The organism is Devosia sp. A369 (assembly GCF_054489345.1).
The window spans coordinates 112,624-167,983 of record NZ_JBTMWV010000002.1 but is presented as its reverse complement, the minus strand read 5'-3'; the positions used below and the strand labels follow the sequence as shown (position 1 = coordinate 167,983).

At 63.7% G+C, this 55,360-nt stretch carries 54 protein-coding genes (2 of these 54 running past the window's edge); 19 read left to right on the top strand and 35 right to left on the bottom strand.

Features of this window, described 5'->3' with window-relative positions:
- The 6 genes from ACX3OZ_RS04335 to ACX3OZ_RS04310 form a co-directional block, all read right to left on the bottom strand.
- Positions 1-869: the 5' portion of a GH1 family beta-glucosidase gene (locus tag ACX3OZ_RS04335; protein WP_459103907.1), read on the bottom strand. 445 nt of this gene lie to the left of the window's left edge; the window shows 869 of its 1,314 coding nt (coding positions 1-869); the start codon lies at positions 867-869; the stop codon falls past the left edge of the window.
- Between the two features lie 89 nt (positions 870-958).
- Complete coding sequence (locus ACX3OZ_RS04330; protein ID WP_459096555.1) at positions 959-2,038, bottom strand: Mrp/NBP35 family ATP-binding protein; 1,080 nt, start codon at positions 2,036-2,038, stop codon at positions 959-961.
- A gap of 151 nt (positions 2,039-2,189) precedes the next feature.
- Positions 2,190-2,843: a fructose-6-phosphate aldolase gene (gene fsa / locus ACX3OZ_RS04325; protein ID WP_459096554.1), complete on the bottom strand. Its 654-nt coding sequence runs from the start codon at positions 2,841-2,843 to the stop codon at positions 2,190-2,192.
- Positions 2,844-2,913: 70 nt separating this feature from the next.
- Complete coding sequence (locus ACX3OZ_RS04320; RefSeq protein ID WP_459096553.1) at positions 2,914-4,098, bottom strand: amino acid aminotransferase; 1,185 nt, start codon at positions 4,096-4,098, stop codon at positions 2,914-2,916.
- 96 nt (positions 4,099-4,194) lie between these two features.
- Complete coding sequence (locus ACX3OZ_RS04315) at positions 4,195-5,124, bottom strand: electron transfer flavoprotein subunit alpha/FixB family protein (protein WP_459103906.1); 930 nt, start codon at positions 5,122-5,124, stop codon at positions 4,195-4,197.
- A complete protein-coding gene (locus ACX3OZ_RS04310) occupies positions 5,124-5,882 on the bottom strand; it encodes an electron transfer flavoprotein subunit beta/FixA family protein (RefSeq protein ID WP_459103905.1) in 759 nt (252 codons plus the stop codon). Before ACX3OZ_RS04310 ends, ACX3OZ_RS04315 begins: the two co-directional genes overlap by 1 nt.
- A 291-nt stretch (positions 5,883-6,173) precedes the next feature.
- Here ACX3OZ_RS04310 and ACX3OZ_RS04305 point away from each other — a divergent pair, with 291 nt between their 5' ends.
- The 3 genes from ACX3OZ_RS04305 to ACX3OZ_RS04295 all read left to right on the top strand — a co-directional run bounded on the left by ACX3OZ_RS04305 (position 6,174) and on the right by ACX3OZ_RS04295 (position 8,816).
- Positions 6,174-7,343, top strand: a complete 1,170-nt coding sequence (locus tag ACX3OZ_RS04305; protein ID WP_459103904.1) for a M20 aminoacylase family protein — start codon at positions 6,174-6,176, stop codon at positions 7,341-7,343.
- A gap of 130 nt (positions 7,344-7,473) precedes the next feature.
- A complete protein-coding gene (locus ACX3OZ_RS04300) occupies positions 7,474-8,526 on the top strand; it encodes an AbrB family transcriptional regulator (protein WP_459103903.1) in 1,053 nt (350 codons plus the stop codon).
- Between the two features lie 14 nt (positions 8,527-8,540).
- A complete protein-coding gene (locus tag ACX3OZ_RS04295; protein ID WP_459103902.1) occupies positions 8,541-8,816 on the top strand; it encodes a hypothetical protein in 276 nt (91 codons plus the stop codon).
- 107 nt (positions 8,817-8,923) lie between these two features.
- On the opposite strand, the gene ACX3OZ_RS04290 is transcribed toward ACX3OZ_RS04295, so the two are convergent.
- A complete protein-coding gene (locus tag ACX3OZ_RS04290) occupies positions 8,924-10,525 on the bottom strand; it encodes an alpha-glucosidase family protein (RefSeq protein ID WP_459103901.1) in 1,602 nt (533 codons plus the stop codon).
- A 140-nt stretch (positions 10,526-10,665) separates the two neighbouring features.
- Between ACX3OZ_RS04290 and ACX3OZ_RS04285 the strand changes: the two genes are divergently transcribed.
- A complete protein-coding gene (locus tag ACX3OZ_RS04285) occupies positions 10,666-11,004 on the top strand; it encodes a cupin domain-containing protein (RefSeq protein ID WP_459096546.1) in 339 nt (112 codons plus the stop codon).
- 4 nt (positions 11,005-11,008) lie between these two features.
- Here ACX3OZ_RS04285 and ACX3OZ_RS04280 read toward each other — a convergent pair whose 3' ends face one another.
- Complete coding sequence (locus ACX3OZ_RS04280) at positions 11,009-11,938, bottom strand: 2-hydroxyacid dehydrogenase (protein WP_459096545.1); 930 nt, start codon at positions 11,936-11,938, stop codon at positions 11,009-11,011.
- Between the two features lie 116 nt (positions 11,939-12,054).
- Here ACX3OZ_RS04280 and ACX3OZ_RS04275 point away from each other — a divergent pair, with 116 nt between their 5' ends.
- Positions 12,055-12,393, top strand: a complete 339-nt coding sequence (locus tag ACX3OZ_RS04275; RefSeq protein ID WP_459096544.1) for an ArsR/SmtB family transcription factor — start codon at positions 12,055-12,057, stop codon at positions 12,391-12,393.
- A complete protein-coding gene (locus ACX3OZ_RS04270; protein ID WP_459096543.1) occupies positions 12,390-12,860 on the top strand; it encodes an SRPBCC family protein in 471 nt (156 codons plus the stop codon). Before ACX3OZ_RS04275 ends, ACX3OZ_RS04270 begins: the two co-directional genes overlap by 4 nt.
- Before the next feature lie 127 nt (positions 12,861-12,987).
- On the opposite strand, the gene ACX3OZ_RS04265 is transcribed toward ACX3OZ_RS04270, so the two are convergent.
- Positions 12,988-13,923: an AEC family transporter gene (locus ACX3OZ_RS04265; RefSeq protein WP_459096542.1), complete on the bottom strand. Its 936-nt coding sequence runs from the start codon at positions 13,921-13,923 to the stop codon at positions 12,988-12,990.
- A 173-nt stretch (positions 13,924-14,096) separates the two neighbouring features.
- Here ACX3OZ_RS04265 and glpD point away from each other — a divergent pair, with 173 nt between their 5' ends.
- Together glpD and glpK are read left to right on the top strand one after the other, a co-directional pair.
- Positions 14,097-15,608 (top strand): glycerol-3-phosphate dehydrogenase, encoded by a 1,512-nt coding sequence (glpD, locus tag ACX3OZ_RS04260; protein WP_459096541.1) that lies wholly within the window; start codon positions 14,097-14,099, stop codon positions 15,606-15,608.
- 161 nt (positions 15,609-15,769) lie between these two features.
- Positions 15,770-17,257, top strand: a complete 1,488-nt coding sequence (gene glpK / locus ACX3OZ_RS04255) for a glycerol kinase GlpK (protein ID WP_459096540.1) — start codon at positions 15,770-15,772, stop codon at positions 17,255-17,257.
- Between the two features lie 11 nt (positions 17,258-17,268).
- Here the strand turns inward: glpK and ACX3OZ_RS04250 are convergent, their stop codons facing one another.
- Entirely contained in the window at positions 17,269-17,769 is a 501-nt protein-coding gene (locus ACX3OZ_RS04250) for a CAP domain-containing protein (RefSeq protein WP_459096539.1), read from the bottom strand.
- Positions 17,770-17,782: 13 nt separating this feature from the next.
- Positions 17,783-18,592 carry an aminoglycoside phosphotransferase family protein gene (locus tag ACX3OZ_RS04245; protein WP_459096538.1) on the bottom strand — a complete coding sequence of 270 codons (810 nt, stop codon included), beginning with the start codon at positions 18,590-18,592 and terminating at the stop codon, positions 17,783-17,785.
- A gap of 256 nt (positions 18,593-18,848) precedes the next feature.
- Between ACX3OZ_RS04245 and ACX3OZ_RS04240 the strand changes: the two genes are divergently transcribed.
- Positions 18,849-19,025 (top strand): hypothetical protein, encoded by a 177-nt coding sequence (locus ACX3OZ_RS04240; RefSeq protein WP_459096537.1) that lies wholly within the window; start codon positions 18,849-18,851, stop codon positions 19,023-19,025.
- A gap of 197 nt (positions 19,026-19,222) precedes the next feature.
- Here ACX3OZ_RS04240 and uxaC read toward each other — a convergent pair whose 3' ends face one another.
- Positions 19,223-20,629, bottom strand: a complete 1,407-nt coding sequence (gene uxaC / locus ACX3OZ_RS04235) for a glucuronate isomerase (protein ID WP_459096536.1) — start codon at positions 20,627-20,629, stop codon at positions 19,223-19,225.
- 216 nt (positions 20,630-20,845) lie between these two features.
- Between uxaC and ACX3OZ_RS04230 the strand changes: the two genes are divergently transcribed.
- From ACX3OZ_RS04230 to ACX3OZ_RS04215, 4 genes are all read left to right on the top strand, one after another.
- A complete protein-coding gene (locus ACX3OZ_RS04230; protein ID WP_459096535.1) occupies positions 20,846-21,013 on the top strand; it encodes a hypothetical protein in 168 nt (55 codons plus the stop codon).
- 52 nt (positions 21,014-21,065) lie between these two features.
- Entirely contained in the window at positions 21,066-21,758 is a 693-nt protein-coding gene (locus tag ACX3OZ_RS04225; RefSeq protein WP_459103900.1) for a response regulator transcription factor, read from the top strand.
- The gene (locus tag ACX3OZ_RS04220) at positions 21,745-24,210 is read left to right on the top strand and encodes a sensor histidine kinase (protein WP_459096533.1); all 2,466 of its coding nucleotides are present in this window, start codon (positions 21,745-21,747) and stop codon (positions 24,208-24,210) included. Before ACX3OZ_RS04225 ends, ACX3OZ_RS04220 begins: the two co-directional genes overlap by 14 nt.
- A 225-nt stretch (positions 24,211-24,435) precedes the next feature.
- Positions 24,436-24,603, top strand: coding sequence for a hypothetical protein (locus ACX3OZ_RS04215; protein WP_459096532.1), 168 nt, complete (start codon positions 24,436-24,438; stop codon positions 24,601-24,603).
- Between the two features lie 194 nt (positions 24,604-24,797).
- On the opposite strand, the gene ACX3OZ_RS04210 is transcribed toward ACX3OZ_RS04215, so the two are convergent.
- The 9 genes from ACX3OZ_RS04210 to ACX3OZ_RS04170 form a co-directional block, all read right to left on the bottom strand.
- Complete coding sequence (locus tag ACX3OZ_RS04210) at positions 24,798-26,345, bottom strand: tripartite tricarboxylate transporter permease (RefSeq protein ID WP_459096531.1); 1,548 nt, start codon at positions 26,343-26,345, stop codon at positions 24,798-24,800.
- A 16-nt stretch (positions 26,346-26,361) separates the two neighbouring features.
- Entirely contained in the window at positions 26,362-26,847 is a 486-nt protein-coding gene (locus ACX3OZ_RS04205; RefSeq protein ID WP_459096530.1) for a tripartite tricarboxylate transporter TctB family protein, read from the bottom strand.
- Positions 26,844-27,788 (bottom strand): Bug family tripartite tricarboxylate transporter substrate binding protein, encoded by a 945-nt coding sequence (locus ACX3OZ_RS04200; RefSeq protein ID WP_459096529.1) that lies wholly within the window; start codon positions 27,786-27,788, stop codon positions 26,844-26,846. The genes ACX3OZ_RS04205 and ACX3OZ_RS04200 overlap by 4 nt, the downstream gene beginning before the upstream one ends.
- Before the next feature lie 300 nt (positions 27,789-28,088).
- Positions 28,089-28,835, bottom strand: a complete 747-nt coding sequence (locus tag ACX3OZ_RS04195) for an SDR family NAD(P)-dependent oxidoreductase (RefSeq protein ID WP_459096528.1) — start codon at positions 28,833-28,835, stop codon at positions 28,089-28,091.
- A 77-nt stretch (positions 28,836-28,912) separates the two neighbouring features.
- Positions 28,913-29,713 (bottom strand): NAD-dependent epimerase/dehydratase family protein, encoded by an 801-nt coding sequence (locus ACX3OZ_RS04190; protein WP_459096527.1) that lies wholly within the window; start codon positions 29,711-29,713, stop codon positions 28,913-28,915.
- Entirely contained in the window at positions 29,706-31,403 is a 1,698-nt protein-coding gene (locus tag ACX3OZ_RS04185) for an ABC transporter ATP-binding protein (protein ID WP_459103899.1), read from the bottom strand. The genes ACX3OZ_RS04190 and ACX3OZ_RS04185 overlap by 8 nt, the downstream gene beginning before the upstream one ends.
- A gap of 7 nt (positions 31,404-31,410) precedes the next feature.
- On the bottom strand, positions 31,411-32,553 hold the full coding sequence (locus ACX3OZ_RS04180; protein WP_459103898.1) for an ABC transporter permease: 1,143 nt from the start codon (positions 32,551-32,553) through the stop codon (positions 31,411-31,413).
- A complete protein-coding gene (locus tag ACX3OZ_RS04175; protein ID WP_459096524.1) occupies positions 32,550-33,533 on the bottom strand; it encodes an ABC transporter permease in 984 nt (327 codons plus the stop codon). Before ACX3OZ_RS04175 ends, ACX3OZ_RS04180 begins: the two co-directional genes overlap by 4 nt.
- Positions 33,534-33,594: 61 nt before the next feature.
- Positions 33,595-35,463, bottom strand: coding sequence for an ABC transporter substrate-binding protein (locus tag ACX3OZ_RS04170; RefSeq protein WP_459103897.1), 1,869 nt, complete (start codon positions 35,461-35,463; stop codon positions 33,595-33,597).
- A 225-nt stretch (positions 35,464-35,688) separates the two neighbouring features.
- Between ACX3OZ_RS04170 and kdgD the strand changes: the two genes are divergently transcribed.
- Entirely contained in the window at positions 35,689-36,594 is a 906-nt protein-coding gene (gene kdgD, locus ACX3OZ_RS04165) for a 5-dehydro-4-deoxyglucarate dehydratase (RefSeq protein WP_459103896.1), read from the top strand.
- 210 nt (positions 36,595-36,804) lie between these two features.
- Here the strand turns inward: kdgD and ACX3OZ_RS04160 are convergent, their stop codons facing one another.
- Complete coding sequence (locus ACX3OZ_RS04160; protein WP_459096521.1) at positions 36,805-37,815, bottom strand: mannonate dehydratase; 1,011 nt, start codon at positions 37,813-37,815, stop codon at positions 36,805-36,807.
- 168 nt (positions 37,816-37,983) lie between these two features.
- Here ACX3OZ_RS04160 and ACX3OZ_RS04155 point away from each other — a divergent pair, with 168 nt between their 5' ends.
- Positions 37,984-38,703: a FadR/GntR family transcriptional regulator gene (locus ACX3OZ_RS04155; protein WP_459096520.1), complete on the top strand. Its 720-nt coding sequence runs from the start codon at positions 37,984-37,986 to the stop codon at positions 38,701-38,703.
- Positions 38,704-38,747: 44 nt separating this feature from the next.
- On the top strand, positions 38,748-39,614 hold the full coding sequence (locus ACX3OZ_RS04150) for an SMP-30/gluconolactonase/LRE family protein (RefSeq protein ID WP_459096519.1): 867 nt from the start codon (positions 38,748-38,750) through the stop codon (positions 39,612-39,614).
- Here ACX3OZ_RS04150 and ACX3OZ_RS04145 read toward each other — a convergent pair.
- From ACX3OZ_RS04145 to ACX3OZ_RS04110, 8 genes are all read right to left on the bottom strand, one after another.
- Entirely contained in the window at positions 39,611-40,408 is a 798-nt protein-coding gene (locus ACX3OZ_RS04145; RefSeq protein ID WP_459096518.1) for an SDR family oxidoreductase, read from the bottom strand. The genes ACX3OZ_RS04150 and ACX3OZ_RS04145 overlap by 4 nt on opposite strands.
- A 19-nt stretch (positions 40,409-40,427) precedes the next feature.
- The gene (locus ACX3OZ_RS04140; protein WP_459096517.1) at positions 40,428-41,405 is read right to left on the bottom strand and encodes an ABC transporter permease; all 978 of its coding nucleotides are present in this window, start codon (positions 41,403-41,405) and stop codon (positions 40,428-40,430) included.
- Positions 41,405-42,376: an ABC transporter permease gene (locus ACX3OZ_RS04135; protein ID WP_459103895.1), complete on the bottom strand. Its 972-nt coding sequence runs from the start codon at positions 42,374-42,376 to the stop codon at positions 41,405-41,407. The genes ACX3OZ_RS04140 and ACX3OZ_RS04135 overlap by 1 nt, the downstream gene beginning before the upstream one ends.
- Positions 42,373-43,881, bottom strand: coding sequence for a sugar ABC transporter ATP-binding protein (locus ACX3OZ_RS04130; RefSeq protein WP_459103894.1), 1,509 nt, complete (start codon positions 43,879-43,881; stop codon positions 42,373-42,375). The genes ACX3OZ_RS04135 and ACX3OZ_RS04130 overlap by 4 nt, the downstream gene beginning before the upstream one ends.
- Positions 43,882-43,950: 69 nt before the next feature.
- The gene (locus ACX3OZ_RS04125; protein ID WP_459103893.1) at positions 43,951-44,976 is read right to left on the bottom strand and encodes an ABC transporter substrate-binding protein; all 1,026 of its coding nucleotides are present in this window, start codon (positions 44,974-44,976) and stop codon (positions 43,951-43,953) included.
- Positions 44,977-45,022: 46 nt separating this feature from the next.
- Positions 45,023-45,937, bottom strand: coding sequence for a sugar phosphate isomerase/epimerase family protein (locus ACX3OZ_RS04120; protein WP_459103892.1), 915 nt, complete (start codon positions 45,935-45,937; stop codon positions 45,023-45,025).
- A complete protein-coding gene (locus ACX3OZ_RS04115) occupies positions 45,934-47,094 on the bottom strand; it encodes a Gfo/Idh/MocA family protein (RefSeq protein WP_459096512.1) in 1,161 nt (386 codons plus the stop codon). The genes ACX3OZ_RS04120 and ACX3OZ_RS04115 overlap by 4 nt, the downstream gene beginning before the upstream one ends.
- Positions 47,095-47,108: 14 nt before the next feature.
- Positions 47,109-47,831, bottom strand: coding sequence for an SDR family NAD(P)-dependent oxidoreductase (locus tag ACX3OZ_RS04110; protein WP_459096511.1), 723 nt, complete (start codon positions 47,829-47,831; stop codon positions 47,109-47,111).
- A 131-nt stretch (positions 47,832-47,962) separates the two neighbouring features.
- Here ACX3OZ_RS04110 and ACX3OZ_RS04105 point away from each other — a divergent pair, with 131 nt between their 5' ends.
- The 3 genes from ACX3OZ_RS04105 to ACX3OZ_RS04095 all read left to right on the top strand — a co-directional run bounded on the left by ACX3OZ_RS04105 (position 47,963) and on the right by ACX3OZ_RS04095 (position 51,310).
- Entirely contained in the window at positions 47,963-49,045 is a 1,083-nt protein-coding gene (locus ACX3OZ_RS04105; RefSeq protein ID WP_459103891.1) for a Gfo/Idh/MocA family oxidoreductase, read from the top strand.
- Between the two features lie 84 nt (positions 49,046-49,129).
- A complete protein-coding gene (locus tag ACX3OZ_RS04100) occupies positions 49,130-50,140 on the top strand; it encodes a LacI family DNA-binding transcriptional regulator (RefSeq protein WP_459096509.1) in 1,011 nt (336 codons plus the stop codon).
- A gap of 138 nt (positions 50,141-50,278) precedes the next feature.
- A complete protein-coding gene (locus ACX3OZ_RS04095) occupies positions 50,279-51,310 on the top strand; it encodes an L-idonate 5-dehydrogenase (protein ID WP_459096508.1) in 1,032 nt (343 codons plus the stop codon).
- A gap of 79 nt (positions 51,311-51,389) precedes the next feature.
- Here the strand turns inward: ACX3OZ_RS04095 and ACX3OZ_RS04090 are convergent, their stop codons facing one another.
- The 5 genes in view from ACX3OZ_RS04090 to denD are tightly spaced (at most 31 nt apart) and all read right to left on the bottom strand, a layout consistent with a single transcriptional unit that may run on beyond the window.
- Positions 51,390-51,878, bottom strand: coding sequence for a gluconokinase (locus ACX3OZ_RS04090; RefSeq protein WP_459096507.1), 489 nt, complete (start codon positions 51,876-51,878; stop codon positions 51,390-51,392).
- A 2-nt stretch (positions 51,879-51,880) separates the two neighbouring features.
- Positions 51,881-52,648 carry an SDR family oxidoreductase gene (locus ACX3OZ_RS04085; protein ID WP_459096506.1) on the bottom strand — a complete coding sequence of 256 codons (768 nt, stop codon included), beginning with the start codon at positions 52,646-52,648 and terminating at the stop codon, positions 51,881-51,883.
- Positions 52,649-52,679: 31 nt separating this feature from the next.
- Complete coding sequence (locus ACX3OZ_RS04080; RefSeq protein ID WP_459096505.1) at positions 52,680-53,615, bottom strand: 2-hydroxyacid dehydrogenase; 936 nt, start codon at positions 53,613-53,615, stop codon at positions 52,680-52,682.
- A gap of 19 nt (positions 53,616-53,634) precedes the next feature.
- Positions 53,635-54,381 (bottom strand): SDR family oxidoreductase, encoded by a 747-nt coding sequence (locus ACX3OZ_RS04075; protein ID WP_459096504.1) that lies wholly within the window; start codon positions 54,379-54,381, stop codon positions 53,635-53,637.
- A protein-coding gene (denD, locus tag ACX3OZ_RS04070; protein WP_459096503.1) for a D-erythronate dehydrogenase crosses the window boundary here: on the bottom strand, positions 54,378-55,360 show its 3' portion. 4 nt of this gene lie beyond the right edge of the window; the window shows 983 of its 987 coding nt (coding positions 5-987); its start codon lies off the right edge, out of view; the stop codon is at positions 54,378-54,380. The genes ACX3OZ_RS04075 and denD overlap by 4 nt, the downstream gene beginning before the upstream one ends.

Below are 55,360 nucleotides of genomic sequence, written 5' to 3'. Positions count from 1 at the left end.
AGCCAATCGAGCGGGCGCGACACCACTTCCATGTCTGCCTGATAGTTTGCCGGCAGGTGCTCACCCAGCCAGTTGGTCACCACCTCGGGATATTGCCCCTTGAGTACGCCGCCGAGATACCAGCGGTTGAACAGCGCATCGCCCAGATCCAGCGCGGCGAGGTCTGCCGGACTGTCGGACGCCGCCTCGGATTTTTCGAGGTTGAGCACGATGCCCAGATTTTTCGCGCCATTGGCCCGCAGCGCATCGATGGCGGTGCCATGGGCATAGAGCACGTGGTGCATGGCGCGCGCCGTCGCGCGCAGATCGCGATAGCCGGGGGCATGAATGCCAAGGAAATGGCTGAGGAAAGCGACGCACCACGGCTCGTTGATGGTTGCCGTCGCGTGAAGCCGGTCGCCGAATTTCTCCGCCACCAGCGCCGCATAATCGCCGAACCAGCCGGCGATATCGCGGTTCATCCAGCCGCCCTTGTCCTGCAGCGCCGAGGGCAGGTCCCAATGATACAGCGTGGCGAAGGGCTTGATATCGCGGGCCAGCATGCCATCGATCAGCCGGTCATAATAGTCGAACCCGGCCTGGTTGATGGCGCCGGTGCCCTCGGGCATTAGCCGCGGCCAGGCGAAGGAAAAGCGGTAGCCATCAAAGCCGCCATCGCGGATCAGATCGAGATCAGCCGGCCACAGCTCATAATGATTGCAGGCGTCGCGGCCGGTGTCGCCATTGTGGACATTGCCCGGGGTGGCCGAGAAACTGTCCCAGATCGAAGGCCCGCGCCCGTCACGCTGCCCACCCTCGATCTGATAGGCGGCGGTGGCGACGCCAAAGGTAAATTGCGGGCCGAAATCCTTGCGCTCAATGGAAAACATGCACACTCCTCTGGCCGGCGTTCGCCGTAATGGAGCTAGCCAATTAGCGCAGGCAGAAGGCTTATGCAATCGATTGCATAAAAAAACCATCAGCTCCGCAGGCCGGGCCGCGCCACGAGGATGGCTTGCGCAATAGCCCGGAATGCGGCCGCTTCCGCGCCATCGGGCGCAGCAGCAACCGGCGGCTGGCCGGCATCGGAGCCTTCGCGGATCGACATCACCAGCGGCACCGCGCCGAGGAAATCCATCTTGAGATCAGCCGCCGCCTGTTCCGCCCCGCCGCTACCGAAAATATCGTAGCGGGCGCCGGTATCAGGGGCGATGAAATAGCTCATATTTTCGACCAGTCCGAGCAGCGGCACATTGAGCCGGTGCAGCATGTCGATGGCCTTCTTGGCGTCGATCAGCGCCAGGTCCTGCGGCGTCGAGACGATGACCACGCCATCGACCACCGCCTGCTGGAACAGCGAAATATGAATGTCGCCGGTTCCGGGCGGCAGGTCGATGACCAGAATATCGAGCCCGCCCCAATCGGTTTCGCGCAGCAGCTGGCGTAGCGCCGAGGTGGCCATCGGGCCGCGCCACACCACCGCCTGATCCTTGGTCAGCATCGAGCCGATCGACATGACCTTGAGCCCGAAGGCCTCATGCGGCGCAAAAATCCCGTCCTCCCGCACCGTGGGCTGGCCGTCGATCCCGAGCAGGCGCGGCAGCGAGGGGCCATAGAGATCGGCGTCGAGCATGCCGACCCGCAAGCCCTCGGCCTGCAGCGCCAGCGCGATGTTGACGGCAGTGGTGGACTTGCCGACCCCGCCCTTGCCCGAACCCACGGCGATGATGTGCTTGATGCCGGGCACAGCGGTTTTGCCGGCAGCCACCGGCTTGCCATGGGAGAAGGTCGGACCGGCCTTGGGCGGCGCCTTGCCGCCGGTCAGCGACACCATGATCTTGCGGGTGCCGGCAACCTGTTGCGCCACCAGTTGCGCCTGCTCGCGGGCCGGGCCGAAGGCGGCCTCCATGCCCGGCGCCACCGCGATGGCAAAAGCCACCGCCGAAGGCGTCACGATGATGTCGGAGAGGCCACCATAGCCAGCCAGATCACCACCGCCCGGAATTTCCACGGCAGCGAGGGCAGACTTGATGGCGGCGGCGAGTTCAGTATCGGCCATGGGACCTCATTGCGCTGGGCGCGCTTCCCAGGCCAAAACGAGTGAGCGGTGCCGACACATGCGGCAACCAAGAAGGGATCACGGACCCCTCATCCGCCCCTATGGGGCACCTTCTCCCCTGCGGGGGAGAAGGCAGAGAGTAGTTCAACCCTTAGAGGATCGACTGGCCGGTGGCCTTCCAATCCTTGAGGAAGCCTTCGATGCCGGCATTGGTCAGCGGGTGATCGGCAAGCTTGCGGATCACCGCCGGCGGAATGGTGGCAACATCGGCGCCGGCCAGCGCGACCTGGGTCACGTGGTTGGGCGAACGGATCGAGGCAGCCAGGATTTCGGTATCGAAAGCGTAGTTGTCGTAGATGATCCGGATATTCTCGATCAGTTCGACGCCATCGAGATTGATGTCATCCAGACGCCCCAGGAACGGCGAGATATAGGTCGCGCCGCATTTGGCGGCGAGCAGCGCCTGATTGGCCGAGAAGCACAGCGTGACGTTGGTCTTGATGCCGCGTTCCTTGAAGGTCTTGGTGGCCTTGAGGCCGGCCAGGGTCAGCGGCACCTTGACGACGACGTTCTCGGCCAGCGCGGCGAGCACGGTGCCTTCGGCGATCATGCCGTCATAGTCGAGCGCCGCAACCTCAGCCGAAACCGGGCCGGGAACAATGCCGCAGATCTCCTTGACGACTTCCTTGAAGTCGCGGCCGGACTTGGCGATCAGCGACGGGTTGGTGGTAACACCGTCAAGGAGGCCGGTCTCGTAGAGCTCCTTGATGTCCTTGATTTCCGCAGTATCGACGAAGAACTTCATGGTTCTCTCCTATATGGCTTTAAGTCAGATGTAGCACGGCAAAGCCCTGCTACAAGGGCGGACAACAGCGTTATTTGATGGCAGCCAGCATGGCGTCGGCCAGGTCACCAACCCGATCTTCGGGGATGCCGGCAACATTGATGCGACTGTCACCAATCATATAGACGCCGTTGGCGGCTTTAAGGTGTTCCACGACTGAATTTTCCAGCCCGAGCAGCGAAAACATGCCGCGATGATCGGCGATAAAATCGAAATCCTTGGAGTTGGAGCGCTGGCGAATGGCCTCGCTGAGCTTCTCGCGCAGGCGGATCATGCGGCCCCGCATGGCGTTCAGCTCAGTCTCCCACTCGGCCCGCAAGTCGGGGTCTTCGAGGATGGTGCGGATGATTTCGGCACCATGATCGGGCGGCTGGCTATAGGCGCCACGGATGATGTTGAGCAGCTGCGACTGAGCGATGTCCGCCTGCGCCGCATCGCGGGCGATCAGGATGGCCGCGCCGACGCGTTCGCGGTAGAGGCCGAAATTCTTCGACCCCGAAAAAGCGATCAGCGCCTCAGGAACCGAGGCAATCACCTTGCGGGTGCCATAGGCATCTTCAAGCAACCCATCGCCGAAGCCGAGATAGGCCAGGTCGATAAAGGGCAGCGCGCCGGTACGAGCGAGGCTGGCGGCAACCTGATCCCACTGCGCATTGGTGAGGTTGGCACCGGTCGGATTGTGGCAGCAGCCATGCAGCAGCACCACATCGTCCTTGCCCAGCTTATCCAGCGCCGCCAGCATTTCGGCAAATTTGACGCCGCGCGTCTCGGTGTCGAAATAGGGATAGGTCTTGACCTCAAGCCCCGAATTCTGGGCAATCGGATTGTGGTTCGGCCAGGTCGGATCGGACACCCAGACCGTGGTGCCGGGGCGAGCGCGGTTGACCAGCTGCATCAGCACCCAGAGCGAACCCGTGCCGCCCGGAGCCTGCGCAATACGCACACGCGAACGGTCGACGCTATCGGCCAAAGCCAGGTCGAGCACGGCGGCGCCATAGCCCTTGTTGCCGGCAATTCCGAGATAGGTCTTGGTCTTGCCTTCCGACAGGATTTTCTGCTCGGCTTTTTTCACCGAACTCATGATCGGGGTGGTGCCCGCTTCGTCCTTATAGACGCCGACCCCGAGGTCGATCTTGGTGGGACGCGGGTCTGCCGCGTATTCGCCCATGAGCGCCAAAATCTTGTCGCCGGGGGCCTTGGAGAGGGTCTCGAACATGTCAGGTTTGTTCCTGGAAAAAGGCAGGGTCTTTATAGGCGGCGGCGTAATTTTTGCAATGCGGGGAACGCCAGCGGCGCCCTCAAAATCACCGGTTCAGCGTGACACGCCCAACCGATCCAGCTCCGCCAGCAATTGCGGAATGATCTCGAACAGATCGCCGATCAGCGCCACATCGGCCAGCTTGACCAGCGGCGCTTCGGCATCGCTGTTGATGGCGATGATGGTCTTGGCGCCCTGAATGCCGGCAAGGTGCTGCAGCGCCCCGGAAATGCCGATGCCGATATAGAGATCGGGGGCGATGACCTTCCCGGTCTGGCCGATCTGCCAATCATTGGGGGCGTAGCCGGCATCGACCGCCGCGCGGGTGGCGCCAATCGCCGCCACGAGTTTTTTGGCCAGCGATTCAATGAGTTGGAAATTCTCCGCCGACCCCAGCGCCACGCCGCCGCCTATCACGATCTGCGCCGTCGCCAGATCGGGCGTATCGCTTTCGGTGCGATGCTCGGCGAGCAGCCGCACTGCGGAAGCCACTGGATTATCCATGGCTTCGATGGGGGCTGCGTTGCCCGTTGCCGCCGGGCGGAAGGCCGAGGCCCGCAAAGTCAGCAGATGCTTGGGCTGGTTGTCGGTGAGGGTCTGGATGGCGTTGCCGGCATAGATCGGTCGCTCGAACCGATTGGGCCCGAGAATCGCCACCACATCCGTCACCGGCATCAGATCAAGCTGCGCCGCCAGGCGCGGTATGACATCCTTGCCCACCGAACCGGCGCTGGCGACGATGTAATCATAGCCCGGCGCCAGTGCCGCCAGCACGCTGCTGACGCCGTCCGCCACCAGCTCGCCCTTGGCCGTCAACACCCTGACCACACCGGCAAGGCCAGCCGCAGCCTCAGCTGCACCGCCCACCTCATTCGCCATGACGAGCACCGTGACCGGGCCCAATGCACCAGCTGCCGCTACGATGCGGGCCGTGGACGGCGACAACACGCCGCGATCATGATCGGCAAGAACCAGCACGCTCATCACAGCGCCTCCAACTGCGACACCGTGGCGGCGATGCTCGTGGCCAGCTCGGACACCGAACGCACCGTCTTTCCGGCCACCCGCTCGGGCGGCGGGGATATTTTCTCCACCGTCAGCCGCGGCGCCAGATCGACGCCAAACTCGGCGGCAGGCCGAACAGCCAGCGGCTTGGAGCGCGCCTTCATCACCATCGGCAGCGCCGCATTGCGCGGCGTATTCAGCCGCAGGTCGGCAGTAACAATGGCGGGCAGCGGCAGCGCCAGCGTCTGCCGACCGGAATCGACCTCGCGGGTGACTTCCAGGCCCGCCCCGACAATTTTGATCTCGGAGGCAAAGGTCGCCTGTGGACGATTGGTCAACGCGGCCAGCATCTGGCCGACATGATTGCTGTCATCGTCGACGGCCTGCTTGCCTAGCAGCACCAGCTCGGGCGCTTCCTCTTCCACCACTTTGGCCAGCAGCTTGGCGATGGCGAGGGTTTCCAGCGCGGCGTCGGTCTCGATCAGGATGCCGCGATGGGCGCCCATGGCCAGCGCGCTCAGAATGACGTCGGTGGCGGCTTTGGGGCCGATGGAGACGACAATAATTTCATCGCCCTGCCCGGCCTCGGCCAGTTGCACAGCCGCTTCCACGGCATGCTTGCAGAACGGGTTCATCGACAAGCGCACGCCGGCGGTTTCAACGCCGCTGCCATCGGCGCGCACCCGAATGCGGACGGCGTGATCGACGACGCGCTTGATGGCGACCAGGATTTTCATGATGGGCTCCAATCTGCTGGGTTCATGTCAAACTTGGCCAGGACCGGCAAGCCGCGCCGGGGGAATTTTGACCCATGGACGAGGGCGTTGTTGGAAATTGCTGCCGATCCGTCGCGACGGCTCCAACAAGCACGATGTCATCCCGGCCTTGAGCCGGGACCCATCCTGAAATGGACCGACCGGCGCAATCTCGACAGACTGATGGGCCGGCGAAAGGAAAACCATGCTAACATTGACGCCTTCGATTGGGGCAGCGACACTGACCCAGAATTAGACCGCTTCGGACCCCTCATGCCTGTACTCAACCGCATCGCCGAATTTCATGACGAAATCACCGCCTGGCGCCAGGATTTCCATGCCCATCCGGAAATTCTCTATGACGTGGTGCGGACTGCCGGCGTGGTCGAAAGCAAGCTCAAGGAATTTGGCTGCGACGTTGTGGAGACGGGAATCGGCCGTACCGGGGTAGTCGGCATCATCCATGGACGCAGCAACAAAAGCGGCCGCACCATTGCGCTGCGGGCCGATATGGACGCGCTGCCGATAACTGAAAAAACCGGCAAGGACTATGCCTCGACGGCGTCGGGCAAAATGCATGCCTGCGGCCATGACGGCCACACCGCCATGCTGCTGGGCGCGGCGAAATATCTGGCCGAAACGCGCAATTTCGACGGGCGGATCGCTTTGGTGTTCCAGCCGGCCGAAGAAGGCGGCGCCGGTGGCAAGGCGATGCTGGATGACGGGCTGGTCGAGCGCTTTGGCATCGACGAATTTTACGGCATGCATAATTGGCCGGGCATGCCTCTGGGCCATTTCGGCATTCGCGTCGGCGGCATCATGGCGGCGACCGACCGCTTCTATATCGACATTACCGGCCAGGGCGGCCATGCGGCGCGGCCACAGACCACCATCGATCCGATCATCGTCGCCGCCAATATGATTGTCGGGCTGCAGTCGATCGTATCGCGCAATGTCGATCCGATGGCCAATGCCGTGCTGTCGGTGACCATGGTCGAGGCCGGCGAGGCCGATAATGTGATTTCCCGCACCGCCAAGATCACCGGCACGGTGCGCACGCTCGATGGCGGCGTGCAGGATCTGATCGAGGAGCGGCTGAACCAGTTCGTGCCGCAGCTGGCCAAGAGCTTTGGCGCCGAAGCCAGCATCCGCTATGCGCGCGGCTATCCGGTGACGGTGAACGCCCCGGCGCAGACCGAGTTTGCCGCCGAGGTGGCGCGCGAGGTGGCTGGTGTAGAACGGGTTGACGCCGACACCCCACCATCGATGGGCGGCGAGGATTTTTCCTTCATGCTCAACGAACGCCCCGGCGCCTATATTTTCCTCGGCAATGGCGACAGCGCCGAGCTGCACACCGACAGCTATGATTTCAACGACGCGGCGATCCCAGCCGGCACCAGCTATTGGGTGCGACTGGCAGAACGGGCGTTGCCGGTGGGGTAATTCCCCCACCCGGATTGATAAACGGACTCAGCGACAGGCTAAGTCCGAACTCGCTTCCCGCCCCAAAGGGGGCGGGTGACATCGTAACCGTGGCGGCGGTTTGCCCCATTTCACTATTCAGAAGCCCAATTTGCCCAAGCTGACAAAAATCACCCCGGTCCTGCTCATCTTGCTGATTTCCAGCTTTGGCGGCTGGATCGCCACGCTGCTGGGGTTGCCGGCGGGCTGGTTGATGGGTGGGGCGCTGGCGGTCACGGCGGCGGCGATGGCTGGGGTCAATATCAGCCTGCCCGATTGGCTGCGGGACGTGACCTTCGTGCTGATCGGCATGTCGATGGGGGCCAGCGTGGCGCCGGACAGCCTGACGCTGATTGCCAGCTGGCCGATCAGTCTGGCCGGGCTGGTGCTGGAGCTGGTGCTGATCATCTGGATGCTGGTACGGGTGTTCAAGCTCGATGCAGGCACCGCCTATCTCAGCTCGTTTCCCGGGCATTTGTCATTCATTCTGGGGATCGCGGCGGCCGGAGTGGGCGATTCGCGGCAGATCGTCATCATCCAGGTCATCCGCATCCTGATGCTGACCATTGTGGTGCCGCTCGGCGCGATGTTCCTGCCGATCGATCATCTGCCCCAGGTTGTGGCGACGGATTTTCTCGATATCGGACAATTGCTGGCACTGGCGGCGGGCTGCATTGCTGTCGGAGTGGTGTTCATTCGGCTCAAGGTACCGGCCGGTTTCGTGCTCGGCTCGATGGCTGCGGCCACCGGGGCCAAGCTGGGCGGACTCTATATAGAGGCCATGCCGCTGCCGCTGGTGACAGTGACATTCATCCTGACCGGCGCCCTGATCGGCTCGCGGTTTTCCGGCATTACCTGGCCCGAATTCGCGGCGGCGGCCAAGGGCGGCCTGATCGCCACCATCATGACGGTAGGTATCGTCACGGTGATTGCCTATGGAGTGAGCCTGTTGGTCGACATGCCGTTCGGCCAGATCTGGCTGGGGCTGTCGCCGGGGGCGCTGGAAGGCATGGGTGCGCTGGGCATCGCGCTGGGCTATGACACCGCCTTTATCGCCTCGCACCATGTCATCAGACTACTGCTGCTCAGCTTTGCCATTCCCACCGTGGTGGTGCTGATCAGGCGGCGCGAGGCCGCCACATTTGCCCGCCAGAATGCGTCGTAATCGGAGAACACGCCATGATCAAAACCATTGCCCTGCCCCTTATCCTGGGCGCCCTGCTGACCGCGCCCGCCCTAGCTGCGCCGATCTGTTCGGGCAGCTTTGCGCTAAGCAAAGATCTGCACAGCGAGGCCGACATCAACGCCTACAATCTCCGCACGCTGCAAAGTCGCGGCATCGACGCCACCGCCTCTGAAATCTGGGGCGGCTGCATCCGCGCCTGGGTGCGCGGGCCCGATGGCAGCCAGCAGATGCAGTTTTTCGAGCCGCTGAATTTCCAGCGCGTGGAATAAGGGGGCGACCCGCTCCCCCAATCTCGATGTCATCCCGGCCTTGAGCCGGGACCCATCCTGAGATTTCGAGATAGCCCCGGCTCAAGGCCGGGGTGCCAGCATTTTCTTTAGGCCACCGCGATGAAGCCGTAGCCATTGGCGCCCAGTTCCAGCGTCGTGCCGTCCAGCACAGCATTGTGCGAGACCGCCTCCAGCGCGCCGCCCTCGGCAATCGGCAGCGTGTGCGGCTCGGCCGACAGGTTGAACACACAGAGCAGCGTTGCCCCATCCAGCGTGCGGGTAAAGGCCAGCACCGGTTCGGCAGTCTTGCGGAAGGCGATATCGCCGGTCAGCAGCGCCGGATGCTGTTTCCGCCAGGCCAGAATATTGCGGTAAAACGCCAGCGTCGAATCCGGGTCCGCATTCTGGCTGGCGACGTTGAGCGCCGACTGGGCATATTTCACCGGTAGCCACGGCGTGCCGGTGGTGAAGCCATTGGGCGCATCGCCCTCGTCCCACGGCATCGGCGTGCGGCAACCGTCGCGGCCCTTGTCCTCGGGCCAGAAGCGGATGCCGCGCGGATCGGTCAGCTCCTCGAACAGCAGATCGGTTTCCGGCAGGCCGAGTTCTTCGCCCTGATAGAGACACACCGAACCCTTGAGCGACAGCACCAGCGCCGCCGTCTGCCGCGCTAGATCGACGGGTGACTGGCTATGCTCGGCCCAGCGCGTCATGTGGCGCGGCACGTCGTGGTTGGAAAAGCTCCAGCACGGCCAGCCATCGGGACCCGCTTTGAAGAACTGCTCGATGCGGCTGCGGAAATGGGCGGCGGTGAATTGCGGCCCGAGGAAATCAAAGCCGTAGCACATATGCAGCGTGTCGCCGCCGGCGGTATATTGCGCCATCAGCTGCACCGACTGGTGGCTGTCGCCGACTTCGCCGACCGAGGTGGCGCCGGGGAATTCATTCAGCAGCAGCCGGACGCGCTTGAGAAAGTCGACGTTTTCCGGCTGGCTCTTGGAGTATTTATGCTCCTGCATGTCATAGGGATTGACCGCATAGGGCAGATGCTCGTCGCGCTTATTGGCGGGATTGGAGCGCAGCTTGGTGTCGTGGAAATAGTAATTGACGGTGTCGAGCCGGAAGCCGTCGATGCCGCGCTCGAGCCAGAAGCGCATGATGTCGAGCACCGCCTGCTGCACATCCACATTGTGGAAATTCAGGTCGGGCTGGCTGGCGAGGAAATTGTGCAGATAATATTGCCCGCGCGTCGGGTTCCACTCCCAGGCGCGGCCACCGAACACGGCGGGCCAATTATTCGGCGGCGAGCCATCGGGCAGCGGATCGGCCCAGACATACCAGTCGGCTTTGGCATTGGTACGGTTGAGCCGGGATTCCTGGAACCAGGGATGCAGGTCCGAGGTGTGGCTGACCACCTGATCCATGATCATCTTGAGGCCGCGGGCATGGGCCTGCGCCACCAGACTATCGAAATCATGCAGTGAGCCGAACAGCCGGTCGACCTCGCGATAGTCGGACACGTCATAGCCCATATCGGCCTGCGGCGACTGGGTGATCGGCGATAGCCAGATGCAGTCGACGCCGAGGCCGGCGATGTGATCGAGCCGCGCGATAATGCCGGGCAGATCGCCGACACCATCGCCATTGCTGTCCTGAAACGAGCGGGGATAAACCTGATAGATTACCCCGCCGCGCCACCACTCGGTCATATCCGACTCCAGTCTGTTGTTGGGCGAAGGCTAGCTTGTCGCGGCGCCGAAGGGAATCGTGCGTTGCGCAAGAGGGGGATGCGCCTGTCGAACACGCGGCTCCCTATTCGTCGTGTCGGCAATGAGCAGAGGAGGCCAGTATGGTGCATATCTTGCGGGCGGCGGAGCGAGCGCCAAGCCCGAGCCGGACGATCCGGTTCGAGGGCGATGCCTATGGCACCGGGATCTCGTTCTTCTCGGTCGACAATGACCCCGGCCAGGGCCCGAAGCTGCATATCCACCCCTATCCCGAAACCTGGATCGTCAAATCGGGGCGGGCGCGCATCGTCGCCGGCGACGAGACCTTCGAGGTCGGCCCCAACGATATCGCCGTGGTCCCCGCCGGCGTGCCGCATAAATTCACCAATCTGGGGCCGGACCGGCTGGTGATGTTTTGCGTGCACGCCGCCGGGACGATGGTGCAGGAGAATTTGGAGTAGCGGCCTACACCACCGCGCTGATCAGCGGCTCCCCCGCAAAATGCGCATCCAGATTGGCCACCAGCAGTGCTCCCATGGCGTCGCGGGTCTGCACCGTGGCGCTGCCCTGATGCGGCGAGAGCACCACATTGTCGAGGGCGAAAAACGCCTCGGGCACCTGGGGTTCGTCTTCGAACACGTCGAGCGCCGCGCCGCCGAGGCCGCCATTCTGCAATAGCTCCAGCATGGCCGGCTCATCGATCAGCGTACCGCGGGCGACGTTGACCAACATGCCCTTGGGGCCAAGCGCTTCCAGCACCTCGCGGCTCACAATCCGCTCGGTGCCCTTGCCACCCGGCGCAATCAGCACCAGCCAGTCGCAGTCCCGCGCCATGTCGAGCAGGCTGTCATAGAACACATGCGGCTCGGCGGGCTGGCGCTTGCGGCCATGATAGACGACGCGCATTTTCATCGCCTGGGCGCGGGTGGCGATTTCCTTGCCGATGCGGCCGAGACCGAGAATGCCCACAGTCTTGCCGGTCAGTTCAGAGAACAGGCCCATATTGCCGGCCGGCCATTTACCCTGCCGCACATATTGATCGGCCTGCGGAATGCGCCGCGCCAGCCCGATCATCAGCCCGATGGTGAGTTCGGCCACCGCATCATTGAGCACGTTGGGCGTATTGGTGACCCGGATATTGCGGGCCTTGGCGGTCTTGGTGTCGATATTGTCATAGCCGACGCCGAAGCTGGAGATGATTTCAAGATTGGGCAGCGCGTCCATCAAGTCGGCCTGCACGCCGGAGCCGGCATGAGCGCGGATGCGCGCGCCATTGGCAGCCAGCCAGGCTTTGGGATCGGCCTGCTCATGCAGCTTGTGGACAGTGTAGCGCTCGGCCAGCGCCGCTTCGCAACTGGACAGCAGCTTGCCAGTCTGGAGAATTTCGATGGTCATGGGCGGACTCGTTGAATCTGGTATGGCAGCACCATAGGGCCGGGGCCGTCGCTGACAAGGGCGCATGTCAAAACTTAGCCCTTGCGCTAAGTGTTCAGTATTTTATACTTAGCCATATGGATCAGTATCAAAACCAGCTCGACGGCATTTTCCAGGCCTTGGCCGATCCGACGCGGCGGGCGGTGATCGGGCGGCTGGGGCGCGGGCCAGCCAGCGTGGGCGAACTGGCTTCGCCCTTTGCCATGGCCCTGCCCTCGTTCATGAAACACATCCAATTGCTCGAACAGACCGGGCTGATCCGCACCAGCAAGACCGGCCGGGTACGGACCTGCGAAATCGACCGCACAAGGCTGGCCGCCATCGATGGCTGGCTTGAGCAACAGCGGGCGATCTGGACGGATCGCACCGACCGGCTGGACCAGTTCGTCACCCAACAGAAGGAAGCCAAGCCATGAATTTCGATCCGAAACGCGACCTCGAAATCAGCCGCATCATCAAGGCGCCGCGCGCCAGTGTGTGGGAAGCCTGGACCACGCCGGCGCAATTCGAGAAATGGTGGATACCGGCGCCGACACTCTGCCGGGTGGTCAGCATGGATTTGCGGCCGGGCGGCGCGCTGACCACGGAAATGTCCGAGGACGGCAGTGTTTTCACGCCGCATCTGGCAGCCTGCTATCTCGATCTCGAACCCGGCCGCCGGCTGGTATTCAGCACCGCCATGGTCGAAGGCTGGCGCCCGGCTGACGCCCCCTTCATCAGCATGACCGCGGTGGTGACGCTGGACGACGATCCCCAGGGCACCGCCTATCGCGCCGTGGTGAAGCATCAATCCGACACCGCCCGCGACCAGCATGAAGCACTGGGCTTTCACGATGGCTGGGGCACTGTGGCGGCGCAGTTGGCAGCGCTGGTGGAACGCTAGAACAGGCCCCTGCATAACCGCGATGTCATCCCGGCCTTGAGCCGGGATCCATCCTGAGATCTCGAGATGGGCCCCGGCTCAAGGCCGGGGTGACACCGTGCGTGGGACAAATCTTGCCCCCGCCCCCTCACAAACTCAAAATATACAGCCATCCCGAAATGGTCAGCGCCGAGGCAATTGTCGCGATCAGGATGGTGTTGGCCGCCACGCTCACCCCGCGGTTGTAGTAGGTCGCAAAAATATAGACGTTGATGCCGGCCGGCATGGCCGACAGCAGGATGCCATAGCGGGCAATGTCCATCGGCACCCGCAGCACCCAGATCATCAGCACATAGGCGATGGCGGGGTGGACGATGAGCTTGATCACCGAGGCGACCAGCGCCTGTTTCCAATTATCGGACAGCTTGAACTCATTGAGCGCGCCACCAATGCCGAACAGGGCGGCGGGCACCACGGCCTGGCTCATCATCCGGAAAAACGCGTCGGCCGGCTCGATCAGCGTGAGCCCGGAAAAATAGCCGATCATCCCGGCGGCAATGCCCCAGATCAGCGGATTGGAGCCGATGCGCTTGAGCGCCACCAGCAGCGTCTTGCCCAGCGGCTGGCCGTCGCGGCGCATCAATTCGATGGTGAGCATGCCGGTGGTCAGCAGGATGGCGCCATGCAGGCCGATGATCGACAGCACCACCGGGAGCGCTTCAACCCCATAGGCGCGCTGCATGATCGGCAGGCCGACCAGCACGGTATTGGTGAAGGTGCCGGAAAACGCCACCGAAACTGCTTCGCCGGGGCTGTTGCGGAAGATCTTGAGGGCGATAACGATGCCGAGCGCAAAGCAGATCAGCGCCCCGAGATAAAACGGTCCGATAATGCCGATATTGAAGGCGGAGCTGAAATCGCTGGTGATCAGCGAGTGGAACAGCAGGCAGGGCGTGGCGAAATTATTGACGAAGGCAATCAGGCTCTTGATGCCCTCGGCCGGAAACAGGCGGAAGCGCACGGCGCCGAAGCCGAGCCCCATCAAGGCAAAGATGGGGATGATGATCGAGACAATGGCGAGCATGGGCCGGGGTTCCGGGGTCGGAGGGCGGTCCTGCCTACCCCTCGGCTGCGCCCCGGTCAACGCCGATCTTGTATGGAAGATTCACAAGCACCGCCTCGCGCAATAACGAAACTCGAAACCTTCACAAACGAAATTGAAACGCGTAGAAACGAAAGCAATAATTGGAGACAGAGATGGCCAGCAGCAACAGCGTCGACATTTTCGTCATTGGCGGCGGCATCAATGGCGCCAGCGTGGCGCGTGACGCGGTGGGGCGCGGCTATTCGGTAGCACTGGCCGAGATGAATGATCTGGCCTCGGGCACCTCCTCGGCAGCGACCAAGCTGGTGCATGGCGGGCTGCGCTATCTCGAACATTACGAATTCCGCCTGGTGCATGAGGCGCTGGCCGAGCGCGAAGTGCTGTGGGCCGAAGCCCCCCACATCATCAAGCCGCTGCGCTTCGTGCTGCCGCACCACAAGGGGCTGCGCCCGGCCATGGTGCTGCGCGCCGGGCTGGCGATGTATGACTATATGGGCGGCCGCCGCCTGTTGCCGCCGACCAAGACACTGGATTTGACCCGCCACGAAACCGGCAAGCCGCTGAAGCCGGGCTATCGGCTGGGCTTTGAATATTCCGACTGCTGGGTCGATGACGCGCGTTTCGTGGTGCTCAATGCCCGCGACGCCGCCGACAAGGGCGCGGCCATCCATGTGCGTACCAAGGTGACCAGTGTTCGCCGCGATGCGGGCGGCTGGCTGGTCGAGCTGGATGGCGAAGCCGGACAGCAGAGCGTGCGGGCCAAGCTGGTGGTCAATGCCGCCGGGCCGTGGGTGGATCAGGTGATCACCGGAGCGATGGGCCAGACCGGCGCGCATAATGTGCGGCTGGTCAAGGGCAGCCATATCGTGGTGCGCAAGCTCTACGACCACGATCGCTGCTACATGTTCCAGAACAGCGACGGCCGCATCATTTTCGCCATCCCCTATGAGGATGACTTCACCCTGATCGGCACCACCGACCAGGATTACACCGGCGACCCGAAGGACGTGAAAATCTCGGCGGCGGAAACCACCTACCTGCTGAGCGCCGCCAGCGAATATTTCGCCAAGCCGGTGACAGAGGACCAGATCGTCTGGAGCTATTCCGGCGTACGGCCACTATTCGACGACGGTGCCAGCGCCGCGCAGGAAGCCACGCGCGACTACGTGCTCAAAGTGGATGGTGATGCGGCCAGCGGCGCGGCGATCAATGTGTTCGGCGGCAAGCTGACCACCTCGCGCCGACTGGCGGAATCCGTGCTGGAAAAAATCGAAAGCGTGCTCGGCAGGAAGGGCAAGGCCTGGACCAAGACCTGCCGCCTGCCCGGTGGCCAGTTCGAACCACTGGCTTTCGACGCCGAGGTTCGCCGCCTCGGCATGGCTTATCCCGACATGCCCGCCGGCCTGCTGCGCCGGCTGATGCGGCTCTATGGCACAAAGGCCAAACTGGTGCTGGGCGACGCCACCGACATCGGCGGATTGGGCCAGCATTTCGGCGCCGATCTTTACGCCGCCGAGGTGGATTATCTCATTGCCAATGAATGGGCGCGGACGGCACAAGATATCCTGTGGCGCCGCACCAAGCTGGGGCTGCGGGTGAACGGGGACGAGGTCGCCGCGCTGGAAGCGTATTTGGCAACACACACCCTTCCCTTCTCCCCTTGAGGGAGAAGGTGGCGCGCAGCGCCGGATGAGGGGTTGCATCCACACGCATTGAAGCGATGGGATGACGCGGAACCCCTCACCCTGGATTTCTGCTGAACGCAGAAATCCGGTCCCTCTCCCTCAAGGGGAGAGGGGAAGACGGAGTCGGAGGAGAGAACTATATGAGCGGCTATATTCTGGCGATCGATCAGGGGACCACCTCGAGCCGGGCCATCGTGTTTGGCGCGGACCGCACCGTCGTGGGGGTGGGGCAGAAGGAATTCACCCAGATCTTTCCGCAGGATGGCTGGGTCGAACATGATCCCGAGGAAATCTGGGAGAGTGTCGTCTGGTCGGTGAAAACCGCGCTCAAGGCGGCCAAGGTGGACGCCTCGGCCATCGCTGCCATCGGCATTACCAACCAGCGCGAGACCACGCTGATCTGGGACCGCGCCAGTGGCAAGCCGATCTACAATGCCATTGTCTGGCAGGACCGGCGCACCGCCGCCTATTGCGCACGGCTGAAAAAAGCCGGGCACGAACCGCGCATCACCAAAAAGACCGGCCTGCTGCTCGATCCGTATTTTTCCGGTACCAAGGTCAAATGGCTGCTCGACAAGGTGAAGGGTGCGCGCAAGCGGGCCGAGAAGGGCGAACTCGCCTTCGGCACCGTCGACAGCTTCCTGATCTGGCGGCTAACCGGCGGCAAGATGCACGCCACCGACGCCACCAATGCCAGCCGCACCCTGCTGTTCGATATCGGCAAAAATCAGTGGGACAAGGACCTGCTCGCCCTGTTCGAAGTACCGGCTTCGCTGCTCCCCGAGGTCAAGGATTGCGCCGATGATTTCGGGGTGACCGACGCAAAGCTGTTTGGCGCTGAAATTCCTATCCTCGGCGTGGCGGGCGACCAGCATTCCGCCAGCATAGGGCAAGCATGCTTCAAGCCGGGGCTGGTAAAATCGACCTATGGAACGGGCTGTTTCGTGCTGCTCAATACCGGCCCCGATCTGGTGCGCAGCAAAAACCGCCTGCTGACCACCATCGCCTATCGGCTCGATGGCCAGACCAGCTATGCCCTTGAAGGCTCTATCTTTATCGCCGGCGCGGCGGTGCAGTGGATCCGTGACGGGCTCAAACTGGTCAAGCATGCCAGCGAGACCGGTCCGCTCGCGGAAAGCGCCGATCCGAGCCAGAATGTCTATATGGTGCCGGCCTTTGTCGGTCTTGGCGCGCCATGGTGGGATGCCGAAGCCCGCGGCGCCATTTATGGGCTGACCCGCAATTCCGGCCCCGCCGAAATCGCCAAGGCGACATTGGAAGCGGTGTGCTACCAGACGCGCGACCTGCTTTCGGCCATGCGCAAGGACTGGAAAGGCAATGGAAACACGGTGTTACGGGTCGATGGCGGCATGGTGGCGTCGGATTGGACCATGCAGTTTCTTGCCGACATTCTTGATGCCCCGGTCGACCGCCCGATGATCCTCGAAACCACCGCGCTCGGCGCAGCATGGCTGGCCGGCTCGAAAGCCGGCGTCTGGCCGGGCATGGAAGAATTCGCCGCCAGCTGGGCCCGCGACAAGCGCTTTGAACCGAAAATGGACCCGACAGAGCGCCAGCGCAAGGTCAAGGGCTGGGACATAGCAGTGCGAAAAACCCTGACAAGCTAAAGGGTTAGGCCCTAGCCACGCCAGGCATCAAAACTGCCGCCGGCGATCATCGCCCAATACAGCTTGCCGCCGGGGCCACGCGCGGCGGCGAGGCCGAATTCGACAAAGCGGTGACTGAGCAACGTGCCGCGATGGCCGGAGGAATTCATCCAGCCCTCCAGCGCGCCCTGCAGATTGGTATAACCCTTGGCGACGTTCTCACCCACCGCACCAGTATAGCCCGCCGCCGTCACCCGCTGCCGCAGCGTGACGCCAAGGTCATGACTTAACTCGTTTTTTTGCGCCATCAGCCGCGCCTGGGCGCGGGCGGCTGCCTCGAGATTGCCGTTGTAAGTCCAAGGCGGCGCGCCATTGGCGGCGCGGACGGCGTTGATCGCCACAAGGATTTCAGCGTCGGTCAGGGTTTCGGGCGTGCTGGCCCCCTTGGGCACCATGGGGATGGTGGCGGCGCAGGCGGAAAGTGCCGCAGCGGCGCCGAGCACGAGGAAGCCGCGACGGGTGGTGTGAAGCATGGTCGGTCCGGAGTTAGGCCTGATCATAGGCGCTGAGCAGCAGCGGCAGCACCGCCAGATCGATGGTGATGGGCTTGCCGGCCGCCAGATCCCAGCAGGCACTCAGCGCCGCATGGGCGCAAGCCCAGCCGAGCACGCGCTTGCGGGCAAAGCCGAGACGGGCCTCGAATTCATCGGCCAGCGCCTTGATGCGGCGCGGATCGGCGACCAGCGCCGGCGCGCCGATGGGATTGCGGAAGACATTGGCGACCTCATAAAGCGGATCGCCGAGCAGGCCCTTGGGGTCGATGGCGAGCCAGCCGCGATCGGACGACATGATGTTGTCGTGGTGCAGATCGCCATGCAGTGGCAGCTGCGCGCTGGGCCGGTCGAACAGCCGCAGCGCGATGCCGCTGGCGCGAGCATAGAGGTCGCGCGCGGTGTGGGGCCAGACGCGGGCATCGGTGTCGAACAGGGCCTGGAAGCGCTCGCGCAGCGGCTCCAAGTCCTCGGGCATGCCAGCGCGAGGCCGGTGCAGATTGGCGACCAGGGTGCAGAGCGCAATGGTGGCATCGGCATCATGTCCGGCGCGGACGGCATCGCCCAGCGTGCCGCCATCGAGCCATTCCATGAAGATGGTATCGCCATGGATATCGAAGACGGTGGCCGCGCCCTCCCCGTCATACCAGTTCATCAGCATGGCGCCGCGCCGCTCCTCTTCGGCCGCAGCCGGCTTGAGGATTTTGAGGGCGGCGAAGTTGCGGCCATTCTGCTCGACGCGGAAAATGACGCTGCCGGCGCTTTCGGCGACCAGCGACGATTTGGTCAGGGACCAGCGGATCATGGCGCGATTAAGCGCGGTTTCTATGGGCGACTGATTCATTGTCGCCATTAGAGCAGAAGGCGCGCCCGGTTTCGACGGGGTGGACGAAAAATGCCGCCAATCTTCATGCAAACGTGATGCTAACGCCTGGGTAAGCCTGCCAATTGGCCAGATGGCAACCCTAACGACAGAAAGCTCTGGCCCGGCAAGGACTGGTTAGCCCCGCCGGCGTAGGGTGATCAGACGCGAAGCCAAGTCCGACAGGGAGGAGCTTGCGATGACGCATCAACCTTATGATGACCGGCGGGAACCGGCCGAACTCGCCGATATCCTTGCCGCCGACGAGGCGCATCCGAGCCTTGGCCGGCAGATCTTCAACGGGCTGAGTGGCCTGCTGGTGCTGCTACTGACAGGGGTGGTTATTGTGTTGATGGTGCTGTGGAAGTCGCCGTAGGCGGCAGCTGAATTATCAGTCGACACCCTCCCCCTTGCGGGGAGGGATCAAGGGTGGGGGTGGTTTGGCCCCAATATTGGGGCTCTCATACCCCCTCCCTGTTCGATCACGGAGTTAGTAGGCTAACTCCTATCTCGCTTCCCTCCCCGCAAGGGGGAGGGTGAACCCGGTGGACGGGGCGAGGGTGAGATCGCTGGCTACTTAATCCGATACGCGTCCTTCGCCGCCTGGTAGCTCAGATGCTTGGCGATATCGCGGGCCGTGGCTTTGGTGATGCGGTTTTCACCGACCCAGCGGCCGAGGAAGCCGCAGACTTCGCGGCGCCAGACGTCGTGGCGGGCGGGGATCGACAGCAAAGCGCGGGTGTCGTCGTTAAAGCCGGCCAGATTGTAGAAGCCGGCGGTTTCCACCACCTGATCGAGATAGCGACGAATACCCTGCGGGCTATCGTGGAACCACCAGGGCGGGCCGATCATCAGGCTGGGCCAGTAGCCGGCCATTGGCGCCATTTCGCGGGCATAGGTGGTTTCGTCGAGCCCGAACATCAGCAGCCGCAGATTGGGTTCGTTGCCGCATTTCGACAGCAAAGCCCGCAACCCGTTCACAAAATCGGTGGGGCCCGGAATATCGGCGCCCATATCGGTGCCGCGTTCGGCCATCACCAGCGGATCGGTGTTGCGGCGCGAGCCGGCATGGATTTGCATGACCATGCCATCCTCAACCGAGAGCAGCGCCATTTCGGTCATCATCTGGGCGCGGAACAGCTCGGCATCAGCCGCGTCATGCTGGCCGGCCAGCACCTTGTCGAGCAGTTCCTGCTTTTCCGGCCCGCTCAGATCGGCGGTATTGGCAGTTGGCACGCCATGGTCGGTGGCGACTGCGCCGAAGCGACGGAAATATTCGCGGCGATTGCGGTGGGCATTGATCAGCCCGGCCCAGGTGGCGATGTTTTCGCCAGTGATCTCGCCGAATTTCTGCAGGTTGTCGACGATGTTGGCGCGGCTGGGATCGGTCACGTCATCGGGGCGATAGGTGGTGCGGACCCGGCCGATCATGCCGTCGGCTTCCATCTTCTGGTGATGCACCAGCGGGTCAAGCGCGAATTCGGTGGTGGCGATGACTTCCACCCGCGCCCGGTCAAGCAGCGCATGCGGCAGCAGATCGGGGGTGGCGAGCGCCGCGTCGATGGTGTCGTAAATGGCGTCGGCCGTGCTGGAGGACAATTCCTCCTTGAGGCCAAAACCCCAGTCGAGCGAATGGTCGATCCAGGTCTTGGATGGGGTGCCGGCGAACAGGTAATAATTGGCGGCAAACAGGCGCCACGCATCGCGGCCAGCGGCGACCGGCTTGCCATCCTTGCGGGGCACGCCGAGATCGTCATAGCTCAGGCCCCGGCTGCGCAGCATGCGCAGCACATAATGGTCGGGCGTCAAAAACAGCGCTGCCGGATCGGAAAAGCGCTGATTATTGGCAAACCACGACGGATCGGTATGCCCATGCGGACAGATCAGCGGCAGGTCGGCCACATCGGGATAGAGCTCGCGCGCGATGGTCTGGGCGGGCTCGGAAGCGGGGAACAGGCGGTCGGGATGAAGATGGGTCATGCGCTATTTTTGCCATGATCCGCGCGGCAGATCAATCAGCTTCCATACAAGATTCGCATAGGCGGCATTTTAGCTAAATTAACTGCAATGGGAGGATGGCGTTCGTGCCCGGGAGGGGTCGGGCTAGTCTTATCGATAGCGGGTGAGAAACAGCGCGAACGCGGCTGCCCAGGGCTCATTTTCGGTCGTTTTGACCGATGATTGAGGGGTGATCTCATGGCGCATATCGATAGCAGTGGACTGGATAGCGGGTTGCTCCTGGCGCGCAAGCAGGCGCGGCAATCGGCGCATGTGCAGCGGGCCCAATTGATGCTGCTGGCCGCCGGCATGGCCGCCATCGGGATCGTCGCGGTGGCCGCCGCAATGATGACCACAGTTTTTTAGACAGGATAGCGCTGAACCACTAGGGTGCGCCCGGGGAGAACACCGGCTGCCAATGCGAATCCTGCTTGTCGAAGACAATGAAGACCTGGGCGAGGCGATTGAAAAACGCCTGCGCAGCGCCGGCCACTCGGTGGAATGGGTGCGCGACGGCAATGACGTGGTCGGGGCCGCCGAAGGTGATGATTTCGACGCGGTGGCGCTCGATCTGATGCTGCCCAATCGCGACGGCATCGGGCTGATCGCCGAATTGCGCAAACGCAAATTCAATGCCCCCATTCTGGTGATCACCGCCCGCTCGGAAATCGACGACAAGGTGAGCCTGCTCGATCTGGGCGCCGATGATTATCTGGTCAAACCCTTCGATCTGCGCGAGCTGGAAGCGCGGTTGCGGGCGCTGATCCGGCGCACCGGCGGGCAGACCACCAGCACGCTGGGCGTCGGCAATCTCGAAATGGATCTGGCGGGTCTCAATGCCAGTGTCGGCGGGGCGCCGCTGGAACTGGGGCGGCGCGAATTCCGCTTGCTGGAAATTCTGGTCACCCATGCCGGCAAGGTGGTGCCCAAGGAGCGGCTGATGAACCAGTTGTTCAATTTTGACGAGTCGGTATCGGTCAATGCGCTAGAGCTGCACATCTCTCGACTGCGCAAGAAACTGGAAGCATCGGATGTGGAAATCGGCACCGTGCGCGGGGTCGGCTATGTGGTGCGGCGCCGCATGGGTAGTCGGTCTCATGGCGCCCACTAAATCCTTCTCCATCCGCCGGCGCATTCTGGCGCTGGCGCTGGCGCTGTTGCTGGCGGCGGCGGTGGTGCTGATCGTGTTCATTCGCGATTATGCCGAGCGGGCGGCAGATCAGGCGTTCGATCGGCTGCTGGCGGCATCGGCGCTGACCATTGCCGGGGCGGTGCAGGTCGAAAACGACACGGTGATTGTCGAGCTGCCTTTCGCCTCGTTCGGCATGTTTTCCGGGCGCGACCGGGTGTTCTATGCGGTGGAAGACCCGAGCGGGCGGGCGGTGACTGGCTATGAAGATCTGTCGGTGGCACTGCCGGAGTTGGCCTCTGCGGGACCCGTGTTTGCCGACACCATCTATCGTGGCGAACTGGTGCGGGTGGCCAGTGTCGGGCGGCTGACCTCGTCGGGCGGCGATGCCGATTGGGTGACCATCCACGTCGCGGAAACCCAGGCAGAGCGCGAGGCGCTGGCGGCGGAAATTCTCGGCAACGCCATCGTGCCGGTAGTGGCACTGACGCTGCTGGCCATTGCGCTGGTGTGGTTCGGCATCGGGCGGATGTTCGCGCCGCTGTATCAGCTGGAACAGGAATTGCGCGGACGGGCGCCGGATGACCTATCGCCAGTGGATGTGCCGGTGCCGGTGGAGGTGAGCCAGCTGGTCTCGGGCCTCAATGCCTTCATGGCGCGGCTGGGCAGCGCCATGGAGCGGGTCACCGGGCTGGTGGCCGAGGCCGCCCATGAGGTGCGCACGCCGCTGGCCTCGCTGCGGGCGCAGGCCGAAGTGGCGATGGATGAACAGGACCCCGAAGCGCTGCGCAAGCGGGTGCGGCGCATCCATCAGGGCGCGGTGCAGGCCAGCCAATTGGTCAGCCAGCTGCTGATGGAAGCGACGGTGTCGCATCGCCTGGAAAATCAGGAAACCGACACGGCGGCGTTTGGTGCGGTGGTCGAAGAGGTGCGGCAACGGCTCGATCCCGATCAGGCCGGCAGACTGATGGTCGCCCTGCCCGATGCCGTGGCGACGGCAATCGTGCGCGGTGACCGGGTCGCGCTGCGCGAGATGGTGCGCAATGTGGTGGACAACGCCTTGGTGTATTCGGATGGGCCGGTGGAAATCGGCGGCAGCATGAATGAGGGGCTGATCACCATGGCGGTGCGCGACCGGGGGCCGGGCATCGCAGCGGCGGAAAAGCCGCTGGTGCTGGAGCGGTTCAAACGCGGCAGTGCCAGCCGGAGCACCGCCGGCTCGGGGCTGGGGCTGTCCATCGTCAAACGGGTGGTCGAGGCGCATCGCGGCGCGCTGCGGCTACTGGACCGTCCCGGCGGCGGGCTGGTGGTCGAGATCGACCTGCCGCTGGCGGGACGCAAGGGCAAGGCCGAGCCGAAGCGGCGGGCGCTGGGCAGCATGGCGGTAGCCCTGCTTGGCCTGCTGCTGCTCGATCCGCGCGGGGCGCAGGCGGCCTCATCGACCTACCCGGCGCCCGATGGCAGCAGCAACACGGTGCTGACCATTGTCGGCACCACCGATACGCCGCTGTTTGTCGGCTTCGTAGCAGGGTTTCAGGCGCTCTACCCCAATGTGACGGTGGAGTATGACGAGCAGGATTCCCTGCCGATGTATGAGAATTTCCTCTCCGGGGCGATGCCGCCGCCGGACCTACTGATCAGCTCGGCTGCCGATCTGCAGATCAAGCTGGCCAATGACGGTCATGCCATGGCCTATGACAGCCCCTGGCTGGGCGGGCTGCCCGACTGGGCGCATTGGCGCAATGAGGTGTTCGGCTTCACCTTCGAGCCGGCGGTGATCATCTATAATCCGGGCCGCATCAGCGCCGCCGAGGTGCCGCGCACCCATCTGACGCTGGCCGAATTGCTGGAAACCCAGACCGAGCGTTTCCGCGGCGCGATTGCCACTTACGACATTGCCGTTTCCGGCGTGGGCTATCTGCTGGCGTCCCAGGACCAGGTGATTTCATCCAATTTCTGGCGGCTGGCGGCGGCGTTCGGACGGGTGGGCGCGGTGTTTTCGGGCTCGAGCCCGGCCATTCTCAATGGCGTTGCCGATGGCTCGCTGGCGCTGGGCTATAATGTGCTGGGCTCCTACGCCTTTGCCCGCAAGGCGGCGGGCGCCGAAATTGAAATCGTGGTGCCGGATGACTATGTGCTGGTGCTGACGCGCGCCATGCTGATCCCGCGCGACGCGCCGCATCCCGAATTGGGCAAGGCGTTTGTCGACTTTGCCCTGTCGCCGACCGGGCAGGCCATTGCGGCGGGAGCGACGGCGCTGGGTTCAGTGGTGCCGGGCGCCAGTGGTGAGTGGACCAGCGAAGCCATCGCCGCGCGCGGGCGCGGGGTGATCCAGCCGGTGGCGCTGGGGCCGGCGCTGATGGTGTCGCTGGACCAGCAGCGGCGGAAACGCTTCCTCGACAGCTGGGGCGAGATTGTTTCGCCCAAGCCGTGAGGGCCAATAAAGCCATGACAGACATGCGCATTACGCATGGATAAGACCTAAGTTGCACAATATTGGCAAATATTCGGGGTTTTTGAGGGTTAACGCCAAGATAACCACACGGAACGCATAGCTGCCCTGTCCTTTGCACCCTAGTAAAGCGGCAGGGGTGAGCCCATCTTCCTAGTCATGAAAGCGGCCCGGCAATTCGGTTGGGTCACAAGAGGAACTGGCACTATGAGCACCCCCCGTAAGTCGTTTTTTTCGACCCTTGGCACCTTCGTTGAAGTTTTCGGCAGCGCAACTGCTGTCTCCAACGCTGTCGAGGCAGGCCGTGCTCCGCAGGCCAAGCACTTGCGTAACCTGGGTATCGATCCCGACGCTTTCCGTTCGATCGGCCGGTAGCAATCCGGCGAGCGCTGGTTGCTTCATCCCTCCTGAAGCCCAGCCCGCCGCCTGAGTGATCAGGCTTGCTCCGTCGCTGTGGCGCGCCGCTCTCCTCCCTGTGTGCGGCCCGCGCCTTGCGGATGATCTGACGTGAGAAAGCCCGGATCCCTTGAAAAGGGCATCCGGGCTTTTGTTATTTCTGGGTTGGGTGATCAGTCTTCGTCGCTGGCCAGTTGGCCGAGTACGGCACCCTTGCCGCGCAGGCGGAGCCAGAGCGGCACCAGCACGGCGGCGGCGGCCAGCGCATAGAGCGTCAGCGCGATCGGCGACTGGATCAGCACCATCGGATCGCCCTGGCTGATGGCGAGACCGCGCCGGAGCTGTTGCTCGGCCATCGGCCCCAGGATCAGCCCGACCACCACCGGGGCGATTGGGTAGTCGAAGCGCCGCAGCAGATAGCCCAGAATACCGAAGGCCAGCAGCAGCATCAGCTCGAACGAGAAGCGGAACGGCCCCAGATGCCCGGACATGGCGCCATTGGCGCCCAGCGTGCCCAGCGTAGCGAACACCAGAATGCCGCCATAGAGCCACGGCTTGGGGATCGACAGCAGCTTCACCCACAGCCCGATCAGCGGCAGGTTGAGCACGATCAGCATGAAGTTGGCGACCAACAGGCTGGCGATCAGCGCCCAGACCAGGCTGGCATTGTTGGTGAACAGCAGCGGGCCGGGCTGCAGGCCGAATTGCTGGAACCCGGCCAGCATGATCGCCGCTGTAGCGGTGGTCGGCAGGCCCAAAGTCAGCAGCGGCACCAGCGTACCGGCGGCGGAAGCATTGTTGGCCGCTTCGGGACCGGCGACGCCTTCGATGGCGCCATGGCCGAATTCCTCGGGCTTTTTGGCGAAGGTCTTTTCGGTGCTGTAGGACAGGAAGCTGGCGACATCGGCGCCGCCGGCCGGCATGGCGCCGATGGGAAAGCCTACCGCCGTGCCGCGCAACCACGGCATCCAGCTGCGCTTCCAGTCTTCCTTGGTCATCCAGACCGAGCCTTTGACGGAGAGGACTTCGTCCTTGACCTGGCTACGGTCGGCGGCGGTCTTGAGGGTTTCGCCAATGGCGAACAGCGCCACGGCCAGCGTGGTCACCTCGATGCCGTCGAGCAGATCGGGAATGCCGAAGGAGAGCCGCGCCTGACCGGTTTGCAGGTCAATGCCGATCAGGCCGAGGCCCAGACCGATGAACAGCGCAGTGAGCCCGCGCAACGCCGAGTCGCCGAAGGCGGCCGACACGGTGATGAAGGCCAGCACCATCAGGGCAAAATATTCGGCGGGGCCGAAGGCCAGCGCCATCTTGACCACCCAGGGCGCGACAAAGGCCAGCGCCAGCGTGGCGATCAAACCAGCGACGAAGGAGCCGATGGCAGCGGTGGCGAGGGCGGGACCGCCCCTGCCTTGCCTTGCCATCTTGTTGCCCTCGAGCGCAGTGACGATCGAGGCGCTTTCGCCCGGCGTATTGAGCAGGATGGAGGTGGTCGAGCCGCCATACATGCCGCCGTAATAGATGCCGGCAAACATGATCAGCGAGCCGGCCGGATCGAGCTTGTAGGTGACGGGCAGCAGCAGCGCCACGGTCAGCGCCGGGCCGATGCCGGGCAGCACGCCGACGGCGGTGCCCAGGGTCACGCCAATCAGCGCATACATCAGGTTCTGCCACTGGAGTGCGGCAACCAGGCCCTGCGCGAGAAGTCCGAAAGTATCCATGTCAGCTAGGGTCCGATCAGGGAATAAGCCGTTCGAGCGGCCCGGATGGCAGCGACAGCTGCAGGCCCTTGGCAAAGAGGAACCAGACGATGAAAGCGACGACAGCCCCGATGGGGATGGTCTTCCACAGCGGTCCGCGGCCAAAACCCTTGGCGGTGAAGGCGAACAGAATGCCGGTCGCCAGCGAGAAGCCGATGGTGGACAGCAGCAGGATTTGCGCAATCAACCCGGTGACAATCCAGATGATCGGCACGAAATTATCATCAGCGCGGGCCGGAAAGGCGCCCCGCAGCGCCGACACCACGGTGCCGACGGACAGCGCCAGCAAGCCAGTGGCGATGACATAGGGGAACACGGTGGGGCCGACCTTGGCCTGGATCGGGGGGACCCGCATCTGGCTGGTCTGCCAGATGATGACCGCAGCGATGCCTGCCAGAATGGCCGCTATGACAAGCGCCGCCCCATCGGGGCGGCGCGAGAGGTTGGGTTGGCCTAAGCTCATTCGACCAGGCCAATGTCTTTCAGGATGGCTGCAGTGGCTTCCGTATCGGCAGCCAGCTGGGCGGTGAACGCGTCGCCAGCCAGATAGGTATCGACCCAGCCCTTGGTTTCGAGCGTGGCCTTCCACGAAGCCGAATTCACCATCTTTTCGATGTCAGCGGTGATGGCGGCCTTCTGCTCGTCGGTGATGCCGGGAGCGGCAGCAACCATGCGCCAGTTCTGCAGGTCCATATCGACACCGGCTTCACGCAGGGTCGGTGCATCGACGCCCGGGATGCGGGTGTCGCTGGAGACGGCGAGCAGGCGCAGTTCGCCGGCATCGATCTGAGCGGCAAACTCGGAATAGCCCGAGATACCGACAGTCACCTGGCCGCCCAGCAGGGCCGCAAGGGCTTCACCACCGCCCGAATAGGCGATGTAGTTGACCTGCGTCGGGTCGACACCAACGGTCTTGGCGATGAGGCCAGCCGTGATGTGATCGGCGCCACCGGCCGAACCGCCAGCCCACGCCACAGCGCCCGGCTCAGCCTTGAGCTTGGCCACCAGGTCATCCATGGTCTTCAGCTCGGAAGCGGCAGGGACGACGACGACGACGGCTTCACCGGTGAGGCGGGCAATCGGGGTCACCATGTCGAGGGTTACAGGCGAAGCGTTGGTGAGGATGGCGCCAACCATCACATAGCCACCGACGATCAGTGCATTGGCGTTGCCTTCGTCCTGATTGACGAACTGGGCGAGCCCGATGGTACCGCCGGCACCAGGAACGTTGGTCACCTGGACATTGCCCGAAATGCCGTCAGCCTGGAGGGCCTCCTGCATGGAACGGGCGGTCTGGTCCCAGCCGCCGCCGGGGGCAGCAGGCGCCATGATGGTGTAGTCGGCAGCGAAAGCAGGAACAGCCATTGCGCTCGAAATCAGCGCGGCCAGAAGCAGCTTGTTCATAAGTCCTCCCATATCAAAATCCGGAACGTCGTTGCGTTCGTGACAGGCAGACTAGGCTGGGGTCCCTGTCACCGTCCTGTCACCACGGCACGAAACGCCATGCGACTTCGGTCCGAGTGGATATTTCACCACCAGATTGCGCCAGCAGACGGGCAATTGCAACGGGGCGCGCGTGCCCCCCTCGCCTCTCACACCCAGCGGGTCATCCCGGCCTTGAGCCGGGACCCATCCTGAGATGGCTTCACCGGCATGATCTCGAGATGGGCCCCGGCTTTCGCCAGGGTGACATCGTGGCTGGGGTTAATACGTCGTCCGCCCACCCGACAGATCAAACACGCTGGCCGTGGTAAAACTATTCTCCTTGCTGACCAGCCAGGCCACCATGGCCGCAGCCTCATCGACTTCCAGAAACCGCCCACGCGGGATGCGCACCAGCATATAGTCGATGAATTCGGGGGTCAGGGTTTCCAAAATCCGCGTCTTGGCAGTGGCCGGGGTGATGGCGTTGACCGCGATATCGAACTTGGCCAGTTCCTTGCCCAGCGATTTGGTGAGGCCGATGACGCCGGCCTTGGCCGCCGAATAGGCCGACAGATTGGGATTGCCCTCCTTGCCCGCCACCGAGGAAATATTGACGATGCGCCCATAATTGCGCGCCTTCATCGAGGCGATCATCACCTTGTTGACGTAAAAAGTGCCGTTGAGATTGACCTCGACGACGCGCCGCCATTCCTCGGGATCGTAGTCCTCCAGGCTGGCATTGGTGCCGGCAATGCCGGCCGAATTGACCAGAATCGAGACCGGCCCCACCTGCTGCTCGACCTGGGCATGGGCGGCGACGAGGCCGGGATAGTCGGTAATATCGACCACCACACTGGACGCAGCGGCCCCCAGCGCCGCAATGGCCTGCGCCAGAATGTCGGCATCGCGATCCCACAGGCTCACCTTGGCGCCGCTGTCGATCAGCCGCTGGGCAATGGCAAAGCCGAGGCCCTGCGCGCCGCCGGTGACGACGGCGACCTGTCCATCAAGATCGATCTGGTTCATTGGGGAAGACTTTCACTGGCAAGGAATTAGCACCGCACGATAGAGCGCCGCGCCCGACTTGCCATCCCCAATCTGTCTCAAGCCTTGCCCGGATCACTGTCGTCAAAATGGCCCCATTCGGTGAAGATGCCGCCGACCAGCCGATTGCGCGAATTATCCGGATCAAGCGGTTCGCGCGGATCGGGCGTGCCCAGTTCGAGCGAAGTGTGGCTGGCAGCCCAGCCGAAATCGGGGTCCGGCGCGTTGACGAAAAAGGCATTGGGATTGTTGGAAATGCCGTACATCGTGCGATGCCCCAGGCCGGTCATATCGAGCGCGTGATCAACCAGGCCAGCCAGATCATCGCGGTTGAACCATAGCCGCGCCTCACGCGGAGTGCCCGGCTGACCGGCGGTGCAGATGCGGATATTGAGACATTCGATGCCGAACTTGTCGAAATACAGCCGGCTCAGACTCTCGCCAAAAGCCTTGGAGACGCCATAGAGCGAATCCGGCCGATACGGCGCGTCGACGGCAATCGGCACCTCGGCGGTCGGGTACATGCCCAGCGCATGATAGGACGAGGCAAAGATCACCTTTTTGACGCCAGCCAGACGGGCCGCCTCGAAGATATTGTAAGTGCCGATGATGTTGGCTTCGAGCACGGTCTGCCAGCCGGCCTCCTTGGCCATGCCGCCGAAATGCACCACCGCGGCAATGTCCTGGTTCATCAGTGCATCGACCGCTGCCCGGTCGGCCAGATCGGCGAGACTTATCTCGCCCCCATCGGCCGCCGGCACGATATCGGTGGGCAGATAGGCCCGGCCCTGCTGCCCAAACCACTGGCGCAAATGCGTTCCCAGCCGGCCCGAGGCACCCGTCAGCAGAATTTTAGCCATGCGTCAGTTCCTCAGACGGCGCATCGGCGCGCAGGCGGGGATCGGGACGGGGAACGGCGCTGATCAGCGTCTTGGTATAGTCGTGCTGCGGCCGCTCGCAAATCTGCGCCACATCGCCGATTTCGACGATTTTGCCATTCTTCATCACTGCCACCCGGTCACAGAAATAACGGATGACCGAAATGTCGTGCGAAATGAACAGATAGGACAGCCCGAATTCGGACTGCAGATCGCGCATCAGGTCGAGCACCTGATGCCGCAACGACACGTCGAGCGCCGAAGTGGGTTCGTCGGCGATGATCAGACGCGGCCGCACGGCGACGGCGCGGGCAATGGAAATGCGCTGGCGCTGGCCGCCGGAGAAAGCATGCGGATAGCGGTCGCCAATGTCCGACGGCAGGCCGACGCGTTCCAGCAATTCCTGCACCCGGTCCTTCATCTGGGTTTCGCTCATCTTGGTATTGGTGCGCAGCGGCTCGGAGATGATCTGATAGATGGTCATGCGCGGATTGAGCGAGGAATGCGGGTCCTGAAAGATCATCCGCACTTCGCCATAAAGCGACTTCATCCCCGCCTTGCCCAGCGAGGCGATATCGACCGAACTGCCATCACCGCGCCAGTAACTCACCTGGCCCCCGGTGGGGGTATAGACGCGCAGCAAAGTGCGGCCGAGCGTGGTCTTGCCGGAGCCGGACTCGCCCACCACGCCGACGGTCTCGCCCTGATTGATGGTGAGACTGACCCCGTCAATCGCCTTGAGATAGGCGGTGGGGCGCCCGAAAAAGCCGGCATTGAGCGGAAAATGCAGCGCTAGATCGTTGATCACGGCGATGGGCTTTTCGGCGACGGGCCGCTCGGGGCGCGGCGCCGGGGTTTCGAGCTTGAGCACCGAGCCGAGCAGCGCACGGGTATAAGGCTGTTGCGGGCGGGCGAACAGGTCAAAGACATTGGCCTCCTCAACCTTCTCGCCCCGGAACATCACCATCACCCGATCGGCAATCTGGGCGACAACGCCCATGTCATGGGTGATGAACAACACCGCCATGCCCCGGTCGCGCTGCAATTCGCGGATCAGCGACAGGATTTCGGCCTGGGTGGTGACGTCGAGTGCCGTGGTCGGCTCGTCGGCAATCAGGATTTCGGGATTGCAGGACAGCGCCATGGCGATCATGGCGCGCTGGCGCATGCCGCCGGAAAACTCGAAGGAATAGCGATCCAGCGCCGCGTCCGGATTGGGAATGCGCACGCGATCGAGCAAAGCGGCAGCGCGCTTGCGGGCCTCGTCCTTGCTGATCTTTTCATGCAGCAGGATGGTCTCGATGATCTGGTGGCCGATGGTGTGCACCGGAGACAGACTGGTCATCGGCTCCTGAAAAATCATGGCGATGCGGCGGCCGCGAATCTGGCGGATCGCCGGCCCGCTATTGCCCAGCGCCACGATATCGACCGAGCCGGTCTCGGTGGTCAGCTCGATCTTGCCGGCGGTGATTTCACCCGGCTTGGGCACGAGCTGGAGGATGGCGCGGGCGGTGACGGATTTGCCCGAGCCGCTTTCCCCCACCACGCACAGCGTCTCGCCGCGATGCAGGTCGAAGCTGATGTCTTTGACCGCATGCAGCACCGATTTGTGCATCGGGAATTCTACCGAGAGATTGCTGATCTTCAGGATCGGCGCGGCAGTGTCGATCATGGCAACCTCACTTGGCATAGGGGTCGGCGGCGTCGCGCACGCCATCGCCGAGGAAATTGAGCGACAGCACCGCCACCACGACGCAGACACCCGGCACGAACATCCACGGCGCCTGGGTGATGGCCCGCAAATTCTGGGTATCCTGCAACAGCACGCCCCAGCTGACGATGGGCGGCTGCAGCCCAAGCCCGAGGAAGCTGAGCGAGGTTTCGGCCAGGATCATATTGGGAATGGCCAGGGTGATGGCGGCGATGATGTGCGAATAGAGCGAGGGCATCATGTGGCGCATGATCAGGCGGAATTCGCTGACCCCGTCGAGCCGGGCGGCAATGACGAAATCATCGCTGCGCAGGCTGAGAAAGCGCCCCCGCACCACGCGGGCAATTTCGGTCCAGCCAATCAGCGACAGAATGATCAGGATGGAGAAATACACCTGGAGCGGCGGCCAGTCCTTGGGCATGGCGGCGGCCAGCCCGAGCCAGAGCGGAATGGTGGGCACCGAGCGGATGAATTCGATGACGCGCTGGATCACCCGGTCGATCATGCCGCCGCGATAGCCGGAAATGCCGCCCAGGATCATGCCGATCACCAGCGACAGCCCGACCCCGACGAGGCCAATGGACATGGAAATCCGCGTGCCGTGAATAGTGCGGCTGAGCAGGTCGCGGCCCAGCCGGTCGCCACCAGCGAGGAAAAACGGCTGGGTCGGATCGAGCGGGCCGATGAAATGCAGATTGGTCTCGAACAGGCCCCACATTTTATAGGGCTGGCCGGCGACGAACAGGCCGATGGGAATGATCGCACTCGGGTCGGTGGTGAAGACGCGGCGGAAGCTCTTCGGATCGAGCTGGATATCAAAGCCGGTGACATGGGGCTGGAACTGGCCATCGACAAACCAGCCAATCGCCTGTGGCGGCGCGAAGGTATAGCGCGGATCGAATTTGCCCGGATCATAAGGGGCGAGGAATTCGGCGAACAGCGCCACCAGATAGATGAACAGCACCACCACCAGCGAGATCACCGCCAGCTTGTGTTTGCGGAACTTGTTCCACATCAGCGTCCACTGGCCAGCGGCTTGCAGGCTTCCGCCCACGACCTGTTGGTCGAGCAGATGGTCGTCACTCTGGGGGAGAGGGGTTTCGAGGCTCATTGCAGACGGATCCTCGGATCGGAAATCGCCAGGAGAATATCGGAGACCAGGGTGCCGATCAGCACCAGGCCGCCACTGAGCAGGATGAAGGCGCCGGCCAGATACATGTCCTGGCTCTTGAGCGCCTGCAGCAGCAACGGGCCGGCAGTGGGCAGGTTCAGCACCGTCGAGACGATGAGTTCGCCCGAAATCAGTGCCGGCAACACCCAGCCAACAGTGGAAATGAACGGGTTGAGCGCCACGCGCGTCGGATAGGTCAGGATCAGCCTGGCTTCCGGCAGCCCCTTGGCGCGCCCAGCCTCGACATAAGGCTTGTGCAGCTCATCGAGCAGATTGGCGCGCATGATGCGGATCAGCGAGGCGGTGCCGGCGGTGCCGAGCACGAAAATCGGCACCCAGGCATGGGTGATGAAATCCCACAATTTGGCCAGCGACCACGGCGCATTCTCGAAGGCTGGCGAGAACAGCCCGCCGACCGAAACGCCGAACCACATGGTGGTGATGTAAAGCAGCACGATGGCCAGCAGGAAATTGGGCGTCGCCATGGCGAGGAAAGCAAAGGCGGTAGAGAGGTAATCGGTCACCGAATATTGGCGGGCGGCGGAATAGATGCCGATCGGCAGCGCAAAGGCCCACATCAGCACCAGCGTGCACAGCGAGATCAGCGCCGTCATGCCCATGCGGCCCCAGATCAGCTCGGTCACCGGCTGGCGCCACTCGAAGCTGTCGCCGAAATCGCCACGGGCAATGCCGCCGATCCATTTGAAATATTGCACCACCAGATTTTCGCCGAGGCCGTAGCGGTTGCGCAGCGACTCCAGCAGCGCGCTATCGACGGCCTCGCCGGTCTGGGCAATCTGGGCGGCATAGGTGGAGACATAGTCGCCGGGCGGCAGCTGGATCACCACGAAGGCCAGCACCGAAATGGCCAGCATGGCCGGGATCATGCCGGCGATCCGCTTGAGAATATAAAACAGCATGACGCGCGACACTCCGTGCGGGGATGGCCCGGCCGACTGGCGGCCGGGCCTCAAGCGGGGACTACTGCTTGAAGTAGAACTGCTCGGTATTCAGCGTGCCCGGATCAGGGTGGATCCAGCCGACCGGAGTATCTTCGGGGACGTTGCCGAGCGTATTGCCCACCACGGCAAAGCTGTTGATCGCGGTACTGACGCCGATCTGGTAGAATTGATCGGCCGCAATATCGAGGATCTGCTGGAACAGCGCCGCCTGCTTGTCGGGGTCCGACGTACCCTTGATCTGGTCATAGAGCGACCACTGGTCCTTGACGTAAGCTGGCGGTTCCTCGCCGCCGTCGCCGATATAATATTTCGCCCAGTCGATGGCGAAATTGGTCTCGGTGGAGAAGGGGAAATAGTCGCGTGGGTCGATGAACACGTCGATGCCGCCCGAGGTTGCGCCCCAGACCACGATGTCATGCTGGCTGGCGGTCTTTTCCTCATAGAACCGCGTGCGGTCCATGGCAGCGAAGCGAGCATCGACGCCCACGGCCTGCCAATATTGCACGAACAGCTCAGCCGCATCGGCCATGGCGCCCAGTGCGGTCACTGCCGCGACATTGACCACCAGCGGACTGCCATCGGGCGCCAGCCGCAAGCCATTGCCGCCCCGCTTGTCGAGACCGATGGAGTCGAGCAGGCGGTTGGCTTCAGCCACGTCATATTCGAGATACTGGGTAGCCAGCTTCTCATTATAGAACGGCGTGCCCTGGCGCGGCGACACCTGCTGCGGCGTGCCCTGCCCCAGATACAGCGTGTCGATGATCGCCTGGCGATCCAGCGCATGGGACAGCGCGACGCGGAAGTCCTTGTTCTGGAACACCGGCTGCTTGACCGGATCGTGCGAGTTGAGATTGACCGAAATGGTCATCGCATTGCCGACGCGGGATTCACGGCTGCTGATATGATAATTGCCGGCATCCATGCCCTCGGCCAGCACCGGCAGATTGGGCGGATTGGCGATGTGGCGCACTTCATAGTCGATTTCGCCGGCCAGCACGCCGAGCAGCAGCGTCTGGGCTTCCGCATTCACCGAGATGCTCAGATCGTCGATATAGGGCAGCTGGTTTCCGGCAGTGTCGACCTTCCAGTAATAGGGATTGCGCTCCAGCGTGACGCGGGTGGCGCCGGCCACATAGGGATCGATGATACGCCATGCCTCGATGGTCGGGCGTTCCGGATTGCGCCAGCGCTCGATGGCCTCGATGCCGATGCCGCACATGGCGATCATCCGCTCGGCCCAGTCTGCCGCCCCGGCCGCCTTGGCAGTAGCATCCGCCTCGGCGTTATATTTCGGCAGAAACGGGCTGCAATAGGCCTTGCTGAGCATCGCCAGCTGCACGCCATAGACGCTGGCGGCATTGATGATGAACAGCCCGTTCGGCTTGGTCCAGGAAATGGTGAATTCGGTCGGCGAGGTCACGGCGATGGTCGGCAATTCGCCCTCGACCGTCAGCCAGCCCGGCTTGGTCGGAAACAGCTTGGCGTCGGGGAGGACATCTTCGATGAAGAAGGCCACATCGTCGGAGCTGAAGGGCGAGCCATCCGACCACTTCATGCCCTCACGCAGGGTGAAGGTGAAGGATTTGCTATCGGCGCTGGCGGTGTAGCCGGTGGCGATATTGGGCACCACTTCGCCGGTCCAGTCGGCATCCCAGGCCAGCAGCGGCTCGTAGCCAAAGTGGGTGAAAAGCATGTTGCGGTCATTGCCGCCAACCATGCCACCGCGGAACGTCCCCCCATACTGCCCCACTTCTGCCACCGGCACGATGACGCGCGGATTTGCACTGACCCGCTCGGCAACGGCCGGCAGCGCCCCGCTGGCGACCAGCGCGTCGAGTTCAGGGGCCTGTTTGTAGTCCTGAGCGAATCCCGCACTGGCCAGGGCCAATACGGAGATTCCCGCTAATGCGGCTCGTGTGAAATGCTTCAATGTTCCCTCCCATCAAGCTTTGATCGATGGCACTTTCGTATGACAGCAACATTCTTGTCAATAAGAAATCATACTTCTTTTAAGACGCCCTGATACAGCCCCCAATTTCTGGCGTTGACAGGGCGCGTTTGGCAATGTTAGCTCGAAGCAATCATACTACTTTCTTTGCAGCAGGAGACTGACGTGACCTTCGACGAAATCAAAGCCAAGATCGGTACGGGCCTACTGTCCTTTCCGGTGACGGACTTCGATGCGGCGGGGGAGTTCGACCGCGACTCCTATGCGAAACGCCTGCAATGGCTGTCATCCTATGACATCTCGGGCCTGTTCGCGGCGGGCGGCACCGGCGAGTTCTTCTCGATCGGCTATGATGAATATGACGATGTGATCAGCACCGCCGTGCGCAACAGCGCCGCCAATGCGCCGGTGCTGGCCGGCGTCGGCTATGGCACCCGCCTCGCCGTCGACCTGGCCAGGCGCGCCGAAAAGGCCGGCGCCGCCGGCATTCTGGTGCTGCCGCATTATCTGATGTTCGCCGAGCAGGAAGGCATCATCGCCCATATGAAGGCGATCTGCGACGCGGTGCGCATCGGCGTCATCTATTACGCGCGCGACAATTCGCGACTGACCCCGGACTCGCTGGCCCGCCTCGCCGAGATGTGCCCCAATTTGATCGGCTACAAGGATGGCATTGGCGATCTGCAACTGATGGTGCAGGTGGCCAGCCGGATCGGCGACCGCATGGTGCATATTGGCGGCTTGCCGACCGCCGAAGTCTTCGCCCAGCCTTATCTGGAAATGGGCGTCACCACCTATTCCTCGGCGGTGTTCAACTTCGTCCCCGAGCTGGCGCTGCGCTTCTACAACGCCGTCCGGCAGCGCGACAGCGCCACGGTGCAAAGCCTGCTCAAGAGCTTCTACCTGCCGCTGATCGCGCTACGCGACCACAAGCGCGGCTACGCGGTGTCGATGATCAAGACCGGCGCCGAACTCGTCGGCCGCCCGGCCGGCAACGTCCGCAGCCCCCTGATCGACCTCGACCCGCATGAACGCGAAATCCTCGCCGGCCTGATCGCCGCGCACCGCTAAACACCCTCCCTGGTGTCAAAAAGCCCGGACCAGAAGGTCCGGGCTTTTTGGTTTGTACTGGGGAATTGAGCCTTACCCCCACCCCGAAACGCGATGTCATCCCGGCCTTGAGCCGGCCCCATCCTGAGATGGTTTCATCGGCATGATCGGGGGATGGACCCCGGCTCAAGGCCGGGTGACACCGCGGGTGGGGGAGAGTAACCCGCCAAGCTACCGCCCATACGGGTCCCAGCCATTGGCCTGAAACAGCGCAATAATATAGCCAAAGGTGAAGGCAAAGGCGGTTTCAAACGGCGCGGCGCCATCAATATCGGGGACGTGATCCGGCATGATCATGCAGTCGACGCCCACCTCCTTGTAGAGCCGCAGGCTGGCCGGCATGTCCATGTCGCCGGCATCGGGAAATTCCTCGGTGAAGGAGAAACGCCCGCCCTTGATATTGCGGAAATGCACGTTGAAAATTTTCTTCCGCTCGCCGAACCAGCGGATGATATCGCCGATCTCCTCACGCGGATTGACCAGACTTTCCGCCACCGTGCCCTGGCAGAAATTGAGCCCGTGATAGGGGCTTTCGGCGATGGAAACGAATTTCTTGAGCCCTTCGGCGCTGCCCAGCACCCGCTCCTCCATGCCCCGATAGCCCGGCGGCGTCAGCGGATCATGCGGATGGCAGGCGAGGCGCACCTTGCTGGCTTCGGCCACCGGCACGACGCGCTCGAGGAAATAGGTGATGCGCTCCCACATCTGCTCGGCACTGACCTGCCCGGCCCGCGTCAGCACCTCGCCATCACTCGCCTGATCGGCGCGATAGGTGGACAGCAGCGCGCCGCCGCGGCCGCGCTCGGAGGTGGTGCGGGGAATGCCCATCAGGTTGAAATTATACTTGGTCGCCTTGATGCCGAGATCATCGCCCAGCATCTCGATCAGCCGGCAAATGCCATCCAGCTCGCGCTCGCGCTCCGGCTCCTGCCCCAGCACGATGCCCGGCGATTTGACCCTGTCGACACCGGCCGAGGAGAGCGGCAATTGCACCATGTCGAGCACCAGCCCGGCCGCATCGATGCGGTCGATGTGCCGCGCCAGCACGTCGCGCGTCCAGCTATAGGGACTACCCGCCGGATCGATGCAGACATGGACAATGCCGAGCTGGGCCAGTTGCCGCAGATAGCGGTCGCCCACCTCTTCCAGCTTTTCGCCACTGAGCTGGGTGCCGATATACATGTCTCGCCCTCATGTTTTATGATTTCTCCAAAGTTGTATGAAATATTTGGCCATGCTACAAGAAAAATGCGCGACGAGGGGCGTGCAGAGCAGATATTTCCTGCAGGCGCGACGCGGCGCAGGATGATATGTTCGCTCACCTTGGTATTGAGATGCGGCAAAGGACAAATGGCGGAAATCCCAGCGATACGACTGACGGATCGGGTGAAGAGCGGCCTGGTGCAGATGATCCTGCAAGACAATCTGCAGCCCGGCGACAAGCTGCCGACGGCAGACCGGCTCTGCGAGCAGTTCTCGGTCAGCCGCACCGTGGTGCGCGAGGCCATTGCCAGCCTCAAGGCGGAAGGCCGGCTGCGCTCGCTGCGCGGCAGCGGCGTCTATGTCAGCGCCCCGCCCAAGCCCTCGGGCGGTTCGATGTTCATGGAGGCGCCGCAGGATATCGGCGACGTGCTGGATTTCATGGAATTCCGCATGAGCGTGGAAATCGAGGCGGCGGGGCTGGCGGCCGAGCGGCGCACCGAAACCAATCTGCTGCGCATGGAGCAGGCGATGAGCCAGTTCGCGCGGCATCTGGACGACAATACCCTGGCCACCGACGCCGATCGCAGCTTTCACCGCGCCATCGCCGACGCCACCAACAATACCCGGTTTCGCCTGTTCGTCGACGAAATGGGCGAGCGGCTGATCCCGCGCCGGGCGCTGGGCGCCAGTTTCAGCGACGACACCGACAAGGCCGAGTTCCTGCGCAATATCGACAGCGAGCACCGGCTGATTTTCGAAGCCATCACCGAGCGGCAGGCCGACGCCGCCCGCAGCGCCATGCGCCAGCACCTCGAAGGCGGCCGTCGCCGCTACCGCGAATGGAGCCTGGCGCATGATGCGGTGTGAGGCCTAAGGGGCGCGATCCTGCCCGCGAACAGAAAGCCAAAACCATGCACCAACCCGAGATCACCATGGTCATCGCCGAGCGCTTTGGAGTGGGGGAGAGCCCGGTCTGGGATGCGGCGCGGCAATGGCTGTGGTGGTGCGATATTCCGGCCGGGATGATCCACGCGCTGGATGTCGCCAATGGAACGCGACAGCGCTGGGCGTTTGACGAGCCGGTGCCCAGCTTCGGGCTGGCGCAGCAGGGCCGGCTGGTGGTGGCGCTACGCCATGATGTGGTGCTGTTCGATCCGGCCAGTGGCCGGCGCGAGACCGTGGCGCGGATTGCGCATGCCAAGCCGGAGATGCGGCTCAATGACGGCAAGGTCGGGCCGGATGGCGCCTTCTGGGTCGGCAGCATGGATGCCAGCGGCGACGGCCCGCCGGCCGGCCAGCTCTATCGCGTCGGCCCCGATGGTTCGGTGCGGGTGATTGCCGAGGGCATCGCCATTGCCAACGGGCTGGCGTGGAACGCTGCCGCGACGCGGCTCTATCATTCGGATTCACGCGGCGATATCTGGCTTGATTGCTGGGATTTTGCCGTCAGCGACGGTGCAGTCAGCAATCGCCGTCGGCTGCGCGAGCATGACGAAGCGGCGGGCCGGCCCGATGGCGGCGCCTGCGATCTGGACGATATCTATTGGTCAGCCGGCCCGTCGGCGAGCCGGATCAACCGGTTTTCGGCTGATGGGGACTTGCTCGGCTGGGTCGACGTGCCATTGCGCAATCCGACCATGCCCTGCTTTGGCGGGCCAGATCTGCGCACCATCTATGTGACGAGCCTCGACTCCAAGTCCGACGCCGCTGGGCTGGATGGCATCATCAGTTTTCGCGTCGAGACCCCCGGCGTGCCCGTCGCCCGGTTTGGGACCTAGCCCTTGCCGTAAGTCGATGGCGGCGCGCCGACCACCCATTGCTCCAGATCGGTGGCGGTGCCGGTTTGCAGCCCCGACAAATCTGACAGCAGGTAGATGGCAAGCCGCGCCACTTCACTGGCCGACAATAGCCGGTCCAGTGGCAACGTGCTGGCGGCGGCGTCGACCCAACCTGGCCCCTTGCCCAGAATGTCAGCCTGCATCTGTTGCTCGCCGGTAGTGTTGGCCCAGCCCATATTGATGGCGTTGACCCGGATGCGGTCGGCGACATGGGCATTGGCGGCATTGCGGGTCAGCGTCGCCAAGGCGCCCTTGCTGGCCGAATAGACCGCCAGGTCCGGCGCGCCGCAATGGGCGTTCATCGACTGGATATTGACGATGGAGCCGGGCGCGCCGCGCTGGCGCAGATGGGTGATCAAGCCGCTCATCAGCAGGAACGGCGCGCGGGCATTGACGGCAAACAGCCGGTCCCACAGCTCGGCCGTGCCATCGAGAAAGCTGCCGCGATCCGTCGCGCCGGCAGCATTTACCAGCCCATCCAGCGGCCCATTTTCCAGCGCTTCGGCCAGCAGCCGCGGCGGCACCTGCGGATCGCTCAATTCGCCAAACACCAGTTCGGCCTTGGGCAATTCGGCCCGCACCGGCCCGGCCTTGTCCGGATTGCGCCCGGCCAGCACGATACGGCTGGCGCCATTGGCGTGAGCGTGGCGGGCGATTTCGAGGCCGACGCCCTGAAAGCCACCGGTGATGAAAATGGCTTTGCCCAGCAGGGCTTGTCCAAACGGCGCAGTCATCGGCCTCGTCTCCGAAAAATCAGCTTTGATCGGTCAGCCGCACATACAGCGCGGTGACCACCAGAATGATGGCGCCGAACAGCATGCGCCGCGCGCCCTCGGGAATCTGTAGCAGGGTGAGCAGCGTGCCCAGCACGGTCAGGATCAGCGCCCCGACAATGGTGCCGGAATAGCTGCCGCGCCCGCCAAAAATCGAGGTGCCGCCAATGACCGCAGCGGCAACCGAGGGCAGCAGCAGCGAATTGGCCAGCGACAGCGATGGCGCGCGAATAATGCCGACATAAAGCAGGCCGGTGAGGCCGGCGATCAAGCCAACCAGCGTATAAAGCGCCATCAGCACCTGCCAGGAGCGCACGCCCGAGAGGCGGGTGGCGTTCTCATTGGCGCCGATGGCGTAGAGCAGCCGGCCAAAGCCGGTGCGCCGCAGCCCCCAGATGATGAGGATGGCGAAGGGCACGAACAGGTACAGCGCATTGGGCATGCCCATGGTTCGGCCAGTGCCCAGCCATTCGAACATCCCAGGAATTTCCGAACCGGTATTGATGACATAGCGCTGATAGACCTGCAGACACCCGGTGCCGATCAAGCCGGTGCCCAGCGTCATAATCAGCGGATGGACGCGGCAGATGCCGACGCCGAAGCCGTTGACCAGCCCCATCAGCACCGCCGGCACCAGCGCCAGCGCGATGGCCGAAGGGCCGCCGACCAGCGGCGTCAGCGAGGCCACGACAAAGGCGCTGACCGTGGCGACGACGCCGGCCGACAGGTCGATGCCGCCGGTGAGCATGGTCAGGGTCTGGCAGGCGGCCAGCATGGCCAGCGGAATGGCGAAGCGGATGGTGTTGCCGATCCAGCGTTCGTTGAAAATGCCCGGCTGCAGAAATTCGAGCAGCCCGATCAGGGCAAACAGCAGCAGCACCAGCGGCAGCACCGGGTTTTCACGGATGATCCGGGCGCTGTGTTGCAGCGGTGACAGGGTCTCGGCTGGCATAGTCATCAGCGCCGTCCTTTCATGGCCAGCAGGCCGCCGATCATCACCACGGCGACCATGATGATGCCTTCGATGATGGTGGTGACGTTGGGATCGACCGAGAGCAAAGTGAGATCGAGGCGCAGAGTGCGCAGGATGAAGACGGCGATGATTGGCCCGAGAAGGCCGCCGCGTCCGCCCGTCAGCGAAATACCACCGAGCACGACGGCGGCCACGCTGGCCAGCAGATAGGGGCCGGGGATCGGCTCGCCGATGCCGGTGCTCAGGGTGATGGCGATCCCGCCCAAAGCGGCGAACAATCCGGCCAGCGCATAGGCGGCAATGCGGGTCAGCCCGATCGGCACGCCGGAACGGAAGGCCGCATGCTGGTCGCTGCCGATGGCGTAGATGGACAGGCCCAATTTGGAGCGGCGCAGCGGCAGCCAGATGATGGCGGTGAAGGCGATGAGCACCACCAGTGCGCGCGGCAGCCAGGCGGTCCATTCGGGTGGCAGGCCGGGAATGGTGACGCTGCCGACCACCAGCGCCCGCAGCCACGGCGTCGCCGCGCCGCCGGGGGCGTTGAGGATCAGCAGGGCCACGCCCTCCCAGACGAACAGCATGGCGAGGGTCACGACGATGTCGGGGACGCGGCTGAGCACGATCAGCAAGCCATTGAGCGCGCCCATGCCGGCCCCGGCGAGCAGCACGATAAGCACGACCAGCCCGGCATTGGCCTCGCCCATTTGCTGCATCAGCAGCGCGGCGATGACCCCGGCCACTGCCATGATCGAGGCGATGGACAGATCAATGCCACCGGCAATGACCACGATGCCCATGCCGATGGTGGCGAAGGCGAAAGGCAAAGCGGCGCGGGCCAAAGAGTCGAGGCCGGAAACGCCGAAATTGGGCTGGATGATGCGGGTCGAGACCAGCAGGATCAGCAGGATGACGCCGAGACCCAGCGTCCAGCCATGGCGGGAAAGCACGGCACTCATGGCTGGGCTCCGGCGTTGGCTTCGGCCTCGGTCAAGCCATAGGCGGCGCGCATCAGGTTTTGCTCCGTCGCGTCAGCGGCGTCGATGATGTCGACCACCTTGCCGCCGAAAATGACAATGGCGCGGTCGCAGGCCAGCGCCACCTCACCCAGCTCGGAGGTATAGAACAGGATGGAAGCCCCCTGCGCCGCCAGCTCGCGCAGCAGCGGGTAAATCTGGTGCTTGGTGCGCACGTCGATGCCGCGCGTCGGGTCGAACAGCAGCAGGGTTTCCACCCCGGCAGCGACCCAGCGGCCAATGGTGACCTTTTGCTGATTGCCGCCCGACAGCCGCCGTACTTCGGCCTGGGCGCGCATATCGATCTGCAGCCGCGCCACCGCATTGGCGACCTGCGCTGCTTCCTGCCGCATCGGAATGGCGCCCCATTTCGAGGGTCGCGCCAGCAGCGGCAAGGCGATGTTTTCGCGCACGGAACGCAGCATCAGCAGCGCGTCCTTGCGGTCACCGGGCACCAAAGTCAGCCCGCGCGCGATGGCATCGGCGGGATGGCCAAAGCTGGCCGGCTTGCCATCGACCGCGATGCTGCCGGCCTGGGCGCGGCGGAAGCCGGAGAGCACGTCGAACAGTTCATCCTGTCCCTGCCCTTCCAGCGCGACGACGCCCAGCACCTCGCCGCGATGCAGGTCAAACGACACATCCGCCAGCTTGGCCCCGGCGCTGATATTGCGCACCGCGAGGCGTGGCGTGCCGGTTCGGGTATCGGCCGGCCGCTCCCCACTCACCTCGACGCGGGTGGGCACGCCGCCCAGCATCAGCTCGACAATGTCTTCCTCGATGCCGGGCGCAATGACAAAGTCACCGACGGTAACGCCGTCGCGCAGCACCGAGGCACGGTCGCAGACGCGGGCGATTTCGGCAAAGCGATGCGAAATATAGATGACCGAGCGCCCGCTATCGGCCTGAGCGCGAATAACCGTCAGCACCCGCTCGACCAGATCGGTCGGCAAAGCGGCGGTCATCTCGTCGAGCAGCAAAACCTTGGGCTCCTTCGCCAAGGTCATGGCCAGATCGAGGATGCGCAACGTCGCCAGCGGCAAATGCGCAATAATAGCATCGAGCCGCAAATCGGCGATGCCCAGCTCGCTCACCCAATGGCGGAACGGCGCCAGTTTCACATCGATCAGCCGCAGATTGTCGGCCACGTCGAGGTCGGGGATCAGCGAGGGCTCCTGATAGACCGGCATGATGCCGGCGCGGCGCGCCTGCGCCGGCGAGGCAAAGCGGCGGTCCTGCCCATCGAGATGGATATGACCGGCATCGGCCCGCAGGGCGCCGGTGAGAATTTTGACGAAGGTGGATTTACCCGCCCCGTTGGCCCCCATCAGCGCGACGATTTCGCCGGCGGCCACGGTGAGCGACGCATCCTTGAGCGCCACGACCGCGCCGAAGCGCTTGGTCACATTGCGCGCGTCCAGCACAGGACGCACCGAAGCTGCTTCCGTCATATAGGCGACACCCTACCCTGGTCGGCCGGTAAATTGTCCCCGGCCCGCAGGCCGGGGACAGCGATCAGATCACTCGCCGGGCCCCTTGCAGGCGATGATTTCCTCGGTGGTGTAGGTGGTAAAGTCCGGAATCGAGGTGCTCACCGGCCATTCGGAATCAAGGTTCGGGTTCTGCGCCGCGGCGATCTTGGCCTTGCCTTCCTCCGAGACGTTGTCCCACAGCTCAGGCGTGACCAGCACGGTCTTCTCGGCTGGCGCCTTGCCCTGAAGAATCTGCAACGCGACGGTGACGCCGGCCCCGCCGATCGAGCCCGGATTGGTCACTGCTGCACCGACGAGGCCTTCGACGCTGGCCAATTGGCCAACAAAGCCGGCATTGTCGGCGCCGACGACCGGCACCAGCGGCGTTTCGGATTCGACGAAGGCGTCGACGATGACGTTGTCGATGCCCGAGGTCCACACGCCGTCAAACGGGATGCCGGTGGCCATATAGTCGAGGATCTGCTGCTTGCCCTGGTCCTGCTGCCAGTTGGTGAACACTTCCTGGCCCACTTTCACGTCCGGATATTCGGCCAGAGCGCGCTTGAAGCCTTTATCGCGATCATCATCGGCCGAGGCCCCGGCGGCGCCGCGCATATAGACGACGCTACCCTTGCCGCCGATCTGCTCGAACAGCCATTTGGCGCCGAGATAGGCGTATTCTTCCTGGTTGTTGGACACCACATAGGCGGAGGGCTCCGTCACCGCCTGATCGACCGCCACCACGACGATGCCGGCATCGGTGGCTTCCTTGATCGCCGAATTGATGCCTTCGGGATTGGCTGGATTGACGACGATGGCGTCGACACCGGCCTGGATCAGATTGCGGATGTCTTCGAGCTGACCGGCCGCGTCGGTATTGCGGTGCGCAATATTGAGCGAGGCGACCAGACCGGAATCGAGGGCCTGCGCCTTGATGGAGCAGATCATTTCCTCGCGCCAGCCATTGCCCTGCACGGTGTTGGAGACGCCGATCTTGTATTCCTGGGCCGCAGCGGCGCCGCTGAGACCAAGTAGAATAGCGACCGCGCTGGCGGTCATGAGCAGCTTCGTCATGGTAGTCCTCCCTTAAGACTATGGTCAGTCTTGCATATTCTTTTGATCACTTCACGTATGGATTGAGTACATCGCGCGCCAACAGGAAGCCGCGCTTGAGTTTGTCGTCTGTGCCTTCAAAATCGCGGTCTTCATGCTCGATGATAACCGGACCGTCATAGCCGGCGCGGTAGAGGCCGGAGAAGAACTGGGCCCAGTCGATATCGCCAAGGCCCGGCATGCGCGGTATCTGCCAGCCGATACCGACCGACATGATGCCGTTTTCATACAGCCCGTCGCGGTCGATCATCACGTCCTTGGCGTGGACATGGACCATTTTCGGGCCGAATTCGCGGATGAAGCGGGGCTGGTCGATCATCTGCCAGACCAGATGGGACGGATCGTAATTCATCCCGACGCCATCGCCCCAGGTCTCGAAAATGCGCCGCCAGATCCTTGGCGAATAGGCGATATTGTGGCCGCCCGGCCATTCGTCCTGGCTGAAAATCATCGGGCAATTTTCAAAGGCCAGCGTCACCCCGGCGTCGCGCGCATGGGCCACGATGGGGGCAAAGATGGTCTTGGCCCGCGCCCAGTTGTCCTCGACATTAAGCGCGCGGTCGCCGCCCATAAAACTGTTGACCACCTTCACCTTGAGCAGGCCGGCGGCAGTGATGACCTGCTTGAGATGAGCAATGACCGCCTCGCGATGGCCCGCATCGGCATGCAGCGGGTTGGGATAATAGCCCAGCCCGGAAATGCTGAGCCCCCGTGCGGCAAGCTCCTGATTGATATCCGCCGCCTGCCCGGGTGACAGCGTGGCCACATCGATATGCGAGGTGCCGGCATAGCGCCGCGTCTCGCCGCCGCTGCGGGGCCAGCAGGCGATTTCCAGCGCGGTAAAGCCGCTGCTCGACGCCCAGTCGGCGACATCCATCAGCCCTTCATCGGCAAAGGGCGCGGTCAGAATTCCCAGCTTCATTGGCTCACTCCCACATCGACCCAGCGTCCCTGTTCGGCGCTGCGCAGCACCGCATCGCAGAACAGCATTTCTTCATGGCCATCTTCAAAACTGGCGTAAGTCGCCGACGCCGACCGCCCGCCGGCCAGCACATCGGCATAGACCGCGCGGAACAGCGCAAAAAACGTATCGGCAAAGCCTTCGACATGCCCGCCGGGCAGGCTTGCCGCCGCGCTGCCGATGGCATTCAGCAGCCCCGGATCGCGCTGCAGCAATTGATTGGGCGCATCGCGATGGCCGAGCCAGAGCTGCTCGGGCTGTTCGGAGTGCCAGGCGGCAGAGCTGGCCGAGCCGCTGATTTCCCAGTTCATCGCATTCTTGCGGCCATGGCTGATCTGGCTGGTGGTGATGGCGCCGCGCGCGCCATTGCCGAAGCGCAGCAGGATCAGCGCCGCATCATCGGTTTCGATGCGGCGGGTTTCGCTCGCCTGCGCCCCGGACCTGGCGAAGGTTTCCACCGGCCCCAGCGGCCGCTGCCGCTCAGGAATGAAGGTGGCGAGATCGGCGAGGATTGAGGTGGGCCGCAAGCCGCTGATGAAGCTGACCAGATCGAGCAGATGAGTGCCGATATCGCCGACCGAGCGCAGCGCCCCGCCCTGCCCGACCTCCAGCCGCCAGTTCCAGTCGCTCGGCTCGGCCAGCCAATCCTGATGGTAATGCCCGGTGATCAGCCGGATCTCGCCCAATTCGCCCGCCGCGACCATGCCCCGCGCCTGCTGATTGAGCGGATAAAACCGCGTGTTGTAGCAGACGGCAGCGCCGCGATTGCTGGCGCGGGCCAGCGCAACCATTTCCGCCGATTCCGCCGAGGTCATCGCCAGCGGCTTTTCGCAAATGACATGCTTGCCGGCCGCCAGAATGGCTTTGACCTGCGCATAATGCGCATGATTGGGCGAGGTGACATGCACCACATCGACGCCCGGATCGGCCAACAGCTTTTCCAGTGAGCCATAGGCCTGAGGCACGCCAAGCGCCGCCGCCCGTTCGGCACCGCGTTCGGCGCTCGAGCCGAGCACACCGGTGACGCGCACGCCCAGCCGCCGCAGCGCCCCCAGATGCACGCTGCCGATAAAGCCCGTGCCGATGATGGCAACACCCAGATCATGCAATCCGGTCATAAATCCTCCCGCGCCTAAACCACCGAATAACCCCCATCCACCGGAATGCAGGCCCCGGTGATGAAGCCCGAACCTTCCGAAGCCAGAAACAGCGCCACCCCGGCAATGTCGTCGGGCTGCCCCCAGCGCCCGAGCGGGGTGCGCGTGGTGACATTGGCGACATGCACCGGATCGGTGCGGCTACGGGCAGATTGTTCGGTGACGATGAAGCCGGGCGCGATGGCGTTGACCCGCACCCCGTCCGGGGCCCAGGCGATGGCCAGCGATTTGGTCAGCTGCTCAATCGCCGCCTTGCTGGCGCCATAGGCCGGATTGCGCGGGCTGCCGAAGCGGGCATACATCGAGGCGATATTGATCAGGCTGCCGCCGCTGGCCTTGAGCTGGGGGTAAAACGTCTCGGCGGTGCGGAAACTGCCCAGCAGATTGACGTCGACCACCTTGGCGAAAAACGCCGGGTCCATTTCCTCGCCGCGCGCGGTGATGGCGGCGCAATTGACCAGAATGTCGAGCCTGTCGATGCTCTGCCCCAATGCGCTGACGGCAGCGCCATCGGTGACATCGAGCTGAACATAGCGGAAGCGCTCGCGATCATCCTCGGCCGGCTGGTCTTCAACGCCGGTGATGGTGACGTTGGCGCCCGCCGCCTGAAACGCGCGGGCGATGGACGCACCAATGCCGGCCCGGCTGGCGCCGACAACCAGCACCGACGCGGCAGAAAAATCGAAGTTGACCTGCATCGGCAAACTCCCCCCTGTCCCCACCATCGCCGAGGATTGGCCGTCTGGCAATCGGCTCGATGCGCGACAATGCCAAGCACCTTGCCCTCGATGGGTGCGCCATGGTCTCGTGGGCCAAATCGGAGGGCAAAATGCGCGCACCAATCAGAATTCTCGTCATCGGGCTCGGCACCATGGGGCGCTCGCATGCGCTGGCCTATCTGCACAATCCGGGCTTCGAGATTGTCGGGCTGATGAGCCGGTCGATCAAATCCGCCAGCATCCCCGACGAGCTGCAGGGCCTGCCCCTGTTCGAGGATTTCGACACCGCGCTGGCCACCACCAGGCCCGACGCCGTCTCGATCAATTCCTGGCCCAATACCCATGCCGAATACGCCATCAAGGCGATGGAGGCCGGGGCCCATGTGTTCATGGAAAAGCCCATCGCCACCAATGTCGCCGATGCCAAGGCGGTGGTGGCGACGGCGCAGCGAACCGGGCGCAAGCTGGTGCTGGGCTATATTTTACGGGTGCATCCGAGCTGGATCAAATTCATCGAACTCAGCCAAACCCTGGGCAAGCCGCTGGTGATGCGGATGAATCTCAACCAGCAGAGCAATGGCCCCGCCTGGTATGGCCACAAGAACCTGATGGACTCGCTGACCCCAATCGTTGATTGCGGCGTGCATTATGTCGACGTGATGTGCCAGATGACCGGCGCCAAACCCGTCCGCGTGCATGGCATCGGCGCCAAATTATGGGCCGACGCCGACAAGCAGAATTACGGCCATCTGCATGTCACCTTCGATGACGGCTCGGTCGGCTGGTATGAGGCCGGCTGGGGCCCGATGATGAGCGAGACCGCCTATTTCGTCAAAGACGTGATCGGCCCCAAGGGCGCGGTGTCGATGGTGCCGGGCTCGTCCTCGGGCAAGGACCAGCTGCACGAGATCACCGACTCCGCCGATATCGACCGCCACACCAAAACCGACATGCTGCGCATCCATCATGCCGAAGTCGGGCCGGACAAGAATTTCCTCCGCCCCGACGAATTCATCTCGACCGAGGACGAGCCGACCCACCAGGAATTATGCGACCGCGAACAGGCGTTTTTCCTCAAGGCCATCATCGAGGATATCGACCTCAGCGACGCCATGGCGGCGGCGGTGAGCAGCCTCGAAATCGTGCTGGCGGCCGAGCAGTCGATTGCTGAAGGGCGGGTGGTCGAGCTGTAGCCCGGCCCCACCGTGCTCCCTTCCCAACGATGACAAGACCAGACGTTATCGATATCAGTAGCGCCTCGTCTGGAGGAATGCCCAATGCAACGCAGATCGCCGACAATGGCCGACGTGGCCCGATTGGCCGGCGTGACGGCGATGACCGTATCGCGGGCGCTGCGGCAGGAGGGCGCGGTTTCCGAGGCCACGCGCCAGCGCATCCAGGCCGCCGCCGAGACGCTGGGTTATGTGCTCGACGGTGCGGCGGCAGGGCTGAAGGCGGGGCGCACCGGCTTCGTCGCCGTGGTGATTCCGACGCTGAACAATTCCAATTTCGCCGAGACGGTGCAGGGGTTGACCGACCGGCTGGCCGGCTCGCGGCTGCAGGTACTGCTCGGCTACACCAACTACCAGATCGAGGAAGAAGAGCGCGTCATCGAATCCCTGCTGGTGCGGCGCCCCGAAGCGATCGTGGTGACCGGCGGCGACCACACCGAGCGCGCCCGCCGGCTGCTGGCCAATGCCGGGGTGCCGGTGATCGAGATGTGGGAAATCCCCAGCGCTCCCATCGGTCAGGTGGTCGGCTTCTCCAATTTCGACGCCGGCAGGCTGATGGTCGAGCATCTGCATGCAGCCGGCTATCGCCGCATTGCCTTTGTCGGCGGCACCGCCGCGCAGGACGCGCGTGGCATCGAGCGGCGGCGCGGCTATGAAGCGGCGGTGCTGGCCGCCGGCCATGATGCGCCGCGCGTGCTGGCCTTTGGCGAGCCGCCGATCACCCTCAAGCAAGGCCCCCAGGCGGTACAGGCCTTGCAGGCGCGCTGGCCCGATCTCGACGCGGTGATCTGCGTTTCCGACCTGCTGGCCTTCGGCATGCTGGCGGAATGCCAGCGCCAGGGCATCGCCGTGCCTGGGCAATGGGCCATTGCCGGCTTCGGCAATTACGATGTGTCGGAGGCCACCATGCCGGCGCTGACCACCATCGATGTGCAGGCCCGGATGATCGGCACCCGCGTCGGCGACGCCATGCTCGAGGCCATCGCCGCCGGCGGCAACGCCGAGCCCCGCATCCTGCTCACCGATATCAGTCTGGTAGTGCGCCAAAGCACATAGGGGTATCGCCATTCGGAGGCTTGTCGGCCATGACAGTTATCGATAACAATGCTTATTATCAATCAAGGCTCGTATTCGATAATCTGGCGGCCCAGTTCGACGGCCATGCCGTGCTCACTCCGGTTATTTGAGGTCACCATGCGTTCCATCGTCATTCACGCCCCCAAGGATCTGCGCATCGAAGACAGCGCCGCCGAGGCCCCCGGCCCCGGCCAGGTGCTGGTGCGCATCGAGCGCGGCGGCATTTGCGGCTCGGACCTGCATTATTACAATCATGGCGGCTTCGGCACGGTCCGGATCAAGCAGCCCATGGTGCTGGGCCACGAGGTCTCCGGGCGCATCGCCGCGCTGGGCGAGGGCGTCACCACGCTCAAGCTGGGCGATCTGGTGGCGGTCAGCCCGTCGCGCCCCTGCGGCCACTGCCGCTATTGCCAGGAAGGCAAGCAGAACCACTGCCTCAATATGCGCTTCTATGGCTCGGCCATGCCCTTCCCCCATATTCAGGGCGCCTTCCGCGAGGAGCTGGTGGCCGATGCCAGCCAATGCGTCGTCGCCAACGGCCTCAGCGCCGGCGAAGCCGCGATTGCCGAGCCGCTCGCGGTCTGCCTGCACGGCGTCCGCCAGGCCGGTGAAGTCCTCGGCAAGAAAGTGCTGATCACCGGCAGCGGCCCCATCGGCGTGCTCTGCGTCTTGGCCGCCCGCCGCGCCGGCGCCAGCGAGATCGTCATCACCGACATCACCGACCAGACGCTGGAACACGCCAAGCGCGCCGGCGCCGACCGGACCATCAACACCGCAACCGATACCGAGGCGATGACCGCCTATGGCGTCGACAAGGGCTATTTCGACATTCACCTCGAATGCTCGGGCGCGCCGGTGGCTTTGGCCAGTGGCATTGCCGCAGTCCGACCCAAGGGTGTGATCGTGCAAGTCGGCATGGGCGGCGACATGAATTTGCCGGTGCAGTCGATCACCGCCAAAGAACTCTCGCTCAAAGGCTCGTTCCGTTTCCATGAGGAATTCGAAACCGCCGTCCGCCTGATGCAGGGTGGCTTGATCGACGTAAAACCGCTGATCACCCACACCATGAAGCTGGCCGACGCCGTGGCGGCGTTCGAGCTGGCGTCGGATCGCAAAGTGGCCATGAAGGTGCAGCTCGAAATGGCTTAGGCCGTTTCTGCAAACCACCAGAAAACCGTCAGCATGCTGCAAGAAAAGGGGCAGAAACCGGCCTCTTTTCTTGCTGCTATCAGCGCCAGGCGCTGACTGCCTCGACCATGCCGGCCAGCGGCTGGGTGCCGTCGACCATCAACACATCCGGCTCATTATTCGGGCGTTCCAGCGTGCGCAACTGGCTGTCGAGCAGCGCCGGCGGCATGTAGTGGCCAGTCCGCTCGGCCATGCGCTGCTCCAAGACGGAACGGGGCAAATCGATCATGACGAAGCGCAAATTGGGACCAACGGCCAAGCGCAGCCGGTCACGATAGGCGAGCCGCAGGGCCGAGCAACTCGCGACCGCGCCACGATTTTCTGTGACAATCGCCGCGCCGATACGGTCGAGCCAGGGCCAGCGATCAGTGTCATCGAGCGGAATGCCGCCGGCCATTTTGGCGACATTGGCCGGGCCATGCAGCTCGTCGCCCTCGATATAGGGCACGCTCCAGCTGGCGGCCAGCGCCTCGGCCAGCGTCGATTTTCCGCAACCGCTGACCCCCATGACGATGAACTGGCTCGTCATTTTCAGAGCGAAACCGTAATGCCGCCATCGACATAGAGCGTATGGCCATTGACGAAGCTCGACGCATCCGAGGCCAGGAACACCGCAGCGCCAACCAGCTCATCGACATTGCCCCAGCGCCCGGCGGGGGTCCGCTTTTCCAGCCACGAGGAGAATTCAGGATTGTCGACCAGCGCCTGATTGAGCGGCGTCTTGAAATAGCCCGGCGCTATGGCGTTGATCTGGATGCCATATTTGGCCCAGTCGGTGCACATGCCGCGCGTCAGATTGCGCACCGCGCCCTTGGTGGCGGTGTAGGGCGCGATGCCGGGGCGCGCGAGTTCGGCCTGCACCGAAGCGATATTGACGATCTTGCCGCGCCCGCGCGCGATCATGTGTCGGGCCACGGCCTGGCCGGTATAGAACACGCTCGACACATTGGTGCGCAGCAATTGCTCCCAGCGGTCGACGGGGAAATCCTCCAGCGCGCTGCGGAACTGCATGCCGGCATTGTTGACCAGAATTTCGATGGCGCCGAAGCGCTGCTCGACCGCATCGACGCCAGCCACCACCGCGTCATGGTCGGTCACGTCAAAGGCGGCAATCTCCACCGCCAGCCCGTCGGCCCGCAAACTCGCGGCGGCGGCTTCGAGCTTGTCGGCGTCACGGCCATTGAGCACCACCCTGGCGCCATAGCCGGCCAGACCCCGCGCCAGCGCCAGGCCAATGCCCTGGCTTGAGCCGGTGATCAGCGCCAGCCGGTTGCTGAGATCGAAATGGTGAGTGCTCATGCTGTCATCCTGTGTGGGTATGAGGCGGGTGCTAGAGCACCGGCGAGGGCAAGGGCTGGCCGGAAAAATGCGCATCGAGATTGGCCAGCACCAGCCGGCCCATCTGCTGCCGGGTTTCCGCGGTCGCGGCGCCGATATGCGGCACGACGAGCAGATTCCCGGCGGCCAACAGATCGGTGGCGACGTTGGGCTCGCTTTCAAATACATCCAGCGCCGCGCCCCGCAACCGGCGCTCGCGTAGGGCGCTGGCCAGCTCGACCTCATTGACCAAAGCGCCCCGGGCGACATTGATCAGCAGGCCATCGGGACCAAGCGCATCAAGCACCTCGCGCCCGACGATATGGCGGGTTTCCGGCGTCGCGGCAGCGGCGAGGATCAACACATCGCTGGCCGCGGCCAGTTCAAGCAGTGACGGATAATAGCGATAAGGCACCTCGCGCTGCGAGCGATTGGCATAGGCGATACTGCCGCCAAAGCCCTCGAGGCGCCGGGCGATGCTGGCCCCGATGCGGCCCATGCCGAAAATGCCATAGCGCGCACCGGCGACCTTGCGGCCGAGCGGCATTTCGCCGGCGGCCCAGCTGCCGTCGCGCACATAGCTGTCGCCGCGCACCAGCTGGCGGTTGAAACCGACCAGCAGCCCGATCGCCAGATCGGCGACATCATCGGCCATCAGATCGGGCGTATTGGTGACGCGAAAGCCCTGCGCGCGGGCCTGTTCGAGATCGATCTTGTCATAGCCCACGCCATTGATGGCGACGATTTCCAAGCTGGGCATCGCCGCCGCCATGTCCTTGGCCAACCCCAGATGGCCACCGGTGACCACGGCGCGAACCACTGGCCCCACCTGCTGGAGAAACCTGGCCGGGTCGGACTGCTCATGCCAGCGATGCACGGAGAAACGCTGCGCGAGTTCGGCTTCGATGGCCGGCATGAGCGGATAGGTGAGGACGAGATCAGGCTTCACGACAAGTCTTTCCAGCAGGTCAGCCGCGGCCGACGAAAGGCATCTGGGTGGCCATGAGCGTCATGGTGAGCACATTGGCCGAGAGCGGCAGCATTGCCATATTGGCGACAGCCTGGCCGATCAGCGCACTGTCGATGGTGGGCTCCATCGCCGTCGAGCCGTCCGCCTGCAATGCACCGGTCCCGGCAATCTCCTTGGTCATGTCGGTGCCGGCATTGCCGATATCGATCTGGCCGCAGGCGATGTTGAAGCGCCGGCCATCGAGCGCCGACGATTTGGTCAGGCCGGTGATGGCGTGTTTGGTGGCGGTATAGGGCGCCGAGTTGGGACGCGGCGTGGTGGCCGAGATCGAGCCGTTATTGATGATGCGCCCGCCCTGCGGGCTTTGCGCCTTCATCTGGCGGAAGGCGGCCTGCGTACACAGGAAGGCCCCGGTCAAATTGGCCGCCACCACCTGATTCCAGATCTCGAAATCCAGCTCATCGATGGGCACCGCCGGGGCCGACATGCCGGCATTATTGACCAGCAGGTCGAGCCGCCCATAGGTGCTGACCACGGCGGCGAACAAAGCTGCCACGTCAGCCGGCACGCCGATATCGGCGGCATGCACCATTGTGTCGCCACCCAGTTCGGCAGCAGCCGCCTGCAGCACCGCTGCGCGGCGGCCGGTCATGACCACCTTGTAGCCGGACTGCAGCAGGGCTTTGGTGATGGCCTTGCCGACGCCGGTGCCGGCGCCGGTGACCAGGGCAATACCGCCGCTCATGACAGGGTACCTCCCAATTCGTCTTCGATATGGGCGGTGATGATCTCGGCAAAGGTCTGTTCGGCGCGGAAGCCGAGCGACAACGCCAGGGTCGGGGCATAGTCATAGGCCCAGCCATCGACGATCTTGATGATGCGCGCATCGGGCTCGCGGCGGATCAGGCGGACGGCCTTGTCGCCGGCCACGCTGCGCAGCGCCTCGATTTCGTCGGCAACGGTGGCCGACAGGCCCGGCATGATCAAATTGCGGCGCGTGCCCAACCCGCTCAGGTCGATACTGGCGCCATGCAGCAGGAAGCCGATGGCCGAGCGCGGGCTGGCGAACCAGTGGCGCACGCTGTCATCGACCGGCAAAACCGCCTCCTGCCCCACCAGCGGCTCGCGCAGGATGTTGGAGAAGAAGCCCGAAGCCGCCGCGTTCGGCGTACCGGGGCGAATGCAGATGGTGGGCAGTCGAATGCCGATGCCATCGAAAAAGCCGCGCCGGCTGTAGTCGGCCAGGAGCATTTCGGTCATCGCCTTCTGCGTGCCATAGCTGGTCGAGGGCGCGGTGAGGAAGTCATCGCCGATGGGCGAGGCAAAGGGCGGGCCGAACACCGCCAGCGAGGAGCAAAACACCACGCGTGGGCAATAGGGTTGCTTGATGCCTTCGAGGCGGATCGCCTCGAACAGATTGCGACCGCCATCGAGATTGATGCGGTAGCCCTTCTCGAAATCGGCTTCGGCTTCGCCCGAAACCACGGCGGCGAGATGGAAAATCACGTCGGGACGGCCGGCCACCAGCGTGGTTGCGGCGCCAGCGACCGACAGATCGGACACCACCTGCTCGATCTTGCCAGCGAACCCGGTCGGGGCCGGCGGCTGGATGATATCGGTCAGCGTCAGGGTCTCGATCGGCTTGCCCGCCACTACCCCATCGGCAGCCAGCCGGCTGGCCAGCTTGCGGCCGATCATTCCGGCCGCCCCCACGATCAATACAT

What these genes read in the sequence shown, in the direction of transcription:
- ACX3OZ_RS04330 (WP_459096555.1), bottom strand. Translation starts at nt 2,038, where the DNA reads ATGGCCGATACTGAACTCGCCGCCGCCATCAAGTCTGCCCTCGCTGCC.
- fsa (WP_459096554.1), bottom strand. Translation starts at nt 2,843, where the DNA reads ATGAAGTTCTTCGTCGATACTGCGGAAATCAAGGACATCAAGGAGCTC.
- ACX3OZ_RS04320 (WP_459096553.1), bottom strand. Translation starts at nt 4,098, where the DNA reads ATGTTCGAGACCCTCTCCAAGGCCCCCGGCGACAAGATTTTGGCGCTC.
- ACX3OZ_RS04315 (WP_459103906.1), bottom strand. Translation starts at nt 5,124, where the DNA reads ATGAGCGTGCTGGTTCTTGCCGATCATGATCGCGGCGTGTTGTCGCCG.
- ACX3OZ_RS04310 (WP_459103905.1), bottom strand. Translation starts at nt 5,882, where the DNA reads ATGAAAATCCTGGTCGCCATCAAGCGCGTCGTCGATCACGCCGTCCGC.
- ACX3OZ_RS04305 (WP_459103904.1), top strand. Translation starts at nt 6,174, where the DNA reads ATGCCTGTACTCAACCGCATCGCCGAATTTCATGACGAAATCACCGCC.
- ACX3OZ_RS04295 (WP_459103902.1), top strand. Translation starts at nt 8,541, where the DNA reads ATGATCAAAACCATTGCCCTGCCCCTTATCCTGGGCGCCCTGCTGACC.
- ACX3OZ_RS04290 (WP_459103901.1), bottom strand. Translation starts at nt 10,525, where the DNA reads ATGACCGAGTGGTGGCGCGGCGGGGTAATCTATCAGGTTTATCCCCGC.
- ACX3OZ_RS04285 (WP_459096546.1), top strand. Translation starts at nt 10,666, where the DNA reads ATGGTGCATATCTTGCGGGCGGCGGAGCGAGCGCCAAGCCCGAGCCGG.
- ACX3OZ_RS04280 (WP_459096545.1), bottom strand. Translation starts at nt 11,938, where the DNA reads ATGACCATCGAAATTCTCCAGACTGGCAAGCTGCTGTCCAGTTGCGAA.
- ACX3OZ_RS04275 (WP_459096544.1), top strand. Translation starts at nt 12,055, where the DNA reads ATGGATCAGTATCAAAACCAGCTCGACGGCATTTTCCAGGCCTTGGCC.
- ACX3OZ_RS04270 (WP_459096543.1), top strand. Translation starts at nt 12,390, where the DNA reads ATGAATTTCGATCCGAAACGCGACCTCGAAATCAGCCGCATCATCAAG.
- ACX3OZ_RS04265 (WP_459096542.1), bottom strand. Translation starts at nt 13,923, where the DNA reads ATGCTCGCCATTGTCTCGATCATCATCCCCATCTTTGCCTTGATGGGG.
- glpD (WP_459096541.1), top strand. Translation starts at nt 14,097, where the DNA reads ATGGCCAGCAGCAACAGCGTCGACATTTTCGTCATTGGCGGCGGCATC.
- glpK (WP_459096540.1), top strand. Translation starts at nt 15,770, where the DNA reads ATGAGCGGCTATATTCTGGCGATCGATCAGGGGACCACCTCGAGCCGG.
- ACX3OZ_RS04250 (WP_459096539.1), bottom strand. Translation starts at nt 17,769, where the DNA reads ATGCTTCACACCACCCGTCGCGGCTTCCTCGTGCTCGGCGCCGCTGCG.
- ACX3OZ_RS04245 (WP_459096538.1), bottom strand. Translation starts at nt 18,592, where the DNA reads ATGATCCGCTGGTCCCTGACCAAATCGTCGCTGGTCGCCGAAAGCGCC.
- ACX3OZ_RS04240 (WP_459096537.1), top strand. Translation starts at nt 18,849, where the DNA reads ATGACGCATCAACCTTATGATGACCGGCGGGAACCGGCCGAACTCGCC.
- uxaC (WP_459096536.1), bottom strand. Translation starts at nt 20,629, where the DNA reads ATGACCCATCTTCATCCCGACCGCCTGTTCCCCGCTTCCGAGCCCGCC.
- ACX3OZ_RS04230 (WP_459096535.1), top strand. Translation starts at nt 20,846, where the DNA reads ATGGCGCATATCGATAGCAGTGGACTGGATAGCGGGTTGCTCCTGGCG.
- ACX3OZ_RS04225 (WP_459103900.1), top strand. Translation starts at nt 21,066, where the DNA reads ATGCGAATCCTGCTTGTCGAAGACAATGAAGACCTGGGCGAGGCGATT.
- ACX3OZ_RS04220 (WP_459096533.1), top strand. Translation starts at nt 21,745, where the DNA reads ATGGCGCCCACTAAATCCTTCTCCATCCGCCGGCGCATTCTGGCGCTG.
- ACX3OZ_RS04215 (WP_459096532.1), top strand. Translation starts at nt 24,436, where the DNA reads ATGAGCACCCCCCGTAAGTCGTTTTTTTCGACCCTTGGCACCTTCGTT.
- ACX3OZ_RS04210 (WP_459096531.1), bottom strand. Translation starts at nt 26,345, where the DNA reads ATGGATACTTTCGGACTTCTCGCGCAGGGCCTGGTTGCCGCACTCCAG.
- ACX3OZ_RS04205 (WP_459096530.1), bottom strand. Translation starts at nt 26,847, where the DNA reads ATGAGCTTAGGCCAACCCAACCTCTCGCGCCGCCCCGATGGGGCGGCG.
- ACX3OZ_RS04200 (WP_459096529.1), bottom strand. Translation starts at nt 27,788, where the DNA reads ATGAACAAGCTGCTTCTGGCCGCGCTGATTTCGAGCGCAATGGCTGTT.
- ACX3OZ_RS04195 (WP_459096528.1), bottom strand. Translation starts at nt 28,835, where the DNA reads ATGAACCAGATCGATCTTGATGGACAGGTCGCCGTCGTCACCGGCGGC.
- ACX3OZ_RS04190 (WP_459096527.1), bottom strand. Translation starts at nt 29,713, where the DNA reads ATGGCTAAAATTCTGCTGACGGGTGCCTCGGGCCGGCTGGGAACGCAT.
- ACX3OZ_RS04185 (WP_459103899.1), bottom strand. Translation starts at nt 31,403, where the DNA reads ATGATCGACACTGCCGCGCCGATCCTGAAGATCAGCAATCTCTCGGTA.
- ACX3OZ_RS04180 (WP_459103898.1), bottom strand. Translation starts at nt 32,553, where the DNA reads ATGAGCCTCGAAACCCCTCTCCCCCAGAGTGACGACCATCTGCTCGAC.
- ACX3OZ_RS04175 (WP_459096524.1), bottom strand. Translation starts at nt 33,533, where the DNA reads ATGCTGTTTTATATTCTCAAGCGGATCGCCGGCATGATCCCGGCCATG.
- ACX3OZ_RS04160 (WP_459096521.1), bottom strand. Translation starts at nt 37,815, where the DNA reads ATGTATATCGGCACCCAGCTCAGTGGCGAAAAGCTGGAAGAGGTGGGC.
- ACX3OZ_RS04155 (WP_459096520.1), top strand. Translation starts at nt 37,984, where the DNA reads ATGGCGGAAATCCCAGCGATACGACTGACGGATCGGGTGAAGAGCGGC.
- ACX3OZ_RS04150 (WP_459096519.1), top strand. Translation starts at nt 38,748, where the DNA reads ATGCACCAACCCGAGATCACCATGGTCATCGCCGAGCGCTTTGGAGTG.
- ACX3OZ_RS04145 (WP_459096518.1), bottom strand. Translation starts at nt 40,408, where the DNA reads ATGACTGCGCCGTTTGGACAAGCCCTGCTGGGCAAAGCCATTTTCATC.
- ACX3OZ_RS04140 (WP_459096517.1), bottom strand. Translation starts at nt 41,405, where the DNA reads ATGACTATGCCAGCCGAGACCCTGTCACCGCTGCAACACAGCGCCCGG.
- ACX3OZ_RS04135 (WP_459103895.1), bottom strand. Translation starts at nt 42,376, where the DNA reads ATGAGTGCCGTGCTTTCCCGCCATGGCTGGACGCTGGGTCTCGGCGTC.
- ACX3OZ_RS04130 (WP_459103894.1), bottom strand. Translation starts at nt 43,881, where the DNA reads ATGACGGAAGCAGCTTCGGTGCGTCCTGTGCTGGACGCGCGCAATGTG.
- ACX3OZ_RS04125 (WP_459103893.1), bottom strand. Translation starts at nt 44,976, where the DNA reads ATGACGAAGCTGCTCATGACCGCCAGCGCGGTCGCTATTCTACTTGGT.
- ACX3OZ_RS04120 (WP_459103892.1), bottom strand. Translation starts at nt 45,937, where the DNA reads ATGAAGCTGGGAATTCTGACCGCGCCCTTTGCCGATGAAGGGCTGATG.
- ACX3OZ_RS04115 (WP_459096512.1), bottom strand. Translation starts at nt 47,094, where the DNA reads ATGACCGGATTGCATGATCTGGGTGTTGCCATCATCGGCACGGGCTTT.
- ACX3OZ_RS04110 (WP_459096511.1), bottom strand. Translation starts at nt 47,831, where the DNA reads ATGCAGGTCAACTTCGATTTTTCTGCCGCGTCGGTGCTGGTTGTCGGC.
- ACX3OZ_RS04105 (WP_459103891.1), top strand. Translation starts at nt 47,963, where the DNA reads ATGCGCGCACCAATCAGAATTCTCGTCATCGGGCTCGGCACCATGGGG.
- ACX3OZ_RS04100 (WP_459096509.1), top strand. Translation starts at nt 49,130, where the DNA reads ATGCAACGCAGATCGCCGACAATGGCCGACGTGGCCCGATTGGCCGGC.
- ACX3OZ_RS04095 (WP_459096508.1), top strand. Translation starts at nt 50,279, where the DNA reads ATGCGTTCCATCGTCATTCACGCCCCCAAGGATCTGCGCATCGAAGAC.
- ACX3OZ_RS04090 (WP_459096507.1), bottom strand. Translation starts at nt 51,878, where the DNA reads ATGACGAGCCAGTTCATCGTCATGGGGGTCAGCGGTTGCGGAAAATCG.
- ACX3OZ_RS04085 (WP_459096506.1), bottom strand. Translation starts at nt 52,648, where the DNA reads ATGAGCACTCACCATTTCGATCTCAGCAACCGGCTGGCGCTGATCACC.
- ACX3OZ_RS04075 (WP_459096504.1), bottom strand. Translation starts at nt 54,381, where the DNA reads ATGAGCGGCGGTATTGCCCTGGTCACCGGCGCCGGCACCGGCGTCGGC.